48 protein-coding genes, 4 tRNA genes and 2 pseudogenes are annotated in these 47,118 nt (G+C 49.3%); 9 read left to right on the top strand and 45 right to left on the bottom strand.

The features are described from left to right. A partial coding sequence (locus A4E54_RS09635) for an SOS response-associated peptidase family protein (protein WP_286725894.1) occupies positions 1–280 on the top strand: 280 nt, incomplete at its 5' end. A 323-nt stretch (positions 281–603) separates the two neighbouring features. Here A4E54_RS09635 and A4E54_RS09630 read toward each other — a convergent pair. From A4E54_RS09630 to A4E54_RS09590, 9 genes and pseudogenes are all read right to left on the bottom strand, one after another. Next, positions 604–679, bottom strand: a tRNA-Val gene (locus A4E54_RS09630). A gap of 98 nt (positions 680–777) precedes the next feature. Next, positions 778–853: transfer RNA gene (locus A4E54_RS09625), tRNA-Glu, on the bottom strand. A 94-nt stretch (positions 854–947) separates the two neighbouring features. Continuing rightward, positions 948–1,022: transfer RNA gene (locus A4E54_RS09620), tRNA-Ile, on the bottom strand. Positions 1,023–1,027: 5 nt separating this feature from the next. Next, positions 1,028–1,102, bottom strand: a tRNA-Asn gene (locus A4E54_RS09615). A 60-nt stretch (positions 1,103–1,162) separates the two neighbouring features. Next, a complete protein-coding gene (rpoD, locus tag A4E54_RS09610) occupies positions 1,163–2,251 on the bottom strand; it encodes an RNA polymerase sigma factor RpoD (RefSeq protein WP_286725901.1) in 1,089 nt (362 codons plus the stop codon). Continuing rightward, entirely contained in the window at positions 2,248–4,143 is a 1,896-nt protein-coding gene (gene dnaG / locus A4E54_RS09605) for a DNA primase (protein ID WP_286725892.1), read from the bottom strand. Before dnaG ends, rpoD begins: the two co-directional genes overlap by 4 nt. Positions 4,144–4,339: 196 nt before the next feature. Continuing rightward, positions 4,340–5,341 carry a deoxyguanosinetriphosphate triphosphohydrolase gene (locus tag A4E54_RS09600; protein ID WP_286725898.1) on the bottom strand — a complete coding sequence of 334 codons (1,002 nt, stop codon included), beginning with the start codon at positions 5,339–5,341 and terminating at the stop codon, positions 4,340–4,342. A gap of 58 nt (positions 5,342–5,399) precedes the next feature. Next, positions 5,400–5,984: an RNA 2',3'-cyclic phosphodiesterase gene (thpR, locus tag A4E54_RS09595; RefSeq protein ID WP_286725897.1), complete on the bottom strand. Its 585-nt coding sequence runs from the start codon at positions 5,982–5,984 to the stop codon at positions 5,400–5,402. Positions 5,985–6,212: 228 nt separating this feature from the next. Continuing rightward, positions 6,213–6,416, bottom strand: a pseudogene (locus tag A4E54_RS09590) (putative PEP-binding protein); the annotation flags it as partial. A 223-nt stretch (positions 6,417–6,639) separates the two neighbouring features. Between A4E54_RS09590 and A4E54_RS09585 the strand changes: the two are divergent. Then, positions 6,640–7,377 carry a stalk domain-containing protein gene (locus A4E54_RS09585; protein ID WP_286725890.1) on the top strand — a complete coding sequence of 246 codons (738 nt, stop codon included), beginning with the start codon at positions 6,640–6,642 and terminating at the stop codon, positions 7,375–7,377. 85 nt (positions 7,378–7,462) lie between these two features. On the opposite strand, the gene A4E54_RS09580 is transcribed toward A4E54_RS09585, so the two are convergent. The 31 genes from A4E54_RS09580 to A4E54_RS09425 all read right to left on the bottom strand — a co-directional run bounded on the left by A4E54_RS09580 (position 7,463) and on the right by A4E54_RS09425 (position 39,983). Further along, positions 7,463–9,214 carry a phosphoenolpyruvate carboxykinase (GTP) gene (locus A4E54_RS09580; RefSeq protein ID WP_286725889.1) on the bottom strand — a complete coding sequence of 584 codons (1,752 nt, stop codon included), beginning with the start codon at positions 9,212–9,214 and terminating at the stop codon, positions 7,463–7,465. A 554-nt stretch (positions 9,215–9,768) separates the two neighbouring features. Further along, on the bottom strand, positions 9,769–10,584 hold the full coding sequence (locus tag A4E54_RS09575) for a pyruvate, water dikinase regulatory protein (protein ID WP_502687935.1): 816 nt from the start codon (positions 10,582–10,584) through the stop codon (positions 9,769–9,771). 30 nt (positions 10,585–10,614) lie between these two features. Further along, the gene (ccpN, locus tag A4E54_RS09570; RefSeq protein ID WP_286725885.1) at positions 10,615–11,253 is read right to left on the bottom strand and encodes a transcriptional regulator CcpN; all 639 of its coding nucleotides are present in this window, start codon (positions 11,251–11,253) and stop codon (positions 10,615–10,617) included. A 278-nt stretch (positions 11,254–11,531) separates the two neighbouring features. Continuing rightward, on the bottom strand, positions 11,532–13,628 hold the full coding sequence (glyS, locus tag A4E54_RS09565; protein WP_286725882.1) for a glycine--tRNA ligase subunit beta: 2,097 nt from the start codon (positions 13,626–13,628) through the stop codon (positions 11,532–11,534). Then, complete coding sequence (gene glyQ / locus A4E54_RS09560; protein WP_286725879.1) at positions 13,629–14,507, bottom strand: glycine--tRNA ligase subunit alpha; 879 nt, start codon at positions 14,505–14,507, stop codon at positions 13,629–13,631. A 283-nt stretch (positions 14,508–14,790) separates the two neighbouring features. Further along, positions 14,791–15,609 (bottom strand): nitroreductase family protein, encoded by an 819-nt coding sequence (locus A4E54_RS09555; protein ID WP_286725877.1) that lies wholly within the window; start codon positions 15,607–15,609, stop codon positions 14,791–14,793. Positions 15,610–15,759: 150 nt separating this feature from the next. Then, on the bottom strand, positions 15,760–16,236 hold the full coding sequence (locus A4E54_RS09550; protein ID WP_286725874.1) for a DUF4342 domain-containing protein: 477 nt from the start codon (positions 16,234–16,236) through the stop codon (positions 15,760–15,762). Between the two features lie 68 nt (positions 16,237–16,304). Further along, positions 16,305–17,069, bottom strand: coding sequence for a DNA repair protein RecO (gene recO, locus A4E54_RS09545; RefSeq protein WP_286725872.1), 765 nt, complete (start codon positions 17,067–17,069; stop codon positions 16,305–16,307). Positions 17,070–17,122: 53 nt separating this feature from the next. Beyond that, positions 17,123–18,028 carry a GTPase Era gene (era, locus tag A4E54_RS09540; RefSeq protein WP_286725870.1) on the bottom strand — a complete coding sequence of 302 codons (906 nt, stop codon included), beginning with the start codon at positions 18,026–18,028 and terminating at the stop codon, positions 17,123–17,125. A gap of 405 nt (positions 18,029–18,433) precedes the next feature. Continuing rightward, a complete protein-coding gene (gene cdd, locus A4E54_RS09530; protein ID WP_286725866.1) occupies positions 18,434–18,907 on the bottom strand; it encodes a cytidine deaminase in 474 nt (157 codons plus the stop codon). Between the two features lie 106 nt (positions 18,908–19,013). Further along, the gene (locus A4E54_RS09525) at positions 19,014–19,370 is read right to left on the bottom strand and encodes a diacylglycerol kinase (protein WP_286725864.1); all 357 of its coding nucleotides are present in this window, start codon (positions 19,368–19,370) and stop codon (positions 19,014–19,016) included. 29 nt (positions 19,371–19,399) lie between these two features. Beyond that, a complete protein-coding gene (gene ybeY / locus A4E54_RS09520) occupies positions 19,400–19,852 on the bottom strand; it encodes an rRNA maturation RNase YbeY (RefSeq protein WP_286725862.1) in 453 nt (150 codons plus the stop codon). Beyond that, positions 19,794–22,013, bottom strand: coding sequence for an HD family phosphohydrolase (locus A4E54_RS09515; RefSeq protein ID WP_286725860.1), 2,220 nt, complete (start codon positions 22,011–22,013; stop codon positions 19,794–19,796). Before A4E54_RS09515 ends, ybeY begins: the two co-directional genes overlap by 59 nt. Beyond that, positions 22,013–22,969, bottom strand: coding sequence for a PhoH family protein (locus A4E54_RS09510; protein ID WP_286725859.1), 957 nt, complete (start codon positions 22,967–22,969; stop codon positions 22,013–22,015). Before A4E54_RS09510 ends, A4E54_RS09515 begins: the two co-directional genes overlap by 1 nt. A 12-nt stretch (positions 22,970–22,981) precedes the next feature. Then, positions 22,982–24,220, bottom strand: a complete 1,239-nt coding sequence (gene yqfD / locus A4E54_RS09505) for a sporulation protein YqfD (RefSeq protein ID WP_286725856.1) — start codon at positions 24,218–24,220, stop codon at positions 22,982–22,984. A 14-nt stretch (positions 24,221–24,234) separates the two neighbouring features. Next, positions 24,235–24,516: a sporulation protein YqfC gene (gene yqfC, locus A4E54_RS09500; protein ID WP_286725854.1), complete on the bottom strand. Its 282-nt coding sequence runs from the start codon at positions 24,514–24,516 to the stop codon at positions 24,235–24,237. A gap of 140 nt (positions 24,517–24,656) precedes the next feature. Further along, positions 24,657–24,833 carry a 30S ribosomal protein S21 gene (gene rpsU, locus A4E54_RS09495; RefSeq protein ID WP_286725852.1) on the bottom strand — a complete coding sequence of 59 codons (177 nt, stop codon included), beginning with the start codon at positions 24,831–24,833 and terminating at the stop codon, positions 24,657–24,659. 149 nt (positions 24,834–24,982) lie between these two features. Then, complete coding sequence (locus A4E54_RS09490) at positions 24,983–25,327, bottom strand: histidine triad nucleotide-binding protein (protein ID WP_286725851.1); 345 nt, start codon at positions 25,325–25,327, stop codon at positions 24,983–24,985. A gap of 90 nt (positions 25,328–25,417) precedes the next feature. Further along, positions 25,418–26,740 (bottom strand): tRNA (N(6)-L-threonylcarbamoyladenosine(37)-C(2))-methylthiotransferase MtaB, encoded by a 1,323-nt coding sequence (gene mtaB / locus A4E54_RS09485; protein WP_286725849.1) that lies wholly within the window; start codon positions 26,738–26,740, stop codon positions 25,418–25,420. Between the two features lie 4 nt (positions 26,741–26,744). Next, a complete protein-coding gene (locus A4E54_RS09480; RefSeq protein ID WP_286725847.1) occupies positions 26,745–27,515 on the bottom strand; it encodes a 16S rRNA (uracil(1498)-N(3))-methyltransferase in 771 nt (256 codons plus the stop codon). Then, the gene (gene prmA / locus A4E54_RS09475; protein ID WP_286725844.1) at positions 27,505–28,440 is read right to left on the bottom strand and encodes a 50S ribosomal protein L11 methyltransferase; all 936 of its coding nucleotides are present in this window, start codon (positions 28,438–28,440) and stop codon (positions 27,505–27,507) included. The genes A4E54_RS09480 and prmA overlap by 11 nt, the downstream gene beginning before the upstream one ends. A gap of 21 nt (positions 28,441–28,461) precedes the next feature. Further along, positions 28,462–29,574, bottom strand: a complete 1,113-nt coding sequence (gene dnaJ / locus A4E54_RS09470; RefSeq protein ID WP_286725842.1) for a molecular chaperone DnaJ — start codon at positions 29,572–29,574, stop codon at positions 28,462–28,464. A gap of 89 nt (positions 29,575–29,663) precedes the next feature. After that, the gene (dnaK, locus tag A4E54_RS09465) at positions 29,664–31,508 is read right to left on the bottom strand and encodes a molecular chaperone DnaK (RefSeq protein ID WP_286725840.1); all 1,845 of its coding nucleotides are present in this window, start codon (positions 31,506–31,508) and stop codon (positions 29,664–29,666) included. 40 nt (positions 31,509–31,548) lie between these two features. Continuing rightward, positions 31,549–32,097, bottom strand: a complete 549-nt coding sequence (gene grpE / locus A4E54_RS09460; protein ID WP_286725837.1) for a nucleotide exchange factor GrpE — start codon at positions 32,095–32,097, stop codon at positions 31,549–31,551. 61 nt (positions 32,098–32,158) lie between these two features. Beyond that, entirely contained in the window at positions 32,159–33,724 is a 1,566-nt protein-coding gene (locus tag A4E54_RS09455; RefSeq protein WP_286725834.1) for a TCP-1/cpn60 chaperonin family protein, read from the bottom strand. A gap of 13 nt (positions 33,725–33,737) precedes the next feature. Then, the gene (hrcA, locus tag A4E54_RS09450; RefSeq protein ID WP_286725831.1) at positions 33,738–34,778 is read right to left on the bottom strand and encodes a heat-inducible transcriptional repressor HrcA; all 1,041 of its coding nucleotides are present in this window, start codon (positions 34,776–34,778) and stop codon (positions 33,738–33,740) included. Between the two features lie 161 nt (positions 34,779–34,939). Continuing rightward, positions 34,940–36,103, bottom strand: a complete 1,164-nt coding sequence (gene hemW / locus A4E54_RS09445) for a radical SAM family heme chaperone HemW (RefSeq protein ID WP_286725829.1) — start codon at positions 36,101–36,103, stop codon at positions 34,940–34,942. 81 nt (positions 36,104–36,184) lie between these two features. Then, positions 36,185–37,993, bottom strand: coding sequence for a translation elongation factor 4 (gene lepA / locus A4E54_RS09440; RefSeq protein ID WP_286725827.1), 1,809 nt, complete (start codon positions 37,991–37,993; stop codon positions 36,185–36,187). A 111-nt stretch (positions 37,994–38,104) separates the two neighbouring features. Next, positions 38,105–38,446, bottom strand: a complete 342-nt coding sequence (locus A4E54_RS09435; protein WP_286725825.1) for a hypothetical protein — start codon at positions 38,444–38,446, stop codon at positions 38,105–38,107. Positions 38,447–38,508: 62 nt separating this feature from the next. Continuing rightward, complete coding sequence (gene spoIIP, locus A4E54_RS09430) at positions 38,509–39,573, bottom strand: stage II sporulation protein P (protein WP_286725823.1); 1,065 nt, start codon at positions 39,571–39,573, stop codon at positions 38,509–38,511. A 71-nt stretch (positions 39,574–39,644) separates the two neighbouring features. Then, on the bottom strand, positions 39,645–39,983 hold the full coding sequence (locus A4E54_RS09425; RefSeq protein ID WP_286725820.1) for a phage holin family protein: 339 nt from the start codon (positions 39,981–39,983) through the stop codon (positions 39,645–39,647). Between the two features lie 127 nt (positions 39,984–40,110). Between A4E54_RS09425 and rpsT the strand changes: the two genes are divergently transcribed. Beyond that, complete coding sequence (rpsT, locus tag A4E54_RS09420) at positions 40,111–40,377, top strand: 30S ribosomal protein S20 (protein ID WP_286725817.1); 267 nt, start codon at positions 40,111–40,113, stop codon at positions 40,375–40,377. 118 nt (positions 40,378–40,495) lie between these two features. Here rpsT and holA read toward each other — a convergent pair whose 3' ends face one another. The 4 genes from holA to A4E54_RS09400 form a co-directional block, all read right to left on the bottom strand. Next, complete coding sequence (gene holA, locus A4E54_RS09415; protein WP_286725814.1) at positions 40,496–41,545, bottom strand: DNA polymerase III subunit delta; 1,050 nt, start codon at positions 41,543–41,545, stop codon at positions 40,496–40,498. Positions 41,546–41,785: 240 nt separating this feature from the next. Further along, positions 41,786–41,983 carry a DUF3795 domain-containing protein gene (locus A4E54_RS09410; RefSeq protein WP_286725811.1) on the bottom strand — a complete coding sequence of 66 codons (198 nt, stop codon included), beginning with the start codon at positions 41,981–41,983 and terminating at the stop codon, positions 41,786–41,788. A gap of 169 nt (positions 41,984–42,152) precedes the next feature. Further along, entirely contained in the window at positions 42,153–42,464 is a 312-nt protein-coding gene (locus A4E54_RS09405; RefSeq protein ID WP_286725809.1) for an MTH1187 family thiamine-binding protein, read from the bottom strand. 68 nt (positions 42,465–42,532) lie between these two features. Further along, entirely contained in the window at positions 42,533–43,117 is a 585-nt protein-coding gene (locus A4E54_RS09400; protein ID WP_286725807.1) for a DUF6657 family protein, read from the bottom strand. Between the two features lie 251 nt (positions 43,118–43,368). Between A4E54_RS09400 and A4E54_RS09395 the strand changes: the two genes are divergently transcribed. The 5 genes and pseudogenes from A4E54_RS09395 (at position 43,369) to A4E54_RS09375 (ending at position 45,898) form a co-directional block, all read left to right on the top strand. After that, positions 43,369–43,983 carry a DUF421 domain-containing protein gene (locus A4E54_RS09395; protein WP_502687934.1) on the top strand — a complete coding sequence of 205 codons (615 nt, stop codon included), beginning with the start codon at positions 43,369–43,371 and terminating at the stop codon, positions 43,981–43,983. Positions 43,984–44,122: 139 nt separating this feature from the next. Further along, positions 44,123–44,782, top strand: a pseudogene (locus A4E54_RS09390) (HAD-IC family P-type ATPase); the annotation flags it as partial. Between the two features lie 57 nt (positions 44,783–44,839). Beyond that, the gene (locus A4E54_RS09385; protein ID WP_286725802.1) at positions 44,840–45,097 is read left to right on the top strand and encodes a hypothetical protein; all 258 of its coding nucleotides are present in this window, start codon (positions 44,840–44,842) and stop codon (positions 45,095–45,097) included. Positions 45,098–45,116: 19 nt separating this feature from the next. Further along, positions 45,117–45,602, top strand: coding sequence for a thermonuclease family protein (locus A4E54_RS09380; protein WP_286725800.1), 486 nt, complete (start codon positions 45,117–45,119; stop codon positions 45,600–45,602). Positions 45,603–45,739: 137 nt separating this feature from the next. Further along, positions 45,740–45,898 (top strand): hypothetical protein, encoded by a 159-nt coding sequence (locus A4E54_RS09375; RefSeq protein ID WP_286725798.1) that lies wholly within the window; start codon positions 45,740–45,742, stop codon positions 45,896–45,898. Between the two features lie 33 nt (positions 45,899–45,931). Here A4E54_RS09375 and A4E54_RS09370 read toward each other — a convergent pair whose 3' ends face one another. Then, positions 45,932–46,534, bottom strand: coding sequence for an Hsp20/alpha crystallin family protein (locus A4E54_RS09370; RefSeq protein WP_286725796.1), 603 nt, complete (start codon positions 46,532–46,534; stop codon positions 45,932–45,934). Positions 46,535–46,573: 39 nt separating this feature from the next. Between A4E54_RS09370 and A4E54_RS09365 the strand changes: the two genes are divergently transcribed. Further along, on the top strand, positions 46,574–46,960 hold the full coding sequence (locus A4E54_RS09365) for a hypothetical protein (RefSeq protein ID WP_353681830.1): 387 nt from the start codon (positions 46,574–46,576) through the stop codon (positions 46,958–46,960). The last annotated feature ends 158 nt before the right edge of the window (positions 46,961–47,118 follow it).

Raw genomic sequence — 47,118 nt, 5'->3', positions numbered from 1 at the left:
CGGGCATCTGGGCCAGTGGAGTTCCCCGGAAGGTAATGATGTCCATTCGTGCAGTATCATCACTACCCGGGCGAATGACTTTATACGGGAAATTCATGACCGAATGCCTGTTATACTATCCAAAGAAAGCGATTACAGAACTTGGCTGGAATCAGATGAACCCAGCAGTCTGAAAAAACTGCTGCATCCCTACCGCGGTCCAATAGTATCTTACAGGGTTTCCAACCTTGTAAATTCACCCAAGTTTGATAATCCGTCTGTTATTGATGAAATAAGGTAGTTTTCAGTTATAGGCCTTCACATTAACAACGCAGCCATATTTTGGTTATTCCGAACAAGTTTATTAGAATAAACACGGAATACCTTGAGGAAATATCAAAAATAAACCAGGCAGAAGATTTGAAGAAGTTAACTTTGTTTTATCTGGAATTAGGGCATTACGTGACACATGGAGCATATTCAATGAGAAAGAAAAACATATGTCTCTCCGGCAAGTTATCAGGAAAATAAATGTGTATCGGGAGCATGTTGAGGTTGATTTTTTCGGCATCAAAAACAATGTTGCACCGGAACATGATTCCGGTGCAACATTGTTCTTTTTAGTGGTGGGAGCAAACGGGTTCGAACCGCTGACCCCCTGCTTGTAAGGCAGGTGCTCTCCCAGCTGAGCTATGCTCCCATTATTTAATGCAATTAGTACATGTTTGGGGTGGCTCGTTCCGCCAACATCCTGCTTGTAAGGCAGGCGCTCTCCCAGCTGAGCTAATCGCCCGTATTTGGTGACCCCTACGGGATTCGAACCCATGTTACCGCCGTGAAAGGGCGGTGTCTTAGACCGCTTGACCAAGGGGCCGATTCGGTCATCAGTCTCGCGCATAAGTCATTGTGTAATTCATTGTGTTGCGCTATGTTGACCATTCTTTATGAGCTGACTTATTTGCGCCTCATGGTGGGCCCACCAGGATTCGAACCTGGAACCAGCCGGTTATGAGCCGGATGCTCTACCGTTGAGCTATGGGCCCAAAAATGGCTCCCCGAGTAGGATTCGAACCTACAACCTACCGGTTAACAGCCGGTTGCTCTACCGTTGAGCTATCGAGGAACATCGGTAGTTATTATTATAAAGTAATTTGTACTTTTCGTCAACTTTTTTATTATGAATTTATTCTAAGTAATCCTTTAGCTTTTTACTGCGGCTGGGATGTCGCAGTTTCCGGAGGGTTTTGGCTTCAATTTGCCTGATCCGCTCCCTGGTAACACCAAACTTCTGTCCAACTTCTTCCAGCGTCCGCGCCCGGCCGTCGTCCAGACCGAAGCGCAGCCTTAATACCCTCTGCTCGCGGTCAGTTAAAGTTTTCAATACCTCATCAAGCTGCTCGCGCAAAAGAGTGAAGGACGCCTCTTCGGCTGGAGCCCTGGCTTCATGATCCTCAATGAAATCACCCAGGTGGGAGTCTTCCTCCTCACCAATGGGAGTTTCCAGGGACACCGGCTCCTGGGCAATTTTAATTATTTCCCGGACTTTATCCTCGGAAATATTCATCTCTTTGGCGATTTCCTCGGGGCTTGGTTCCCGGCCCAGCTCTTGCAGAAGCTGTCTGGAAACCCGAATCAGCTTATTGATGGTTTCCACCATATGCACCGGGATCCGGATCGTCCTAGCTTGATCCGCTATCGCCCTGGTGATCGCCTGGCGGATCCACCAGGTGGCATAAGTGCTGAATTTATACCCTTTACGGTAGTCAAATTTTTCTACCGCTTTGATCAACCCGAGGTTGCCCTCCTGAATCAAGTCCAGAAACAGCATCCCCCTGCCCACATAACGTTTGGCGATGCTGACCACAAGCCGTAGATTGGCTTCTGCCAGCCTTCTTTTCGCCTCTTCATCGCCATTTTCCATGCGCTTGGCCAAATCTACTTCCTCTTCAGAGGTAAGGAGTGGAACGCGGCCGATTTCTTTAAGGTACATGCGTACGGGGTCATCAATACCAACGCCTTCAGGGATGGATAGATCTACTTCTGTCTCTTCGGCAGCTACTTCAATTGCTGCGCTTTCAAGCTGTTCTTCAGGTACCTCCGGGACTATCTCCACACCCATGCTGGCTAGTTTTTCGTAAAAATCATCAATTTGCTCAGGGGTAATATCCGTCCCCTGGAGGCTGTCCATAATCTCGTTGTAAGTCAGAACTCCGCTTTTCCGGCCTCTTTCAATAAGTTCCTTAACACACTCTATTTTGATTTCGTCCCTCAGCTGCCGTCACTCCCCTCTCTAGGGTGCTTCCATGTATCTTTCTTTAAATATTGTTGATATTCCTGCAACAAGCTTGCGGTACGCTCTCGATCACCCAGTCGTTCAGCCTCAGCAATTCCCCGCAAAAGAATATATTCATTCCATAAGTTATGATATAGCCAATGCTCGCCGGATTTTTCCGCTTCGTTTATTTTCTGCAAAAGCATTCTTCTGCGTTCCTGCCGGTTGCAGCGACTGATGAACTCCACGTAGCTGTTAATCATTTGGACCCGGTCTTCCCCGGGAATTTCGCGGGTTAACAAGTAGCTTAACAAAGTTTGCTCATCATCCCCAAGATAGTTAAAAAGTTCTGCTGGCTGGTAAACAGGTCTATTAAAAGCTTCTTGAACTTTTTGCAATAATTTATAATAGCTATTTATGCTGAAAGGCACGGGGCCTAGTTTTTCCATGACAATAGCAACTAAGGACGGTTCCTCCAGAATCAGGCGTAAAAGGCCTGCCTCTGCTTTTTCTCGTGCGCTCGCTTTCTTAGTATCATTTATTCTATTATGCTTAATTTTAACAATATCATCCGTATTTGACCATTTTTTTCCCTTAATTGCCTTAAATCTTTTAAATTCACCTCTAACTGCTTCCGGACTTGAATTTAGGAACCGGGTGATTGCTTTCAGGCTCTCTTCCACTTCCACTTCACTTTTCAGTCCGGCCACGCTGGGAAACACCTGATGCATAATTTCCAATTTATCAGACACAGTTTTAACCGGTCTATTATTAAATGCTTGCTGTAATTTATATTCAATTAATGAAGGCGCCTGGTCTATTAAATTTTCCCAGGGCTGATAACCATGCTTTCGTAAAAATTCGTCAGGGTCTTTTCCGTCGGGTATTTTTACAACCCGGACCAGGCAACCAAGTTCCTGCAGCAGGTCTAAGCTCCGCATGGTAGCGGCGACACCTGCCGCGTCAGCGTCATAAGCGAGTACAATATTTCTGTTGTAATTCATCATCAGCTTGCCCTGGTCTCTGGTCAGGCTGGTGCCGAGTGATGCCACCGCATTAGTGATGCCATAATGGTGGGCAGTGATTACATCCATATATCCTTCCATGATAATAACATAGCCCTTTTCCCTAATTGCGCTTCTGGCCTGATGAAGTCCGTAGAGCAGACGGCCTTTGTTAAATAGCGCGGTTTCAGGGGTATTAATATATTTTGGAAGGGATTGATCAAGAACTCGCCCGCCAAACCCGACCACCCGGCCGGCAGCGTCCCAAACAGGCAAAATTATGCGCTGGCGAAAGCGGTCATAATATTTTCCTTTTTCCGTTTTAATAGCCAGCCCGGCTTCAGCCACTTCTTGAGACTGGTAACCTTTCCCCTTTAGATGTGACAGCAAAGAATCCCAGCCCGGCAGGGCGTAGCCCACCTGAAAACGTTCTAAAATTTCCCTGGATAACCCGCGACCAGTTAAATATTTTCTGGCCCCGGCAGCTGCATCATGGCGCTGGCAGATATTAAAAAAATAATCCATGGCCAGGCTGTTGATTTGCCTTAACCGGCTCCACCGGTGCTCCTTTTCACGCTCATGAGGGCTTTCGTTAACCGGGATGGCAATTCCGGCCTGCTGCGCCAGTTGGCTCACAGCTTCAACAAAAGTAAGGTTTTCCTTAAGCATCAAAAATTTAAAGACATTCCCGCCGGTATTACAGCCAAAACAGTGAAAAATCTGCTTGTCCGGCGTTACAGTAAACGAAGGTGTGCTGTCCTGGTGAAAAGGACACGAGCCGGTGAAATATTTGCCCTTTTTCTTAAGCTGAACGTACCGGGAAACCACCTCAACAATATCTGATTGCAGGCGGACTGTTTCAATTAATTCATCAGAAATATAGCCCACCCTGACCACCTTCAATATAACCAATGTGAAACAAATTTATGAGCTTTTCCAACGGTTAGTAAAATTACGACTAATAATTACTTTTGTTAAAAAAATATTCGCTAAAACTTGCAATTCCCCTGCCAGACAGACGACAATATTTTAGATTATTACGCTTCAAATATTATTACCAGAATATGTAACACTTAACCACAGCTCATTCCACCCAGGACACCGGCAAAAAGTGTTTCTGGTAGGTCCTGATTGCAAACCGGTCTGTCATTCCCGCAATATAATCACAGGCGGCGCGCTGCGTACCATCTGTTTTGGCCCGCTCAAGGTATTCACCGGGCAAATTTTCCGGACATTCCTGGAATTTATAAAATAGATGCTCAATAATATGATGCGCTCTGGTTTCTTCGCGCCTGGCACGTGCGCCTAAATAAACATGTTGGAACAGAAATCCTCGCAGCTGGTCTGTGGCGGCCTGGACTGGGGGGCTCATCCGGATCATTTTTGACTCGTTATAATTTGTTTGGATCAAGTCCAGCACCATATTATTGATCCGCTCACGGTGTTTGCTTCCCAGGATTTCAACGCTTTCCCCGGGGAGGTGGGCCAGGGTGAGGACACCTCCCCGGATAGCATCGTCTATATCATGATTAATGTACGCGACGCGGTCGGCGATTTTTACGATCTGGCCTTCTAAAGTGGCCGGTCTTACTGGTCCGGTATGGTTTAAAATGCCGTCCCGGACCTCCCAGGTCAAATTAAGCCCCTGGCCTCCCTCCAGCAGGTCAACAACGCGCAGGCTTTGCTCATTATGTCTGAAACCAGGCTCAATTAACCTGTTCAGGGCTGCTTCACCGGCATGGCCAAAAGGAGTATGCCCTAGATCATGACCCAGTGCAATCGCTTCGGCAAGGTCCTCATTTAGCCTGAGCGCACGTGCTACTGTACGGGCAATTTGGGCCACCTCCAGGGTATGGGTAAGTCTGGTCCGGTAATGGTCACCTTCTGGACTAATAAAAACCTGGGTCTTATGCTTAAGCCGGCGAAAGCTTTTGGAATGAATGATCCGGTCCCGGTCACGTTGATAAGCCGTACGAACAACACATTCCTCTTCTTCAACAACCCTGCCCCGGGTAGAACTGCTCAAGGCGGCACAGGAAACAAGCATCCTTCGCTCAACTTCTTCGGCGCGCAGTCGGATATCCATCATCCACCTCTAACTTACTGTTTCAAGAGTTAAATTTATTCTCTATGTAATAACCGGCTCAATCATTTAACAGGGTTGAACCCACCGGTGGAATTCTGGACAGAACAGTATACTTGGGACCGCGTGAGCTTAATTCACTGAGCATCAATTCAATTGAAGCAACATTGATCAGGCCCAGTTCACCCTCTTTGGCCACCAGTTTCTTTGCCCTTTCAATAATAGCTGAAAAGCCAAGGCTTGACCGTACTCGACCTAAAGTAAGATGAGGGGAAAACCGGCGCCTCTCCGGTTCAAAACCAAGCTGCCCGAGCCCTTTTTGTACTTGAGCATGCAGCCTGGCCAGCGCGGCAGTATCCCCTGAAATGCCCATCCATAGCACCCGGGGCCTCTCCACAGATTGAAACACTCCAACCCCGCCCAAATTTAGTTTAAAGGGAGCTATACCGGCAACTGAGCAGTTTAAGTTATCAATAATTGCGGAAACCAGAGTCTCCGGGACATTTCCAAGAAACTGGACAGTAAGATGAACGTTCTGCTCATCCACCCACTTTATGTCGGACGGAAGCCGGCGTAGTTCTTTTACGATAAGTCCCAGCTTCGCCTTGACTTGATCTGGAAAATTAACCGCCACAAATAATCTCATCTTCCGCAACAGCAATCACCTCATTATATCTTCCGGAGGTAAGTTATTCGTCATCGCTACCTATAATATCCTGCTCTGAGTAACAAGAAATTTCGTCGCTATTAATTTTTTCGAATGATCAAGATCTTCAATAATAATTAGGGAGGCCATTTGGCAGCCCCCCTGTTTTAGATTGATTTGATTGTAGACCGCCACCTTCAAATACCCGAAACCATGTTTTTCATCCACTTTGTTTTTTAGCCTGGCCTGGGCTGCCGCCAGACGGGCTACGGGCACCCGGAAGGGTGAGCAGCTCACAAAGTTTAAGCCGACTAAATGGTAGAATTCAATAGATTCCGACTCACCACCATGTTCCCCGCAGACACCAATCAGCAAACCGGGTTTAACTGCACGACCCAACTCTACCGCTATTTTCATTATTTTTCCCACACCCTATTTCCGGATCGCCATAGCTTTCACCTCCTGATCACATTTTTCAAAAGATCATTTATTATTTAATCTGCCTTAACAACTTTATATTCATCCATTACTTCCGCTGGATTTGTTCCCATACTATGTCTGAATAAGAAACTAATCGATTAAGTTCTCAATATTTTTAATATATAATGAACCAATACAAACCAATTTACGTCAAAAAATAAAAAGGAGTGTTCGTATGAACAAACATTTGTTATCTTTTCTGCTAATATTTTGTTTAACCGCCACTGCCAGCGCTAATGCCAGCCAGATTAATGTTAGTGAAATTAATAACGGGGAAGCATGGTGCCTTCAAGAGGGACAATCATTGAATTTATCGCTTGACAGCAATCCGTCCACCGGCTATTCGTGGCAATACCAATCAAAGCCGGACGCCAGCCTGCTCGAAGAAACGGGGCACTTTTATCAGGAGATACAAGTTATTGAAGGGCCGCCTGTGGTTGGCGCCGGGGGAAAAGAAAACTGGACTTATTTGGCAAAAAACACCGGGGAAACATCAATCACCCTTTGGTACAGCAGGCCTTGGGAATCTGTAATGCCATTAAAAACCTACATTTTGGAAATAATTGTGGTTCCCAAAATACAAATTCTTCTTGAGCAAAACTTGCTGGACTTTGATACGCCGCCGGTAATTGCAGATGATCTTACACTTGTTCCCCTGAGGGCAATTTTTGAAGCACTGGGGGCAAAGGTAGACTGGGTGCCTGCAGAACAAAAGGTGGTGGCAACCAAAGATAACCAGGTTATGGAGCTTATAGTAGGAAACAATATATGTTACATTAATGGTGCAGCCGTTAAGCTCGAGATTTCACCTCCAATAATGGGCAATCGAGTGCTGATTCCATTAAAGGTGGTTAGCGATTTTTTTGGCTGCAAAGTTGTACAGGATGAAGATGTTATTAAAATATACTATTAATCAGCATAACGACTTAAAGGAAGACAGCGAACCCCGGCTCATCAAAAACCGGGGTTCGCTGCATAACAATTTAGCTATTAATTTTTTAACGATTCAGGCGATCTAAAGTAGCCTGATGCTCGTCCTTTATTTCTTTTGGTAATTTATCTCCGAATTTCTCAAAGAAGGGCAACTGCCCGGCCAACTCGTCTTTCCAGACTTCCCGATCAACATCAAGTAGAGACTCTATTGTACCAGCCGGTAAATCCAGCCCCTCCAGGTTAAGGGCATCCGCCTTTGGAATATAGCCGATCGGGCTCTCAGTAGCCTCACCATTGCCCTCACAGCGGGAGATGATCCAATTCAGTACCCGCAAGTTTTCACCAAAACCTGGCCACAGGAATTTGCCATTTTCGTCTGTGCGGAACCAGTTCACATGGAAAATCTTCGGTGGATTGGGGATCTTTTTGCCCATGTCCAGCCAGTGCTGCCAGTAGTCACCCATATGGTAACCGCAGAAGGGAAGCATGGCCATTGGGTCACGGCGCACTACACCCACCTCGCCCGTTGCGGCAGCAGTTGTTTCGGAAGCCATCGTAGCGCCTACAAACACCCCGTGCTGCCAGTTGAAGGACTGGTACACCAGTGGGGCCACTCTAGCCCGCCGCCCGCCGAAGATCAAGGCTGAGATAGGCACTCCCTTGGGATTACGCCACTCCGGTGAAATTGATGGGCACTGTTCCGCTGGAGCAGTAAAACGTGAATTCGGATGGGCGCCTGGTGTGCCGCTTTCAGGTGTCCAGGGGTCGCCTTTCCAGTCTATACCTTGTGCCGGCGGATCCTGATCCAGCCCTTCCCACCAGATAGTTCCGTCCGGCCCCTCGAGCACATTCGTGTAAATGGTATTTTTCGAAGCCGCGATTAGCGCGTTAGGGTTAGTTTTGCTATTGGTGCCGGGAACAACTCCGAAAAAGCCCGCCTCCGGGTTAATTGCCCACAGGCGGCCGTCTTCACCAATCCTCATCCACGCAATATCATCGCCAACCGTCCATGCTTTGTAACCTTTTAAGGCTAGGGGCGGGATCAACATTGCCAGGTTGGTTTTGCCGCAGGCGCTGGGGAAAGCAGCGGCAACATAGGATACTTTCCCCTGTGGATCTTCAATGCCCAGGATCAGCATATGCTCGGCCAGCCAGCCCTCTTCCCTGGCCATATGGCTGGCTATACGCAGTGAAAAACACTTTTTGCCCAACAAAACATTTCCACCGTAACCAGAACCCACACTCCAGATGGTATAGTCCTCAGGAAAGTGCATGATGTAACGTCTATCTACGTTCAAATCCGCTTTTGAGTGGAGACCTTTAACGAAGTAATCGGAGTCCCCCAGCTGTTCCATTGCTTCTTTGCCCATAGTGGTCATAATACGCATATTTAAAACAACATAGATGCTGTCCGTTAACTCAATGCCTACCTTGCTGAAGGGTGAACCTTTTACCCCCATAATGTAGGGAATAACATACATCGTCCGGCCCCGCATCGATCCGTCAAAAATCTTGCCTGCTCTTTCATATGCTTCCGCAGGCACCATCCAGTTATTGGTGGGACCTGCATCTTCTTCTTTTCTTGAACAAATAAAAGTGAGGTGCTCAACCCTGGCCACGTCATTTTTTGCTGTCCGGTGGTATAAACAGCCCGGATACTTTTCCTGATTAAGATACTTTATTTCTCCGGTACTGACCGCTTCTTCAGTCAACCTTATTCTTTCCTCATCAGAACCATCGAGCCAGACTATCTTATCCGGCTTAGTGAGCTTGGCCATTTCTTCAACCCATTGTGCAACGGCCTTGTTACTATACATAGGAATCCCCTTTCCGATTAAAATTGCATCATTCAACTTAAAACAATTCTTTGTTCTAGGTTACACCCTCTATAAAAAAAAATAACAAAGCATTTTTACTCATATGTTATATAAATTCGTCATTGCTACCTATATTATCCTTCCCATCAAACAGAAAATTTCACAACATTTTTTTAGGGATTTTTTGTTTTAAGTGAAAATACTTACGTGAGGTTTTGTAAGAGGTGGCTAACTGAAAAATTATTGAGGGGAATTAAAATATAATTTGGCGGATACACGTCCGACCCTGCAAATAAAATTGCGACCGCTTAGTTGGCGCCTGACAATGACATGTTTATCGCATGGCTACCGGAGGCCTGACTCAAGTACCGGAAAATAGGTCTATCTTTTGGGATGCACAAAAAGACATCATGCTGCGAAAATTTTCACCAGCGCTGCTGCCCTCTGGAAAGTTCTTCTTTCCTGCTTTCATTCTTTTGTATTTCAGAGCTTTCCGTCCTATTCGGTATTGCTATGTATAGGGTGACGCACACCATTTAAGAAACGCATCGTTTTTACAAGCCTGGCCTTGCCCCTTTGAAGTATATTTCCAGCACTTTGTTGGCGGTTTCTTCAACCGCTTTGTTAGTTATATCTATAACCGCGCAACCAGTCCTGTTCATAATGTCCTCGGCGTATGACAACTCCTCATTTATCCGCTCCATGCTGATATAGCCGGCATTAGCAGTGATGCCAAGGGTTTTTAAACGCTCCCGCCTGATCTCCATTAATTGTTGAGGATGAATTCTCAACCCGATCAACTTATGATGCGGCAGCCGGAAGATCTCTTCGGGCGGTGATACCTCGGGAACCAGGGGAAGGTTGGCCGCCTTAATCCTTTTGTGGGCCAGGTACATGCATAATGGCGTCTTGGAAGTCCGGGACACACCGATGATCACCAGATCTGCCATAGTAATGCCCCGTGCGTCTTTCCCATCATCACATTTTACGGCAAATTCAATAGCATCAACCTTGCGGAAGTACTCTTCATCAGTTTTTCGCACCAGCCCAGGCTCCCATTTCGGGCTTTGCTCGATTACCGAGGCTATTGCTTCGATCATAGGGGTCATCAGATCCAGGGCTGGAATACCGTGCTTTTTTGCTTCTATAACTAGTTTTTCCCGCAAACCCGGAATTACTAGAGTATAGGCGATCAGGCTGTTGAAGTTGCAGGCTTCCTCTACTATCTCCGGTATTTCTCCGGGATCGTTGACATAAGGCGCCAGACGAATTTCAACTGCCTCCTGGTTAAACTGGCTGGCAGCAGCACGGACTACCAACTCAGCAGTATCACCAACCGAGTCGGAAATAATATAAATAACCGGTTTCAGACCATTATCGGTGGAAATAACAACTCCTCCTTAGTTTCCTTCACCTAATTCCACAAATAGCCGGGTGATATTAGTCTTACTTAAGCGCCCAACCACCTCATAGTCATCACTGCCATCCGGCAGTGTGACCTTGCGTACAACCGGCAGGGCATCAACTTCATGGGTAATTAACTTCCAGGCTGCCGACCAAACTGACTCCTCCGGTTGAGTAAACAAAACATTGGGCATGCGGGTCATTACCACCCCCACCGGCAGTTTCTGAATATCCTGCCCGCCAAGTGTGGTCTTGAGCAAATCCTTACGGGAGATGACACCCTCTAAGAGCCCTCCTTCTTTGACGACGAACAGGGTACCAACATCCTCTATAAACATAGTGACCACCGCATCATAAACCGAACATTTTTCTGACACCACAATCGGAACTGATTTGATATCGGCCACCATTATACTGTGCACTTTTTTTGCTACAATTTGCTGGGGATACTTGCCGCTGTGGAAATACCCTACTCTCGGCCGGGCCTCAAGCAGCCCGGACATAGTTAAAATGGCCAGGTCAGGCCGTAAGGTCGCCCTGGTCAAAGATAATTTTTCTGCAATTTGCTCGCCGGTTATTGGCCCCATACTTTTAACGATTTCTAAAATGGCATTTTGTCGGCCGGTTAGCTCCAAAACCATCGCCCCTTAAGAGAGCACTAATAAATTTTATAAACTAATTAACTTATATTAAATATATACCATGGCAACGGGCAATACAACCTCCCCGCAACCGGTGATCAGTTCAAATCAATTATTTCGATTTCCTAATCGAGATCAGCGGTCATCATAAAAATATAGGCAGCGGTACGATCTCAGACCAATAAATTAACCGAATATCTTAGGGTATTGGGCCTTTTTGACGCCGGGCGGCCGGAAATGCCATTCAGGTCCACCCGGCGGGCCGTGAAATATTATTTTGCATCAACAACTATTTTACTCAAGTCAGCCACTTGCTTAACCAGTGCCGCCAGGTTAAGCAGGAGGGCCAGGCGGTTTTCACGCACCGGCTGATCATCCACCATCACCATAACCGAATTAAAGAACCGGTCCAGCGGTTCCTGCAAGGCAGCAATTGCTGCTAATTGGGAGCGGTAGTCCTGGTCAGCCTGATACTTTTCCACCTTTCCCCGTACACTGTCAAGGGATTCAAAAAGTATCTTCTCCGAAGGGTCCACCAGACGCTCCGGATCAATGTGTATATTTACTGTTTTCTTGGAGAGGTTGTTCGCGCGGATAAAAGCGGTCAACAGATTGTCAAAGGCTGGATCACTCCGGAAATCAGCCAGCGCCTGCACCCTTTTGAAGGCATCGCTGAAATCGTCGCAACCCGAGGCAAGGACCGCTTCCACAGTATCGTAGTGAAAACCACGATCTTCCAGAATGCCCTTAAGCCGGTGTTTAAAAAACTCGGCGACATCCTTCGTTACTTCTCCAAGACTAAGCTTAAGACTAACTTTACCTTCATAACACCGGTAGGCTTTTTCCACCGTTTTCTCTAGTGACAGCTTAATACCCCCGGCCAACAGGATATGGCTGATGCCCAGGGCCTGCCGTCTTAAGGCATATGGGTCTTGAGAGCCGCTCGGCTGAATGCCGATGGCAAAACACCCGACAATATTATCCATTTTATCCGCAATGCTCAACATTCTACCGGCGATAGTACCGGGTAGGTCGTCACTGGCAAAGCGGGGCAGGTAATGTTCATATATTGCTGTAGCCACACCAGGTCCTTCCCCGGACCGCTCAGCATACTCCCGGCCCATAACGCCCTGCAGCTCGGGAAACTCATACACCATGTTGGTAACCAAATCGGCTTTGGCCAGGTAGGCTGCCCGCAGGGCACATTTTTTCTCCTGCTCGTCTGCACCCAGCACCCCGGCCAGATATTCCGTCAATTCACTGACCCGGACAACCTTGTCATAAATACTGCCAAGGCTTTCCTGAAACACAATTTTTTTGAGAGCCGGCACCTTTTCCACCAAGGGTGCCTTTAGATCCTCCTTGAAGAAAAAGTCTGCATCAGCTAGACGCGCCCGCAGCACCTTTTCGTTGCCGGCCATGACAATCTCAATATACTCCGCCCCACCGTTTCTGACGGCAATAAATTTGGGCAACAGGCCACCCCCGGCGCTGGTCACCGGAAAATAGCGCTGGTGCTCCCGCATCTCGGTCACCAGCACCTCTTTGGGCAAATTTAAGTATTGCGGGCTGAAGTCACCCATTAGGGCAGTCGGGTATTCCAACAGGTTGTTTACTTCATTGAGCAGGTCTTCATCCTGCTCTATCTTTCCGCCTGCCGAAGCGGCCAGTTCCTGTACCTGGCGCCAAATGGTCTCCCGGCGTTCCCGCGGGTCAACCATGACAAAGGACTGGCGCATTTTTTCAAAGTATTCCGCTGGGGAGGAAACTTCAATCGGTCCTTTGCTTAAAAAGCGGTGTCCGGCAGTGGCCCGACCCGCTTGATGGCCGGCAAACTCAAAGGGCACTATATCGCTGCCAAACAGCGCTACAATCCAGCGAATCGGCCGGGCAAACCGGATTTCCAAATCACCCCAGCGCATGGGCTTTGGAAAATGGAGCCCGGCAATCAGGGCAGGCGCTAAAAGCGGCAGCACCTCCACAGCCTGTCTGCCTGCCTCCCGCTTGACCGCAAATACGTAATCAACCTTCCCGACTGTTTTCTGAACCAGGCTAGCCACAGGCACTCCTTGACCTCGGGCAAAGCCCTCAGCTGCCTTGGTGGGTGTCCCGTCCGGGTTATAGGCCACCTTAACGGCCGGCCCTTTTGCCTCTGTCTCCAAAGGCGCCTGGCTTTCAGCCAGCCCCTCCACAAACAGGGTTAGGCGCCGTGGTGTGCCATAAGTCTCAACTTTGATAAATTCCAGCCGCTGTTCTTTGAGAGCCGCCGCGGCCAAATCTTTCAACTCGGCCAGGGCCGGGTCTAAAAATCGCGCGGGCATCTCTTCTACTCCGATTTCCAATAAAAAATCACTGCTATTGCCAGCCATTTATTCCGCCCCCTTCTTCAGCAGCGGGTAGCCCATTGCTTCACGCTGTTCCACGTAAGCCTGGGCACACGCGCGGGCCAAGTTCCGCACCCGCGCGACAAACCCGGTCCGCTCAGTCACGCTGATGGCGCCCCGGGCGTCCAACAGGTTAAAAGTGTGGGAACATTTCAGCACTTGATCATAAGCAGGCAGCACAAAACCCTGCTCAACCACCCTTAAAGCCTCCTGCTCATAAAGATCAAACAGCTTAAACAGCATGTCCGTGTCGGCCAGCTCAAAATTATAGTGGGAATGCTCAACTTCCCCCCGGTGGTGCACGTCACGGTAGCTGATGCCGTCTACCCAGGTGATATCAAAAACACTGTCCACCCCCTGAATAAACGTTGCCAGCCGCTCCAGGCCGTAGGTTATTTCAGCGCAAACCGGCCGGCAGTCAATGCCGCCGCACTGTTGAAAATAGGTAAATTGAGTAATCTCCATGCCGTCGAGCCAGACTTCCCAGCCCAGCCCCCAGGCGCCAAGAGTGGGGGACTCCCAGTTGTCCTCCACAAAACGTATATCATGCTTGTCCGGGTCAATGCCGATGGCCTTCAGGCTGTCAAGATACAATTCCTGCACATCGTCCGGGGATGGCTTTAAAATAACCTGGTACTGGTAATAATGCTGCAGACGGTTTGGGTTTTCACCATAGCGCCCGTCGGTGGGCCTGCGGGAGGGCTCCACGTAGGCCACCCGCCATGGCTCCGGCCCCAGCGCTCTTAGAAAGGTAGCCGGGTTCATTGTGCCGGCGCCTTTTTCCACATCATAGGGCTGCAGAATAATACAATTTTGCCGGGACCAGAAGTGGTCCAGGGTAATGATGAGATCCTGGAAATTCATAGACTGCCTCCTCTATCCATTTAACAAAAGTAAAACCCCCGGCCCCGGTATTCTACCAGAGACGGGAGTTATTTCCCGCGTTCCAATTGTGTGGCCGCAATTGACTTTTTTATGCCTATTTTTGTTATAACTTATCAAATTTCCGGATTAAAGTCAATGCCGGGTAAAATAAGTTAATTGCTTTACTCCTTTTTACTATTTAGACATTTCCTCCTGGAACGAGCAGATACCGGTAGGCCAGGTGGTAATATCTCAGACCCGGACATATTTATATTTTCAAACCTTAACGCCAGGTGATTGCGGCTTTTTTTCTCAAGGGTATGCGATAATACTGGTACTGTGGGTAACCCACCAGCATTGCCCCAAAGCACTGATGGCCTTCAGGCAAGACCAGAGCATTTTTCATTGGCGGGTAGAAATTTGCGGCCGCATTGAAATATCCTGCCCAGCATGCCCCGAGGCCGTTTGCAAAGGCAGCCAACTCCAAATAGGTCAGGGCAATGGTGCAGGACTGTTGGGCACTAATAATCGCTTCGGCAGCATGGGCCACAATAACATGCGGCGCCCCGCGGCAAATGCGGTCTACTCCGCTATCCCAGTCGTCAACCAGCCGTTGCATACCCAAACTTCTCGCCTTTTCAGGCTCTTCCTTAATTACAAACCGCATCCAGTCAATCACCAGACCTGCTAAGCGTTTGACCTCACTGTTATCTTCAATAACCAGCCAGTTGACCGGTTGCAAGTTCACGCCAGTCGGGGCATAGCGGGCAGTGTCAATTATGTCGGCCAAAACAGCCCGCTCTACAGACCGGTTTTTGTATGCGCGAATCGACCTCCTTGAGGTTAAAAGGTGCTTGACCTGCTCTGCGGTGGGCAGCAACTTCCGGTTAACCTCGATACATTTCTCCGGTACCATTGTTTTAAGGGTAAGTGCTCCGTAAGGGCAAGCTGCCATGCAATGCCCGCAGTTGATGCATTGTTTTTCTGCCCGCTCGATCGGAGCGGGGAGTTGGTCATTGATCGCGATTAGCTTCTGAGGACATACTGCCGCACAAATGCCATCATGCTTGCATTTTTGATGATCGACTGCAAACAGGCTCATTTACATCCATTCCTTTCACAACACTCATAAAAATAAAACGGGCATAAACCGTTGCCTTTGAGCTTGTCTTCTTATACTGGGTGCTTCAATATGCTTGTGCAGGATGCTGCTGTGCTTTGTCCTGTCTAAATTTTTTATAAACAAAAAGGATTAAATATCTTGCTCTCCTTTACGGCTGTTTACCTTGTCCTCCTGAAAACCTTTGCCTTCACTGAAGTTAACGGAGTGATCTACCTCCAGGGTGTAGTTATTAGCCATGCCCGCAACTGAGGCCAGGGCGCTAAGGATAGCGATTTGACTGCTGGCTAGGACACCCACCAAGCCCAGTGCACCCACTGAGGCGGGAACTTCAAAAACCGTCCGCTCCCCATGCTTGACCTTAATCCGGTACCCCTGCCCTTTTTGCAGCAAACCTTTGATTTGATCCAGGAGGTCATTACCTTTGACCTGAAAACGTTCGACTGGCTCATGCGCTTTCTCTTCAAGGCTAATCAGCGCCTGGACCACATCCCCTCCGGACGCGTCCAGAGCTGCCTTTGCTTCTTTATAGCCGGTGCCCAGCCGGTTTCTAATAATATCGATTTTTTCGAGTTCACTCATCTTTTCCACCGTTCCTTTCTTGGCCAAAGTCCTCACCATCTAGTATCAAAACCATGGCCTTATTCATACTTTATTTACTCCAAGATCAGTTATTTTTATACACCGGCCTTTCCATCTCCAGCGGGGAAATACCTTAAAAAAGCTGCAGACTTTAAATCCCGCTCCAGGTGGTACCGGATAAACTCATACATCAGGAGTCTAATCCGGTCCCGGTCAGGGCGGTCAATTCTAAGCTGGCGCAGCCTGGCCGGGTGCCAACGCAAGAACAGCTTGAGGAGCTCCAGCACACCCCGGCTGCAGGTCCGCGCGTCCGGATAGGCCGCCCGGCAATCCTTACAAAGCACACCGCCGGCTGCCGGGCTGAAATACAGCTGTCCCGGCAAGGAACTGCGGCAGTGGGTGCAATGTTCCAGCGAAGGGCGGTAGCCGAGCATAGCAAACGCTTTGATTTCAAAGGACCGGGCCACCAACTCGGGATCTTCTGAAACCAGCAGGTGCAGGGCAGTGAGGATGAGTTCAAAAAAAGCTGGATTTGGCTCTCCCTCCGGGGTAAGGGCATCAACCAGTTCCACCAGATAGCTGGCATAACCTATTTTTTTCAGATCGTTCCTAAGCGGGGAAAACATCTCAATTATTTCGCCCTGGCTGATCGAGTCCAGCTCACGGCCACGGTTGAGCAAAAATCTGGACTGGGCAAAAAGCTGCACAGAGCCCCGTTTGCGGCTGGCAGGCTTGGCTGCACCGTGGGCCATTACTTTCAACTTGCCCTGCTCTCTGGAATAAATAACCAATAGCTTGTCCGCGTTGCCACAGTCCCTGGCCCGCAGCACTACTGCCTCAAGCTTATAAAGTTTGTTCATGATGTACTCCGTTCGAGCAATCTAAAGTACTTTTGCACCTTAGAAACAGTCAATTACACTTGATCACCGTACCCCAGGTTCTTGAGCTGCGCCTCCCTGTTTCGCCAGTCCGGCCTGACCTTCACCCAGAGCTCGAGAAAAATCTTTGAGCCCAGCAGTTTTTCCATGTCCTCCCGGGCAAGTTGGCCGATAGTTTTCAACATCCGGCCCCCTTTGCCGATCAGGATCCCTTTTTGCGACTCCTTTTCAGTGTAAATCACTGCCTGAACCGCCACCACATCGTTCGGCCGCTCCTGTACGCTTTCAATGGTTACGGCAACCGAGTGCGGCACTTCCTGGCCGGTCAATGTCAAAACCTTTTCCCGGATCAGCTCGGCCATAATGAACTCCTCCGGCCGGTCGGTGACCATATCCTCAGGATAGTACTTGGGGCCGGCCTGCAGGTGACTGGTCACCAACTCCAGCAAACGCTCGAGGTTTTCCCCGGACAGAGCCGACACCGGCACAATTTCAGCAAAAGGATAAAGCTTGGAATAGCTTTCGATCAGGGGCAAGAGTTCTTCCCGCCTGATCAGGTCAATCTTGTTGATCACCAGTACAACCGGCGAGGACATGCCGCTCAGCTGCCGGATCAGATAGTGATCACCAGGGCCAGGGGGCTGGTTTGCCTCCACCAGAAGCAAAACGATATCGACCTCATGCAAAGTGCCCAAGGCTATCTGCACCAGGCGCTCGCCAAGTTTATGCTTGGGTTTGTGCAGGCCCGGGGTATCAATGAAAATAATCTGCGAGTTTTCCCGGCTCAGCACGCAAAGGATTTTGTTTCTTGTGGTCTGGGCCTTATCCGACATGATCGCGACTTTTTTACCCACCAACTGGTTTAACAGAGTGGACTTACCCACATTGGTTCTGCCAGCCAGCGCCACAAACCCGGAGCGATAACTGCTGTTATTCTGCATTGAAGCACCTACCTTGACGTCTAAATCTCAATCCTGGGATCAATAAATTTTTCCACGGTAATGGATATAAATATAAAAACTATATAAACGGCCATTCACATTATCGTCTAAACCCCTCTCAACTGTTCATGGATACGCTTATTTCGATAGTATAAGGTAATATCCATTATTACCATTACCCCGTTCAGGGTATACAAGTAAATTACTGCATCATGACTAAAAATAAGCTTATGGATAATCCCCGAAACATATCCGGCAAAAACAATCCACAGAAAATAAATGCTCTTGCCGGCGGTTTCTCGTGTTCTATAAGATTTATAAATGGAAAACGGCCAGGCCGCCCCAAAGCAAACAAGCATGAGGACCTCAAATATACTCACCTATATCCCCCACCCGATAAACAGTTTATCGGTTCACCGGTTCAAATATTTTAGTGATCACACTGCTCTCCGCCTGGTCTTTCCCATGACCGGCACAGGCAGAGGGAGCTTCTTTCAAAACAAAGGCCGCGGGCAGCAATTCGTCAATAGTCATCAACCGGTACTCACCCCGATCGTTAGCCATATAAATCTTCATCGCCGGGTTAAACTCAGCGAGCACCTGGCGGCAGGCGCCGCAAGGCGCGCAGTAGTCTTCAGTTCCAGCTGTGACGGCCAGCGCCTCAAAGCTGTGCTCGCCATTGGAAACCGCTTTAAACAGTGCTACCCGCTCTGCGCAGCAGGACAGGCCATAGGACGCGTTTTCCACATTGCAGCCGGTGTAGTAACGGCCTGCCGTGGTCAAAATGGCAGCTCCCACTTGAAAGTGTGAATATGGCGCATACGCTTTCCCACGGGCCGCGGCGGCGGCATTAATTAATTTTTCAATTGGAAAATCCATACCGGCTATCTCCCGTTCACATTCAGATTTATCCTAAAGTAAGTTATGACTATTGCTGGCCACCCGGCCGGCATTACCGGTTTAACCTCGTGTTGCAGAGGTCTTGTTACCTGGCCAGATAAGGATAAAATACCACAATGGCCACTGCGATTGAGTTCAGTGCAGCTACCAGCACCGCTCCTGCCGCCACATCTTTGGCAATGCGGGCCAGAGGGTGCTCGGTTTGCACATAAAGATCAACCACTGCCTCAATGGCCGTATTAATCATCTCGGCCATGATCACCAGTGTGACAGCAAACAACACCGGCACCAGGTCACGCGCACTTATCTGGAAATACAGTGCCAGAGCGAGCGCCAATAGAGCCGCAGCGAAGTGCACCCGCATATTGCGCTGGGTCCGTAAGGAGTATGCCACCCCTGCCGCAGCATAACCAAAACTTTTTAGAAATTTGCGCAGTGCCATGGAACATCCCCTGCCTCTCCTGGTGACAGCTATCTGAACAGATTTAACCGCACCAGCAGTTCTTCTTCCTTTTGGCGCATAATCCGGCGTTCATCTTCCTGTTGGTGATCATAACCGAGCAAGTGCAAAACACCATGTATGGTCAGGTAGGCCACTTCACGTTGGAAGCTGTGCCCGTATTCCTCGGCTTGCCGCCTGGCTGTTGGCAAGGATATAACCAAGTCACCCAGCATGGCCTCCCCCCCCTGGAGAACCTCTCCCTCCTGCATGGCAAAAGAGAGCACATCGGTGGGACTATCTATACCGCGGTACTGTAAGTTCAAGTCTCTAATGTAGCTATCGTTGACTAATACCAGGCTGACCTCGGCATCGTCCCCGTACCCGCAGTCTTTGAGCGCCTCCTGAACTACCAGGACTAAATAATCAGCCAGATGATTGTCCAGCGCTACCTCTTCCTGCTGATTGCTTACGAAAACCGGCACGTCTCTTTCTCCTTTCAATTTCTTGAGACAGATCCGGGTATTCCACCCTCGAGTGAAATATTCCTGACAATACCCGGACAAATGCGTTTGCTATAATATCAAGTTCTTTAAAGGTTAAATCGCACTCTTCCAGCTGGCCGTCGTTGAGCTTGTCTTTAATAAACTTTCTCACCAGGCCTTCCGCCCGGGCCAGGGTGCGGTTCTGCAGAGAGCGTATCGCCGCCTCCACCGAGTCGGCAAGCATCACGATTGCCGCCTCCTTGGTTTGCGGCTTTGGTCCTTCATAGCGGAATTCTTCTTCAGTGACGCTCTCACTATGTTCGCTCTCCATCGCTTTATGGTAGAAATAACCGACCATGCTTGTACCATGATGCTGCTCTATGATATCGATTATACCCTGCGGCAGTTTGTGTTCCCTGGCTATTTCCACCCCGTCTTTTACGTGAGAGGTGATAATTAGGGTGCTCAGGGACGGACCGATTTTATCATGCGGGTTTTCACTTGACATCTGGTTTTCGATGAAGAAAAAGGGTCTCTTTAGCTTACCGATGTCGTGGTAATAAGCGCCCACCCGGACCAGCAGTGAGTCACCGCCCACAGCATCAGCGGCCGACTCGGCCAGGTTCCCCACAATAATGCTGTGGTGGTAAGTTCCAGGAGCCTCGGTTAACAACCTTTTCAGCAAAATATTGTTCGGGTGGGACAATTCAAGCAGCTTAACGGGTGAGGTAAGGCGGAAAGTGTTTTCCAGAAAGGGCAGGGCACCATTGGTAAGTATTGAGGAAAGGATACCACTGGCCAATCCTAAGGCCAGGCTGGAGAAGATTATCAGTGCAAACGGTTTTTCAGTAACCAATCCCACCGAGAATATGGCCAGTATATTGGCAAAGCTGGTGTAAAAACCAGCGCGTACCAGGTCTCCCCGCTGGCTCAACTTAGAAACACTATAAACCCCAGTGATACCACCGATCAGGCCAACTAAACCGAACTGGAGTTGACTTCCGGTCATGACTCCGAGCATCAGGCTCATCACCGCCACAATTAGCACAGCCAGCCGTGAGTCTAAAAGGATGGCGGTTAACATCCCGGCCGCACCCATTGGCACCATATAACCGAACTGAGCGCTAAATTCAGGCAAGCTGCTAACATTAATCGCAATAATTAACTTGCCTACCCCCAGGACGATTAGAACAATGATCCCCAGCAAATAAAGGTGCCCAGCGTGTTCATAGATTTCACGGTTTTGCTGATAAAGATACAAGAGGACAACCACCATGAGCAGGACCAAAAGCATCATTACGCCCAGGATGGAGGTTAAAACCGGTTTGGTACGGATCAGATCAAGTGCCTGCAATTTAACCAGGTTCTCCTCAGTCAGTATCTCACCCTCTCCGACGATCTTCTCTCCCTCTTTTACAGAGACCATGACCGGGGGAACAGCGTTATACGCCTCATCCTTCAGTTGCCTGGTTTTTTCCTTATTAATAATGGCATTCGGGCGAACATAGTAATTGGCGGCACCTTTGGCGAAATGTTCGTAGTGTTTAGAAAGACGCATCCCGGTTATCTCATCTTCGATCGCCTTTTTAAACTCCTTGAGCTTGTCCTCCGGTATCCCATCGCCTTCCCCCATGGCGTCTGAGATCAGCTTATTTAATTCAGTCTCAAGGACTGCTGAATCCTTGACAGTAGAATGCGCCAGGTCGTCCAGATCCGAGTCAAGCATAGCAAAAGGAATAATCGTGCGTAACTTGTCTATCTTTTCTGAAATATTCAGCCCTGCGTCTCCCTGAACCTCACGGAGTTTTTGAAACAAATCGGAAATATCCTTCTGAACAGAAATACTAACCTGCGGGTCTATCGCATATATGTTACCGACCTTATCCGCAGCAAGCTGCCGCTGGGCTTCAGTCTGAACTTCATTTTCAAAGACGGCACTATTTTCCGCTTTAAAAGTTTTTGGTGAGGCCTGTCCGACTGTTAAATTAACCTTGTTGTTTACAAAATCAAACGACATTAAAAAGGTTGTCAAAAACAAAAACAAAATTGCCGCACTGCCCCGGCGCACCCAGCGCTGTTTTGAGGACCTGGACAGGACGGCTTTGATTTTATCTTTAGCCATACTAAATATGGGCATGACTTCAACCCTCTTTGGCCGCATTATTGCTCCTTCTCATAAGCCCTGATGATTTTCTCCACCAGCGGGTGGCGCACAATGTCCGCTCCCGTCAGCATGTGAATACCAAGCCCTTCTATTTCTTTAAGCACTTTAATCGCATGAACCAGTCCCGATACCTGGCCCCTGGGCAAGTCGATCTGGGTAATATCCCCGGTAATTACCGCCTTGGAACCAAAACCCAGGCGGGTAAGAAACATCTTCATCTGCTCCGGGGTGGTGTTCTGCGCCTCATCCAAAATGATAAACGAGTCCTCTAAAGTCCTGCCCCGCATGTAGGCCAGTGGGGCAATTTCAATCACACGCCGCTCAAGGTACTTCTGCGTGTTCTCCACCCCGAGTATGTCATAGAGCCCATCGTAAAACGGCCGCAAGTAGGGGTCAACTTTATCCTGCAGGTCACCGGGCAAGAATCCCAGCTTCTCACCGGCTTCCACCGCCGGTCTGGTTAAAACAAGACGACCCAGTTCACGGTTGCGCAAAGCTTTAATAGCCATCACCACCGCCAGAAAAGTTTTACCCGTACCGGCTGGGCCAACTGCGAAAACAATATCGTTATTTTTGATGGCTTCAATGTATTTTTGCTGTCCTATTGTCTTTGGCTTAATCTGCTTGCCCCGGCCGGTTAGCAGGGCTACGTCCCTGGCTAGTCCAGCCAGAGCGTTTTTTTGGCCGCCTTGGGCAGACCGGATAGCATAACCAACCTCCTGGACAGTCAGGTGATTTCCCGCGTGGTAAAAGTTGCTTAATTCATTGAGCACGTTTTTGGCCTGCTCAACCATTACTTGTTCTCCAGTTATTGTCAAATGACGACCGCGTGCTATAATCCGAACCCCCAGTGCCTTTTCAATCTGAACCAGGTGTTCGTCATGCTTGCCAAATATCTCCGCTGCTTCACCGATATCATCAAGTTCAATCCTAGCTTCAAAGTTTTCCGCCAAAATCCGGCCTCCTTAGGAGCTAATTAGTTTTTCTATACCGATATCCTCAATCGTTTCGATAACTGCCTTTACCCGGATCAAGCCTTCGCTTTCAGAGTGACTTGAACCAACCTCTTCCACCCAACGACCTTGAATAACAGCCCCTTGAGGAATTCTATTCTCTGCCGTTTCCAAGGCTGTTGCTTCAGCAGCCCGGCGGGCATCATCCCGGCTGCGCTCATCGCGGTAGGCGGTTAGTTCCAAGTATTTCACAGTTACTAGTTCGACGGGTACATCAATATTCCTCCATTTGGGCAGTCTTTTAATATCAGACTCGGTCTGATAATGCTCAAAGGGAGCATTTTGGTTATTTGTTAAAATTATCTCCTTAGATTTATATTTGATACTGAATTGCTTTTTGGATCTTCCGGTCAGCCGCTCACCAGTCTCGATCATCCTGGCTTCACCGTAAGCCTCGTACCAGACCCTGGCCCGAACAATACCCCTGGCATGGACATAACGTGCGGGGCGGATAATTTTTGGCGGTCCATTGTCACCAGGCTTTGGAGTCTCCTCCAAGGGAGGTATTTCACCGGAAATCAATATTTGACCAGGGGTAACCGTAGTATTCTCTTTCACTGCCGGGTGGCCATCGATGACCAGCACCTCCCTAATCACGCCTGCTTTGGCAGCCACTAGATGTGCCGGTCTGGGGTCCTTTTCCCCGGGCACAACCCGCTCAACCACCTCTATGGTAACTTTAGTCCCCTTGAAATACACACCTGTCCAGGCTACTAGTGGAAGATCCTCCATTATTTTTGTCTCCACCCGGGCCGGCTCGATTCTCCATTTGGGCATGCCCCTGGAAAGGCCTGCTTCTGCTGCAATATCCATCACTTCCGCTGTTGTAAGCTGCTCGTTGCCCCTCACTTCAATAAACCAAACAAAAGACGAAAGAAAATAAAGGGTGATCAGAAAAAAAGCAGCGCCAAAAGCCAGTGCTTTTCTCTGCTTCAGCCGGCCGGCTACAAAAGGCAGGCCAATTTTGGACTTTACATGAAAACGACAGCCTGTCCGCCTGGCGATATGGCGCAGCGGCTTCACATCATGAAGCCGGACCTTTAGCAAAACAGCATCATCACTCACCCTAAGAATATCCCAAAGATATATACCCCTGCTGGCAGCCATGTTAATAAACTTTTCAGGCGCCCTGCCGGTGACTAAAATAGATATGTAGCCGATGAAATATGACATTATTTTAAATAATAACATGGTTTCTACCCCCACTAGACAAAGCTCAAAGTGTGAATTGATCCTTCAATGCATAACTCATCTGGCAGTAAATTGCGCAGCATTAAATTTTCACCCTTGACCGACAGCTCGCCCTCACCTGTGCTAATCCGGACTGTATCCGTAGTGTATTCCAGAATCCCGTGATGATTTTCTATTTGCAGTTGAATATTACCGATAAGCACTATTTTGGGCAGATCGAGGAGAACATCACTGGGTATTTCAAAGAAATCAGAAAACTGCCTCTTAAATTTTTTTCTTAAGTCCCTCCAGGCCATAAAAAATCCCCTCCTTGCAAAATTTTATGCACTGGTGAGAGGATAGATTACTATTATTTGGCAGAATATCAAAGCGGTCATTAGGGGAATAAAAAAAATGCCTGCTTTTAAGTCAGGCATTTTTTTGGGTGTCTTCAATTTTAGTGGAATTTACGCTTTCTAGCCGCTTCTGATTTCTTTTTCCTTTTAACGCTAGGTTTTTCGTAATGTTCGTGTTTTCTTGCCTCGGCCAGTACGCCAGCCTTCTGGCATGACCGCTTGAAACGCCGGAGGGCGCTGTCCAATGTCTCGTTCTTACCGACTTTTACTTCCGCCACTATACTTTCCCTCCCTCCGCTAGAACCATAAAACGCATTTATGCTCAAGTAAATCCGATTGTGCGTAAAAATACTTTACCATTATACAGCAGGCCCTGTTAGCAGTCAACAGGTGTTTTGGGCATATTTGAAGGTTCTTTATGCGCTGTCTAGCCTGGAGGCCAGTTAAGTGGTCTTCCTGCCAGAAGGTGATAGTGGACGTGCATTACCAGTTGTTCTGCATCGCGACCACAGTTGCTGACCATCCTAAATCCCCGGTCTGACAGGCCCAAATCCTTGATCACTTTACCTGCCGCCAGTTGGACCTGACCCATAATCAAGGCATCTTCCTCCTGCAAGTCGAAAAACGTGGGAATATGTTTTTTCGGGATTAAAATCAGGTGTACTGGAGCCTCCGGCCTTATATCTTTGAAAGCCACGGCATAATCATCCTCATAAACAATATCCGCAGGAATTTCCTTATCGACTATTTTACAAAAAATGCAGTCCTGCACTTTTACACCTCCCCCCTACAGGGAATAACCATGTGACTAGAATGAGTAATTCAACAGCAAGAAAATAAATCCTGCCGCATCGGTTGAAAATTAAGAAATCAAATGAATAACTCTGCCTTCCAGGGTGGAGCCCCTGGCTTGATCGGCTCTGATCACCACAATCTTACCGCATAGCCCCTCATTCCCAGGGAAGACCGTACGGACATAGTTGTCGGTAAAACCTTCATAAAGGTCTTTTCCCTCTTCACTCGGGCGCTCAACCAGCACCTCCAGGTCCTGGCCAATCATTGAGGCTGCAAATCTGGCTGCAAGTTTTTCACCGATTTCGATTAGCCGGTGGCTGCGCTCCTCCTTGACCGGCGGCTCAACCTGATCAGTAAATTTAGCCGCCGGAGTACCCTGACGTGGCGAATACTTAAACACGTGCAGCCGGCTAAAGGATATTTTATTCACAAAACGGTAGGTATTTTCAAACTGCTCGCTTGTTTCTCCCGGAAACCCTACGATCAGATCAGTTGATAAAGCAAGCCCTGGTATATTCTCCCTGAGCACATTAATTAGGCGGGCATATTCCCAGGTGGTATACCGCCGGCCCATTCTCCGCAGCACCTGATCATCACCACTTTGCAGCGGCACATGCAGGTGGCGGCAAAAAACAGGTGAACCGGACAGGATTTCAACCAGATCGGGGGTAATGTCGTGGGGCTCAATAGAACTCAGGCGTAATCTTTGCAAGCCGGGTATAGCTGACAGCCGGTCGAATAAGGCCGCCAAGGTAACGTCTCCCGACAGGTCCTGGCCGTAAGAGCCGGTATGAATACCGGTTAGGACGATTTCCTTGAATCCTGCGGCCACCAGCCCGAGCGCAGTTTCGATTACTTTTGCCGGCTGCCTGCTGCGCAGCGGCCCTCTGGCCTGCGGGACGATACAGTAGGTGCAAGAGTTGTTGCAGCCGTCCTGTATTTTTAAGAAAGCGCGCGCCCTACCCTGCATCGGAAAGGCAGGGACCTCTTCAAATTCCTCACCTGCCCCGTAGTCACGCACAGCATTTACCGGGCCCTGACCCTTTAACGCCTTTTCCACCAGGTCTACCAGTTTGCCCCGGTCCCCGGTGCCCACCACCATGTCCACACCCGGTATTTCCAATACCTTCCCCGGGGAAGTTTGGGCATAGCAGCCGGTTACAGCAATCAAGGCCTCCGGGTTGGTTCCGGCAGCCCGGCGGATCAATTGCCTGGACTTGCGGTCGCTCAAATGGGTTACCGTGCAGGTGTTGATGATGTAAACGTCAGCAATATCACTTGATTCCACGACCTGATAGCCCCGCTCCTGAAAGAGCCCGGCCAGCACAGCCGACTCGTACTGGTTCACCTTACAGCCCAGGGTTGTTACCGCCACCCGCTTTTTTTTCATCTGCTCATCCTCCCAGGTCGCCCCACTGGTACTGGACCATCGCCAATACCGCCAGTCCTGCCGTTTCGGTACGTAGAATCCGCGGTCCCAAAGTAACCGGAAGGACACCATGAAGCCTGGCGCGCTCTACCTCTTCACGAGTGAACCCGCCTTCCGGGCCGATAAATATGTAAATAGAATCCAGTTTTTGGTGCTCCCGGCTAAAGGCTTTAAGGGCATACTCAGCTTCTTCTTCCCAGGGAATCAGGGCTGGCGCCCCTGGCAGCAGGCCGGCTAATACTTCCTCCCAGCTTTGGGGCCGGCATATTTCAGGCACGTCATAGCGCCGGCATTGTTTCGACGCTTCCAGGGCGATCCTTTGCCAGCGCTCCAGCCGCCTGGCGGCCTTATCTCGATCCAGTTTAACCAACGTACGCTCACTAAAGAGCGGAATGACCACGCTCACCCCCAGCTCGGTTCCCTTTTGAATGATCAAATCCATTTTATCACCCTTGGGAATACCTTGTACTAAAGTAATTCTAAGGAAGGAAGCGGCAGGCATGGAAATTTCTCTTTGAAGGGCACACACTACCTGGTCCATGGCAATATCTTCTATACCCGCCAGGTAGGACTTCCCCAGGCCATCCATTAGAATCAGTTTTTCCCCAGGCCGCAAGCGCAGCACCTTCGAAATATGAATAAAATCAGGACCGTTTATATAAACCCGCCCGGTTTTAATTTGTCCCGCTGAAAAAAAGAAATGAGGGTAGCCGGTTAAGCCAAGATCATTCTTCATCCTTTGTTTTTTCTCCTACTAAAGCCACCCACTGGCCTGCATACAATAGCTCGCGAATAGCCAGCCCGGCTGCTTGCATTGCCGCGCCCACCTCCCGGGCACGGCTGCTGATAATCCCCGAGGCGATGAACAGGCCGCCGGGAGTAAGCGCGCTTGCCGCCGCCGGGGTAAAGCCGGTGATCACGCTGGCGATAATATTGGCAACCACCAGGTCTGCTTTACCTTCCACTAAATCCAGCAGGTTGCCCCGCACTACCTGTACCAGTCCCTCAACACGGTTTTTATTAACATTTGCTCTAGCCACCTGACAGGCCACTTCATCAACATCCACTGCCACTACCTGCCCGGCGCCCAATTTGGCGGCGGCGACAGCCAGGATACCCGAACCGGTACCAACATCATAAACTGTGGAACCGCTTTGCAGATACTTCTCCAGCAGGCCGAGACACAAGGCTGTAGTGGCATGGGTGCCGCAGCCAAAGGCCATGCCGGGATCCATCTCAATAACCAGGTCCCCGCTCTTACTCTGCCACTCTTCCCAGTAAGGCTTAATGACTAAGCGCCGGCCGACCCTTACCGGCTTGTAGTAAGCCCGCCAGTTATTTGCCCAATCTTCATCTGCCACCCGTCGTGTGAGCACCTGAGGGGCAGGGTAAAGGGCCAGCTGCTCTAATGCTTTGTTGAAACTGTCAAGCCGGTTTGCCAAATTGTCATCAATAGGGAGATAAGACTTTACTACAGCCGGATCTGTTGCAGATACTTTTTCAGAAATACCCCACTCCTCCGGGTGAGTCTCTGCTGCATATTTAATAATCACAGCCGGGTCTTCAATCACCACCCCGCCTGTTTTCATTTCGTCAAACAAGTCACTGACCATTTCCATGCCTTCAGCATGAGTATAAACAGCAATTTCCAGCCAGTCCACCCGGCACTCTCCTCTATTATTTTACCCCTTCAGGGCGTCTTTCATTTTTTTGAAGAAGCCTTTCTCATGCTGGCCTTGCGTCCGGCCGCCGTCAAGTTCGACAAACTCTTTCAACAGTTCTTTCTGTCTGTCGTTTAGATGGGTAGGGGTTACTACTTTTACCATTACATGTTGATCCCCCTGGCCGTAGCCATTCAAATGAGGAATGCCCTTGCCTTTCATCCTAAATATTGTTCCCGTCTGGGTACCTTCTGGAACTTTCAATTTTGCGCTGCCATCCAGGGTCGGTACCTCTAACTCACCGCCAAGCGCCGCCTGGGCAAAGGATATCGGCATTTCGCAAATTAAATCGTCTCCTTCTCGCTTGAAAAGACGGTGCGGCTTAACGTGGATATAAACATAAAGATCACCGGGCGGGCCGCCGCGCAAGCCGGCTTCCCCCTCACCCGCCAGCCTCAGGCGTGAACCGCTGTCCACCCCGGGCGGCACGTTGATCTTAATTTTGCGTGTTTTACGCACCTGGCCGGCCCCGCGGCAGGTAGGGCAGGGCTTATCGATTATCTTGCCGGCGCCATTGCAGCGGTCGCAGGTACGGGACTGGACCACACGCCCGAAAGGGGTGCTCTGGGTAAACTGCATCTGTCCGGTACCATTGCAGGACGGACAGGTCTGAGGCTTGCTGCCGACAGCCGCCCTACTGCCTCCACAGGTGCCGCAGGTTTCCACACGCGGCACCTTAATCTCACGTTCAAGCCCGAAGGCGGCCTCCTTTAAGCTGATCTCAATATCTGACCTGATATCGGATCCTTTCTCTGGGCCGGTATGCCGGCGGCCGCCGCCTCCTCCGAAAAATATATCAAAAATATCACCAAAACCACCAAAATCGCCAAAGCCGCCAAAGCCCTGTCCGCCAGGGGCGTCATGACCAAAGTGATCATAATTAGCCCTTTTTTCCCGATCGCACAAAACCATATAGGCCTCGTTGAGTTCTTTAAACTTTGCCTCCGCCTCAGTATCACCCGGATTAGCGTCCGGGTGATACTGGCGTGCCAATTTGCGGTAAGCCTTTTTTATTTCATCGCCGGTTGCGTTCCGGGCCACACCCAGCACTTCGTAGTAATCGCGCTTTGCCATCAGTCCACCACCTTACCAAACTAAAACAAAGGAAAGGGGAACCGAAATTCCCCTCTAAAGGTTTCTATAACATTATATATTCGTTATGGCTATTTGTCTTCTTTTACTTCAAAATCAGCGTCAACCACATTATCCCTGCCGCCCTGTCCGGCACTGCCTGCCTGGCCGGCACCGGGACCGCCCGCCGGGCCTTGCTCCTGGCCGGTTTTCTGGTACATCGCCGCCGTCAGCTCATAGAGCGGGCCGGTAATGGCCTCCAGCTTGGCCTTAATCGTATCTACGCTGCCGCCCTTCATAGCTTCTTTCAGCTCGTCGGTGGCCTTTTGCAGCTTATCGATGGCAGCGGCATCTGCTTTATCCTTGAAGTCTTTAATAGTCTTTTCAGCCTGGTAAACCATGCTGTCAGCCTGGTTGCTCACCTCTACCTCTTCCTTGCGCTTGCTGTCCTCGGCAGCGTGCCTTTCAGCCTCCTTCACCATCTGGTCAATATCCTTTTCGTTAAGGTTGGTGGAGGCAGTGATGGTCATGCTCTGCTCCTTGCCCGTGCCCATATCTTTGGCGGAAACATTAACGATGCCGTTGACGTCAATATCAAACTTGACCTCAATTTGCGGCACCCCCCTGGGGGCAGGCGGAATGCCGGTGAGGGTAAAGCGGCCCAGCGTCTTGTTATCGCCCGCCATCTGGCGCTCACCCTGGAGCACGTGGATCTCAACTGAAGTCTGGCCGTCCGCCGCAGTAGAGAAAATCTGGCTTTTGGCAGTTGGAATGGTGGTGTTGCGCTCAATCAGCTTGGTGGATACACCGCCTAAGGTTTCAATACCAAGGGAAAGCGGCGTTACATCCAGCAGCAGCACGTCTTTAACCTCTCCGCCCAGGACCCCGCCCTGAATGGCGGCGCCGATGGCAACACACTCGTCAGGGTTGATTCCTTTATGCGGCTCTTTGCCTAAAAACTTACGGATTGCTTCCTGCACCGCGGGCATCCTGGTAGCGCCCCCAACCAGCAGGATCTTGTCAATATCCTTTGGCTGCAGCCCGGCATCAGACATTGCCTGGCGGGTGGGGCTCATGGTCTTTTCAATCAGGTCAGCGGTCAACTCCTCAAACTTAGCCCTGGTCAGGGTGATATCAAGGTGCTTGGGACCGCTGGCGTCAGCCGTGATAAAAGGCAGATTAATGTTGCTGGTAGCCACTCCTGAAAGTTCAACTTTGGCCTTTTCTGCAGCCTCTAGCAAGCGCTGCATAGCCATCCTGTCGTTGCGCAGATCAATTCCCGAGTCTTTCTTAAACTGGTCTGCCAGGTAGTCCATAATCCGCTCGTCAAAGTCATCACCACCCAGGCGGTTATTGCCGCTGGTGGCCTTGACCTCAAAGACCCCGTCGCCCAGTTCCATAATCGATACGTCAAAAGTCCCGCCACCCAGGTCGAAGACCAGTACGGTTTGCTCTTCCCCTTTATCCAAACCGTAGGCAAGAGCCGCTGCAGTAGGCTCATTGATGATCCGCATGACCTCCAGGCCAGCGATTTTGCCGGCATCCTTGGTCGCTTGGCGCTGGGAGTCGCTAAAATAGGCCGGTACCGTGATCACTGCCTTATCCACTTTAATGCCCAGGTAGGCCTCGGCATCCGACTTTAACTTCTGCAGAATCATCGCTGAAATTTCCTGGGGTGTGTAGTCCCTGCCGTCAATATTAACCTTATGGTCAGTGCCCATGTAACGCTTGATTGAACTCACTGTCCGGTCCGGGTTGCTGACGGCCTGCCGTTTGGCTACCTGGCCGACCAGGCGCTCACCGTTTTTGGAGAGACCCACTACTGAAGGAGTTGTTCTTGCCCCTTCGGCGTTGGGAATAACAACTGCTTCTCCACCTTCCATAACTGCCACACAGGAGTTGGTGGTACCCAGGTCAATTCCGATTATTTTAGACATATTTAAATTACCTCCTGTTTATATTATTTCAACAATCAAATCAAGAAGATTTGGCTACCTTAACCATAGCCGGCCGGATAATTTTATCTTTAAGGCAGTAGCCGCGTAAAAATTCCTCAATTACTGTATTGTCCGGGTGTTCATCGGTTTCGGCCTGCTGCACTGCCTCGTGCCTGGCCGGGTCGAACTGTTCCCCAACGGCCGCAACCGGCTTCAAGCCGTTGGTTTCAAGAATATCCTGGAGCTGCCGGTAGATCATTTGCACCCCGGACTTAAAGCTTTCCACAGACTCACCTTCCGCTGCCAGCGCCCGGTCAAAATTATCAAGCACCGGTAATAAAGCCACCATCAGCTGCTCGGAAGCATATTTATAAAAATCTTCCTTCTCCTGGCGCGTCCGCCTCCTGAAGTTATCATAGTCAGCTTGAACTCTGGCCAGACGATTGTAATAGTCTTCGGCAAGGACCTTTTGCTCCTTCAACTGCAACTGCAAGGAAGAAAGTTCTGTTTCATTAACTTCCTGCACTGGTCCAGCGCCAGCCTCATTATTCCTTACCCCATTGTTTTTTTCCTGAGCGTCCTGGCTCACGTTAAAATCACCTCGCAAGTTATTTCTGTCTATTGCCTTTCACCACAAACCCTGCAAATTTTTACCTTGCTTCATCTGTAACCTGGAGTTCTCTTTCTTCCCTTTTTTTAATAATGGTGTCTATTCTTAAAATGGCTTCAGCCACTTCGCCTGCTGCTTTAAGGGCATAGGTTTTTACATTGGCCGGGTCGACAACGCCTAACACAAACATATCCGTAACCTGGCCGCTGTCACAATCAACTGCCAGTGAATTCTTACCGGTCTCCACCTGGGCGGCAATAACATCCCCCAGCTTCTCCAGAGGATTAAAGCCAGCGTTGGCAACAATTTGCGCCATCGGCCGCTTTAAAGCCTCCACAACACAATCCACCCCGTAGGCAGCCATGCCCCGGATGCCTTCTCTGACCTTTTCCACCTCGCGGGCTACCGCGAGCTCCATGGAACCACCACCGGGGACCACTCCGCCTTTGATGGCGACCTGCACAGACGAAGCAGCATCTTTAGCGATGCGCTCTCTTTCGCCGACAACTTCAGCAGTGGCGGCACCCACCAGGACGGTGGCCATAGGCTTCCCCTTACCGCCCATCACCCAGACTTGCTCCAATTTTTCATCACTGTATACTTTATCCGCGTAGCCAAAGTATTTTTCAAGCTCAGCTGCCGGCTTTTTCAGGCCGGTACGCTTAATCATTCTAGCTCCTGTTAGTTCTGAGACCTTGCGCAGTTCCTTGCTGGCTACCCGCTGGACAACCACAATGCCCTTATCCGTAAAAATTTCTTCGGCCACTTCACTTGCTCCGCGATCAACCAGAACCAACCCCACATCTAAACCGGCTATTTTTTCAATATTTTCTTTATACTCAGTCTGTAGCTGCAGGTAACGGCTGAAGCCAGCTTCTGTGCCTAACGCCTCATCATCAATCTCCTCGGGCTCTAGGGCATCGTCAATAACCAGCACTTTCACCTGCTTCAACTCTTTGGGCATCTGGCGGTTCATACGCTCTTTGTTGATAATTACACCCATAAAAACCTGGTTTTCCGCCCCTTCCTCAGCGATTACCGTATCGGAAAACTTAAAGAAAGGGTCTTTCAGTTTCTCTTCACCGATTAATGCTGCCGCCTTTACCACCAGGTCGGCAATATCCTCGTGCTCACGCCCGGCTACCAGCGCCACCTGCCGCACCACTTGGTCTGTCAGGTCATTAACCGGCCTGGCTTGCCTGGCCATCGTTTCCAGGGCTTTTTTTAAGCCGACCCGCAGGCCCTCGATTACCCGCGCCACCGGCACTCCCCTGGCAACCTGCTCCACCCCGGCGCCTACCAGAGCCCCGGCCATTACCGTGGCCGTAGTGGTGCCGTCCCCAATCTCCTCCTGCTGCGCCTTCGCGATGTTGATCAGCATCCTGGCAGCCGGGTGATTGGCCTCCATCATCGTCAAAATTGTAACCCCGTCGTTGGTGATTACTACCTCACCAAATTTATCAACCAGCATGGTATCCAGACCCTTGGGTCCCAGAGTGCCTTCCACCGCTGATGCAATAGCCCGGATCGCATTGGAGTTGGTGATCAAAGCGGCCAGCTTCTCATCTACCTCAGAACCGGAAATCGCTTCTTTCTTCAGGCTCAAAAACGGATCCCCCTCATTTCCTCCTGCCCCGGATCATCTGCTCCAAGGTCTTGGAAAGGTATTTTGTCATATAATCCACTACACTTATTACTTTGGCATACTCCATCCTGGTCGGGCCCAGAACGCCGATAAAACCCATTTTGCGGCCCTGGATCGAATAAGGAGCGGTGATCATGCTGCACTCTTTCATATCCCACTGATTGATCTCACCGCCGATGCGCACTGTTACACCATCATCCCCCGCCCCGACCTCTAAAAGGTCACAGAGCAGTTTTTCCTGTTCCATGATGCTGAGCATTGTTTTAATTTTTTCCACGTTGTGGAATTCTGGCTGGTTCAACATATTAAATATCCCGCCGAGGTATATTTTATCCTCGAACTCAAGGGTCAGGCTTTCTTGCACCAATTCCATCACTAAGTCCAAGAAATGTTTGTGCCGGGACAACTCGGAATAAATTTCTTTAATCAGGGTCATCTTGATGCTTTTCATCGCATGTCCCTGAAGCTTGGCATTGAGCACTTTGGATATGGTCTCCATGTCCAATGCGGTTATGCTCTCCGGAATTTCGATCAGCCGGTGCTGCACAGCGCCGTTGTCCATAACAGCGATGACCATCGCTTGAGATTGGTGCATGTAGACAATCTGGATATGCTTAAAGCTGCTGATCCCCACACGCGGGGGCAGCACCATCGCGGTATAGTTTGTCAATTGGGAGAGGAGCTGGCCGGTCTTTTGAATTACCTGGCCGACATCCCTGACCTTGGCCTGGTACTCCCGCTGAATTAAATTTTCTTCTTCTCTAGATAACTCCTTTTTTCTCATCAGGAAATCAACGTAATAGCGGTAGCCGCGCTCAGACGGAATTCGGCCGGCTGAGGTATGAGGCTGCTCGATAAAACCCTGCTCTTCCAAGTCCGCCATTTCATTGCGGATTGTCGCCGGGCTAACTCCCAGCCTGTATTTTTTTGCAATGGTCCGGGACCCAACTGGTTCAGCGGTGGCAATGTAATCGTGAACGATAGCCAACAATACTTTCTGCTTGCGGTCGTCCATTATTGTGCCGGACCCCCTTCTTGTTAGCACTCTATGTCATTGAGTGCTAAAACATCTAAATAAAAAATAGCACTAGTACAACGAATTGTCAAGGGAATTAAGGATTGGATCTAAAATATTTATTATAACCAGATTTCAGCAATAAATCCAATTTTCTTTAATTATACAAATTCAATAAAAACCTCATTGGCTAAAGGCAGCCCCGCCGCAGTAAGACGCAGGCGGCCACCGGCAAACTCAACCAGCCCCGCTTCCAGCAGGCGGGTGATTTCCTTCCGGTATACCTCCTCGGCACGCCGGCCGAAGCGCTGGTAAAAGGCTGCCAGATCAAACCCACCAATCAGGCGCAGCCCCAAAAAAATCGTCTCAGACATCTCTTTTGCCACTGTTTCGCCCTCCCTGGAGCAAACCGGCAGTTCCCCCCGCGCGACGCGGCCGGCGTAACCAGCCAGGGTGGCATCATTGGCATAGCGCCCGCCCGGCAGGTAAGAGTGGGCCGCCGGGCCCAGGCCCAGATATCGCCGGTTCAGCCAGTAACCCAGGTTATGTACTGACTCCCGGCCGGGGCGGGCAAAGTTGGAGATCTCATAGTGAACATAGCCCTGACTGGATAAGAATTCTATAGCAGCCAGGTAAAAAGAAAGCTCCAGCTCTTCAGAACACGGCTGTATTTCCCCCCTTGCCACCAGGCGCTCCAAAGGAGTCCTCTCTTCTAATTGGAGTCCATAAACCGCAATGTGCTCCGGCCTTAAATCGGCCGCCAGGCTTATGGTTTCCAACCACTCCTCTCTAGTTTGCCCCGGAATGCCAAAAATAAAGTCAAGATTAAGGTTGTCAAAACCTGCCTCTCTAGCCGCACGGATAGCTTCGACAGCTTCGGCTGCAGTATGAACACGGCCCAGTGCGCTCAAAAGTTGATCCTGAAAGGCCTGGATCCCCAGGCTGAGGCGGTTTACCCCGCTTGTTCTTAATACGTCCAGTACTTGCCGGTCGACTGTGCCAGGGTTTGCCTCTATGGTTATCTCACATCCGGGCACCAGAGAGAAACCCCGGCGCAGCCTGTCCAGAATAGCTGTCAAACTGCCGGAGGAAAGACAAGTGGGGGTCCCGCCACCAATAAAAATGCTCGCCAGTTGCTTTTCTTGATCCGGCAAGCCCAGGCTGTACATATCGATCTCCTTGAGCAGCGCGTCTAGGTAGGTGCCGGCAGCCGCCTCTGAGTATGGGTATGACACAAAATCGCAGTAGCAGCACTTTTTTAAGCAAAAAGGCACGTGGATGTACAACCCTATTGTGTTAGCCAAGGTCTTCTCATGCTCGGCCATACCATTCAACACCCCTGTCTCAGCGCCAGCTGCTGCTCAGTTGCTTGCGCCATACCTACAGTTCATATGCTCGTCCCGCCACTAGTTGCCCTTTATGCTCAAAACCGCCATAAAAGCTTCTTGCGGTATTTCCACACTGCCCACCTGCTTCATTCGCTTCTTGCCTTCCTTTTGTTTCTCCAGCAACTTGCGCTTACGGGTGATATCTCCCCCGTAGCACTTGGCCAGGACATTTTTACGCAATGCTTTTACAGATTCTCTGGCGATTATCCGGTTTCCGATGGAGGCCTGAATGGGAATTTCAAATAGTTGGCGCGGGATCAGGCTGCGCAGCTTTTCCACCAACTGGCGGCCCCGGTAGTAAGCCTTATCCTTATGAATAATTACTGAAAGCGCATCCAGCACCTCACCTGCAATCATGATATCCAGTTTGACCAAATCGGACTCTTTAAAGCCCGATAATTCATAATCAAGGGAGGCGTAGCCCCTGGTGCGTGACTTAAGCTGGTCAAAAAAATCATAAATAATTTCACTAAGGGGCAAGTCATAGGTCAGCATCACCCGGCTGGCGCTCATGTACTCCATATTGGTGAAATTGCCGCGCCGCTCTTGGCAAAGCTCCATAACCTGGCCGACATAATCTTTCGGGCACATGATGATGGCTTTGACAAAAGGCTCCTCAATCCGCTGGATCACTCCTGACGGGGGTAATTTGCTCGGGTTTTCAATTTCCAGCACCGCCCCGGTGGTGGTAGTGACCCGGTAAACCACGTTGGGGGCAGTGGTAATTAAACTCAGCCCGTACTCACGCTCAAGCCGCTCCTGTACAATCTCCATATGCAACAGGCCCAGGAAGCCGCAGCGAAAGCCAAAGCCGAGCGCCTCCGAGGTTTCAGGCTCATATATTAATGAAGCATCATTTAGATGGAGCTTTTCCATGGCGTCTCTTAAGTCTTCATACTGGATATTGTCAACGGGGTATAAGCCGCAGTAGACCATGGGGATAGCTTTCCGGTATCCCGGCAACGGCGCGGCAGTCGGGCGCCCGGCGTCAGTTACCGTATCTCCGACCCGGCAGTCTCTCACGTTCTTGATACTGGCGGCGATAAAACCAACTTCACCTGTGTGCAGTTCGCCGACGGTGGTCAGGGCCGGGCGGAAAATACCAACTTCATTGATCTCAAACTCCCCGCCGGCGGCCATCATTTTTATCCTCATCCCATTTACAATTGAGCCGTCAACGACACGAACATAGGCGATGACTCCTTTATACAGGTCATAGTGGGAATCAAAAACCAGCGCCTTTAATGGGGCGGAAGTCTGTCCACCGGGGGGCGGTACTTTGGCCACAATCTGTTCCAGGATATCCTCCACCCCGGTCCCACTTTTGGCCGAAGCCAGCACCGCTCCGGAGGTATCCAGTCCGATTACATCTTCAATTTCCTGCTTTACCCTTTCAGGGTCAGCGCTGGGCAGGTCGATCTTGTTGATCACCAGGATCATTTCCAGGTTATGTTCTAGGGCCAGGTAAACGTTGGCCAGAGTCTGGGCTTCAATCCCCTGGGCTGCGTCCACCACCAGCAGGGCCCCTTCACAGGCAGCCAGGCTGCGGGAAACCTCATAGGAGAAGTCTACGTGCCCCGGTGTGTCAATCAAGTTAAGCTGGTATTCCCGGCCGTCTCTGGCCCGGTAGTTCAAACGCACGGCCTGCATTTTGATTGTGATGCCCCGCTCACGCTCCAAGTCCATCTGGTCCAGCACCTGGTTGGTCATCTCCCGCTCGCTGAGTGCGCCGGTGTATTCCAGTAGCCTGTCCGCCAGAGTTGACTTGCCGTGATCGATATGGGCAATGATGCAGAAATTACGGATACTATCCTTATCCCACTCCATTAGCGGTTTCACTCCTTGTTGCTCGAAGGACAATCATATTATTATATCATTTGCTGAAGTGGGTATCAATCATCCGGACCCAGTCCACTGAGCTAAGGAGCGTTTTAAGTATTACCGGTTAGTTATTATCTCTTTTACAATATTGAGTTTTTCAGTTATTCCCGTACTATCTATCACCTGAATAACGCCGGGCCAAAGATTTTCAAGAAATTTATCACGAAACAAAGCAGCCTGCTCACAGATCAAGCCGGCAGGGTTACAGTTCAACGGCCATTTTACCACCAGACTTTCCCCCAGGACTTCCAAATGGTAGACACCGGACTCCACGATTTCCAAGCGAAAAGCGCTGACCGGCACTGCAGGCGCAACAATACTGTTAAAATTTAAAAGGATCGCGTAAACACTTAAACAAATTGTGGCAATGAACAACAGTGCAGTTAATTTATATTTCATCCCTATTCAAATTACCACCTTATCATGGAAGCTGTGAAACTTGCATTGTGATACAGAAAATATCACTCTTTGATCACTTGGGCCAGCACATCAGCGAAAAGGACCGCTGATCGTACAGCTTCCTCGGTTGAATTATTAGATGTGCCGATTTCCACCAGCACCGCATGGGGATGGAGAAACTGGTTATACTGGCCTTCTTGTACCCTAACCCCCAGCGAGAGCCCCGGGTAAAGTTCATTAGCTTTTATTGATAGTTTAGTGGCAAAGGTATAATTCTGGCGCCACCCGGCGGCAAGTGGCTTACGGGCGCCCGAGCCGATAATAAAAAGCAGCGGGGCTGCATCCTGGCCATCAACCCGCACAACGCTTTGTTTGCGCGTTTTAGACGCATCGCGGTGAATATCAAGAACAGCCTTGGCCTTGGGGCTGGCTGCCAGCATCTCCCTGACCGTTTTTTCTGATTTTTGGTAGGAAGTGTTGTATTCCAGATCATGAATCCGGTCTGAACGCGCTACCTTTATCCCTTGTTTGCTTTCTAGCGCCTCCTGCAGTGCGGCTGCTGCAGTGACCACCCCGCCTTGCCCGCCGTCAAGCCTCTCCACTCGGTCGGTCAAGCTGTAGGTCTCTCCAGAATGAGTGTTATAGATCAGCACCAGGGTTTCCCCGGGCAATGATGAAGCTAGAGCCAGCGGGGCTGTATCGACCGGCTGAGCTGCACCTGACCTGCTAACCGCAACCGCTTCCGGCCGAGATTTTAGAGCCAAAACCGGCACCTGCGACATGAGCACTGAGGACGGGTCGAATGGATTGACCGGGACAATGCCACTAATAAAATTCAGGTAAGTTTGGTCAGGCAAATCACCCGGGGCATCCTGCACGACATTGCTCCAGCAAAGCACCGGGATCGTACTATTCAAGATACTCAGGTGCTTATGCTGGTATAGCTTAGAAATAATCACTTCCGGAATTTTGCCGGCCGCCTTTTGGCAGGCGGCCAGTATTTCAAAACCGGTCATTGCTTGAACAAGGATTAAGAGCAGGCCCAAGAGGATACCGGCTTTGGAAAAAAACCGCCAAGTCAGTCCGCGGCTCACGCGGCGAACATGGCAGGTGGGAGCCATATACATAAAAAACCCTCCCTCCAGTTTTGCTCTAAAATTTTATGCCCTGGAGGAAGAGTTTATGAGGACTACCCTGATCAGCGGATCACAGTCGGTACGAAAGCATCAATTAGTCCGATCACAAAGGCGGAAATCAAAGCGCCCACTAGGCTTACACTGAGCAGGTTGGGAATAATAAACTGAGCCAGATAAATCACAACTGCAGCCGTAATAAATCCCACCAGCCCCCTGTTCTGAGGTGAAATGCGTTCACCCAGGAGAGCTTCAGCAATATAGCCCAATACCGCAATAACTACTGCAGCAATTAAAGCGCCCACGAACCCCCCGCTCACCACAAAACCGGGCGAGAGCCAGCTTACTACAATCAGAACAAGTGCTGAAACAACAAACCTGATCACAAGGCCAAGCCATTGCATATCTTATTCACCCCCTATCTTTTTAAATTAGGAATAGCTTTACCAGAAAAATAAAAGTATATACAGTGGCGCTTGCATTATTTCACAGCGCGTGATAAAATTGTTGCCGTTAGGGGGTGAGACTAATATGCCAAACATTAAATCAGCAGCAAAAAGGGTTGAAACCATCCGGACCAAGACACTAAGAAACGTTCGGATCAAGTCGGCCCTGCGGACAGCAATCAGAAAACTAGAAGGAGCCATGAGTGCGGCCAACCTGGAAGAAGCTGACCAAAAGCTTCGTACTGCCGTGCAAGCGTTAGACAAGGCCGTTACGAAAGGCATTTTACATAAAAATGCAGCAGCTCGTAAAAAATCACGCCTGACAAAAAAATTAAACAATCTCAAAGGTTAATTGGATTAACACCTTAAAGACCAGAAAAACCACCCTTTATATGGAAGGGTGGTTATTATGTTTAATGCCAAGGAACGGCAAGTGAAACCATGCCATTTTGGGCTTCACGCTTCTATAATTAAGTACAAAGCTTTAACAAGTAAGTCTCCAGCGCCGGGTAAAACTGCTGCCGCCCGGATTTTACAGCTACATCCAGTTCCTGCAAGTCCTCCAGCGCGCCAGCCAGCCGGCTGTGATCAAAATTCTTGCTCTGGGCAGCAATTTTGTTGAAGACATAGGGGGGCATTTTTAACCGTGCGGGAATTTCCCTGGCCGGGTAACCCCGCTCGATCATATCTTGCACCTGCAACAGCAGGCGAAACTGCCTGGAGATCATAGCCAGCAACCTCTGCGGAGGTTCCTTTGCCGCCAGTATTTCCTTGATCCCGCTTAGAGCTTCCCGGCAGCGCTTATTTCCCAGAGCATCTACAATCACAAATATATTATCCTCAGCCCTGGGTTGACACAACCTGGTTACATCTTCCCATGATATCAATTCGCACCCTGCCGTATAGTTGATTAATTTGTCCAGCTCAGTCACCAGTTTTTGCAGCGAGGGTCCGGCAGAATCCAAAAAGGCGGCCGCCGCCTCCGGCGTAAAACACCTGTTTGCCGCTACTGCCTTCTGCTCCAGCCAGCGGCCAAGATCCCTTCTGTTCAGGTAGGTAAAGTCTATGGCCCGCCCGTTTTTCCTGATCAACTGAAATATTTTTTTGCGTTTATCCACTGGCCCCCTGATGGTAAAAACAAGACAGGTTGAGGTGAGTGGGTTTTTAAGGTAATCCAGCAGCGGTCGTTCTTTGTCCGGTGCTTTCACTTCCTCTTTTACCTCTTCGCTTTCCCCTGTACCCGGCCTGGCTGTTTTAAAAAAAGCCGCTTCCCGCACTACCACCAGACGCCTATCGGCAAAAAAGGGAACTGTCTCCGCCCTCGCCGCAATTTCCGCCGGAGTCACCGCTTGACCGTCCATCAGGTCGTAGTTCAGGTCCGGTGCGCTATCTCCAATCAAAGAATTTTTAAAATGAAAAACAGCCTGCTCCTGCAGGTAGGTTTCTTCACCGTAGAAGATATAAATGGGTGCAACTACTCTCCGCTTCAAGCTGTTTAACAGCTCAATGAAATAATCCAACGTAGCACCACCCCTGTCTTGAGACTATCTGTCCAGTTAAAATATAATCACGTTTACTTTTTCGTCCTAAGTCAGCTTTTTAATACTTCTGGTTTCATTAGCACAGACGGGTGCGTTTTATCCCGGCCAGTCAATCACTTGTCTACAGTATCTAGATCATTTTCAACGACATTGCCCCGGATTAACGACACTTCCCCGGACAAACAAATACACACCGATCGCAAGATGATTCAACAATCATTACTCCTGCAACTTCTGGCAGGGAAATTCATCACATTCAAAGCAAGATCGGATATCTTTCTCGATAATACAATCCAAGGTGCGGCAAAGCAAGAATCGCAACCTTCCCTCCGGTTGCCCGCCGACGCCCTCAGACAGCGACTGATCCTCCCCGGAATTTTGTCCTTTTGTAACCGGTCCCTGTTTAATCACATTCATAACCTTTTAAACTCCTTATTCAAGAGTTTTTTCTTAAGTAATAAACCTCGTGATCAGTCTATTTTATTTTAATTGGATAACTATTTACATCAATATCGAGATACAATCATCGACGATTGACAACAGCGCCGCAATATTAATGAAATAAAAATTAATATTTCAACCTTGCTTAACTTTTGCCTCTAAGCTTAGCCTCAACAGCGGCAACTTTTCCGGACATGGTTAGAATTTTGTCCCGCCGGTCGTCGATGCGGATGGTGGTCACTACCCTATTGATTCCCCTTGTAAAGGGGTGTTCGTGCATCTGGCTGATTACCTCCAGGATACGGTCCAGATCTCCCTCGATGACAGTGCCCATAGGGTTGAGCTCGTAGGTGACCCCCTGGGCATCCTTTAAGATTTCCAGGCACCCGGCCACAAATTCACTCAGGCTTGCAGACGGGGTGCCAATGGGTATTATACTAACATCGACAACAGCCATTTTATTCACCCAACTTTATATTTTGTTATAGTTTTTCGTGTGTTCAAATAATGGCAGTGCTTATTGCATTAGTTTAACTTTCGCAGTATTTCCTTCTTTTCATTCAATAGTTGATCATACTGGGCGTTTAAGCGGTTGAGTACTTTCATCCATTCTTCACGAAAGCCAGGCTGTTTTTCTGGATCTATATTCATCCTCCCCGCTGCCGTTTTATCCATTGCTTGTACTCTGGCGTTAATCCTCGCGGCAAAATTTTCTTTAAACTGACTATATGCCTTGGTCGAGGCTTGTTCATAATATTTTAACAAATAATCCAACTCGCTCAAAGTTTGATTTATCGCCTGCTTATCCCTTTTAATCTGATAAATACCTTCAATCGCCTTATAATTTTTTTCCTGGATAGTTTTATCGGACGGCGGCAGGATATTTTTTAATAAGGTCTCTTGAATACCCAGCAATATGTATTTTTTTAAGTCTTCCGGATGTTTTTTAATTTCAGCAATGATGTCGTAATTTTTCTCCCGGAGAAAGCTGGCAGCTATCGCGCTGCCAACCGGCACATATTCCAACCTGTCGATTTCCGACTGGGGTACGGCCTTTCTTTGTTGGAAGCGCTCCAAAGCTTTTTCGTAAGCCGAATTTATTTTATCCATAAATAACCTCCCCCCTTGTAGTTATTATAGCTTTCACCACTTTTTAGGTCAAATATAGAAAAGCCCGTGCACAAATATGCCCACGAAACAGGCCGGCCAACTCAAAATAGAGTGCTTGTTTAGCGATTTGTAATAAAAATCTTCTGTTCCGGTAAAACATAACGGTACGGTTTAGATCTTAACGGCAGGTGATGCTTTTGCTATTTGAACAGGTTTACCGCACTGTTTTTGTTTACTTTCTAGTCCTGTTGATGATCAGGCTGATGGGCAAACGGGAACTCGGCCAGCTTTCCCCCTTTGATTTCGTAGTAGCAATAATTATCGCCGATCTGGCGGTGATACCGATGGAGGTGACCGGCACGCCACTTTGGCACAGCATCATCCCTCTGCTCACCCTGGGCTTGCTGGAAGTAATCATGTCCTATGCCACCTTGTTCAGCCGGCCCCTGCGCTGTATCGTCTGTGGCAGCCCACAGGTAATAATAAAAAACAACCGGCTGCTGCGCAAGGAGATGAGAAAGGCACGCTACAACATAGATGATATCTTAGGACAGCTAAGAGAGAAAGGAATCGTGGAAATTAGTGATGTGGAAAGTGCTGTGCTTGAGACTTCCGGCAAGCTCAGCGTCATATTAAAATCCCAGCACCGCCCGGTTACTCCAGCCGATTTAGGTATTTCCACTCCGTACGAAGGTCTCCCGACCGTGCTGGTCATGGACGGCAGCATTATGGGCGAAAATTTAAAAGAGATAGAGCTTGATGAAAAGTGGCTTCACGAGAAGCTTAAAGAGCGCGGGCAGGATCCCAAAAAAATCCTGCTGGCCACATTAGGGACCGACGGCAAATTATTTATCAATGAGAAATAAAAAATGAAAAAGCTGCTGTTGCTAGAACATATATGAAAATGGGCTGCTATTGCCGCCTACCGTGATCATCAACAAAGGATTGGCGATCAATATATTAAAGAACTTTTAGAAAGGATCATCCAGGATGGATATCACCATCCCGGCTTTTTTCTTGAATCCATATTTCCAATTTGCTGTAGCTACCCCGATCCAGTTTATCGCAGGGGCCAATTTCTATAAGGAAGCTTACGTGGTCCTGCGGGGGCGAAGCGCTAACATGTCGGTGCTGGTAGCCCTGGGTACTACTGCCGCTTACTTATATAGTGTCGTAGTTACCTTTTGGGGCGGGCGTATTGGGGTGACCGGGGTTTACTACGAAACCGCTGCCATTATCATTACCCTGATCCTATTGGGTAAAACCTTGGAGACCATTGCCAAGGGAAGGACCTCCGAGGCAATTAAAAAGCTGATCGGGCTCCAGGCTAAAAACGCTCACGTGGTTAGGGACAGCCGGGAAATAGAAATACCCGTGGAAGAGGTTGAAGTAAGTGACATTGTCGTGGTTCGCCCCGGTGAAAAAATACCGGTGGACGGTGTAGTGAAAGAAGGCTATCCCACGGTGGACGAGTCAATGCTTACCGGGGAAAGTGTGCCGGTGGATAAGAAGGCCGGTGATGAAGTGATCGGTGCAACAATAAACAAGCTGGGTACTTTTAAGTTTGAGGCAACCAAGGTCGGAAAGGACACCGCCCTGGCCCAGATCGTCAAAATAGTGGAAGAAGCCCAGGGCTCCAAAGCGCCAATTCAGCGTATGGCCGATAATTATTGAATACCCTTGATAAGCTGCAGGATACCCTGCAGGGAGGCCAGGGGCGATGTGCCCTATTCAGATATACTGACAGCAGAAACTGAACCAGCAGTTAACGATAAAGAGCGGTCTTCGGAGGTTCAAAGCACGCCTGTCGAAGTCGGCCCGGTTGCTGAAAAAGAAGTTACGCCGGCGCTGCAGCCTGAACCGCTACAGCCCGCAGCGGAAACTCTTGTTCAGGAACAGTTTGGTGGCAGATGTGTATCTGTTTATGACAGTGACACAATAACCGTCAGGCTTGATTCATCGCCACAGGAACTTACATAGGTCAGGCTTGTTGGAGTTGATGCCCCTGAAGCTTGTAAAAAGGGAATTCGGCGAAGATGCATGCAACTACACCAGGTCGCTACTGCAGGGACAGAAGGTGAGACTGCTCTGTGATCAGGAAAGGTATGATAAGTACGGTCGTACGCTTGCTTACGTCTACCTTGAAGATGGAACATTTGTAAACGCAAGACTCATGAAGGAAGGTTATGCCCGGGTAATGTCAATCAAGCCGAACACTACCCACGCCAATGAATTTGAGACGTTGCAGGTTGAAGCGCAAAAGGGGCAACGCGGCATTTGGGCAAACCCGCCGCCGAATTGCGCGTGGCGAGGTGAACGCATAATAAAACAATGGTATTTTAGCCCGGCATTAGCCGGGTTCTTTACGTCGTATAAGAGATGGTCACAAGGGACAAAGATATGGAAGCGCTCTTACTATGAGCCAGCTAATGGTCCGTTGGTTCACCCCTTAATAAAAATAATCGCGCACATGCTCGTAACATGATAAAGCAGTGTTAAAAAGAAAACGCTCGGCTATAACTCCCCGCCCATCATGGGTACAATTAAGTTTAGTCGAACCGACTCCGCCAGTGAAACATCCTTCAGTAACGCCACCTGGTTTGAAGGAGTAAAAGAGTTAGAATGTCGAGGCGTGTCAGCGCGCCGCTGCGCCTCCTGGTTGTAAACGCTCCAAACCTTTACGTCCAAAAAATGATTATAGACCCTTTAAAGGCAGAACTGCAGGAAGTAATGTTCCAGGACGACATACTGGTCGCTTACAGTAGGTATCCAATGATTTAACTCGGCCCTGGTTACAAGGCACGTATTTCAAGGTTACTCAAACTTAACCATAATTTTTATGGGGGAAGGGTAATTCTTTTTGGGAACACGAATATATAGGAAACCGTTCCGATAACTGGCAGTTGCTCCTGAGGGTTCTACCGGTGCCGGGAGGCGCACAATTCTATAAAAGTTATCATTTGTTTTTTTGCTTTCTAAAAACCTGACGGCAGTCCTGGCGCCGGACAGTTCCATCGCTTCCTGGGATAAGAGTATATTTAAATCGTCCTTGGAAACAATGCCGGGAAGAATAGCCTGAATGCTTACTTCCTTAACTGTTTCATATATGGAAATAGGTGGGGTAAAGCTATTCTTCGTTGCGCCTGAAGCGAAAGCGCCACTATGTGGCGAGACTGACTCCTGCTTCCAGAAACTCTCGCTTTCTGTTTCTTCCTCCTTTGACACGGCTTCTTTTTGAATTTGTTCACCTTTATCGGGTTGTACAGGGCTCATTCCGGTGAGGTTATTAAATTTATCGGCCATCTCCCTCAGTGAATTAAGATCATCTGTGCCCCAATTGTTAATAAGGCCCGTGTCTTTGGCTTTTTCATAAAGATCAAGGGCATTCTTAAGCCAATCTTTTTGATTAAAGCTCATCCCTTTAGCCTCCGTTTATTACTTTGCTTTATGAATTTTATGAAGGTTATAGTCCAATGGTTCCAGTACGAAAAAGGTTTTCTTCTTTACAAGTCAGGCCGCGCTGACCTGTTTTACGGTTTTACGGTGCACAGGCACTGCCAGCGGCGCTCTTACTTTGATAATAATGATTTCGCTAAAAAGCTTGGTGACATCGAATGCATGTTTTCACTCGGGTGTATGGGTCCCCGTACGGGCGCCGACTGCCCTTACAGGCAGTGGATAAATCATGTAAGCTGGCCGGTCAAGTCCAATACCCCCTGCATTGGCTGCACCAATGAGGATTTCCCGGACGGCTCTTCGCCGTTTTTCACTCCAATGCCTGAAAAAAGCAAAGGTCAAGATGGCGGTAAAAACACTTCGAGCCAGGGAGGAGATAAAGTATGAGCAAACAGCGAGTTATGTTTAGCCCCGTCACCCGCTTGAGCGGACTGTTATCCGTTGACGTAATGCTTGAAAACGGGCGGGTGACAGAAGCAAACGCAAGCGGCACCATGTTCAGGGGGTACGAGTGGATCATGCGTGACCGGCACGTTACTGACGCG

The organism is Pelotomaculum sp. PtaB.Bin117 (genome assembly GCF_002067195.1).
GTDB lineage: Bacteria > Bacillota > Desulfotomaculia > Desulfotomaculales > Pelotomaculaceae > Pelotomaculum_D > Pelotomaculum_D terephthalicicum.
The sequence above is the reverse complement of the archived record's forward strand: the minus strand, read 5'-3'. Positions and strand labels throughout refer to the sequence as shown.

Bases quoted from the DNA above. Each gene is read 5' to 3' on its own strand.
- A4E54_RS09600 (WP_286725898.1), bottom strand. From the start codon at position 5,341: ATGGATATCCGACTGCGCGCCGAAGAAGTTGAGCGAAGGATGCTTGTT.
- thpR (WP_286725897.1), bottom strand. From the start codon at position 5,984: ATGAGATTATTTGTGGCGGTTAATTTTCCAGATCAAGTCAAGGCGAAG.
- A4E54_RS09585 (WP_286725890.1), top strand. From the start codon at position 6,640: ATGAACAAACATTTGTTATCTTTTCTGCTAATATTTTGTTTAACCGCC.
- A4E54_RS09580 (WP_286725889.1), bottom strand. From the start codon at position 9,214: ATGTATAGTAACAAGGCCGTTGCACAATGGGTTGAAGAAATGGCCAAG.
- glyS (WP_286725882.1), bottom strand. From the start codon at position 13,628: ATGGCTGGCAATAGCAGTGATTTTTTATTGGAAATCGGAGTAGAAGAG.
- glyQ (WP_286725879.1), bottom strand. From the start codon at position 14,507: ATGAATTTCCAGGATCTCATCATTACCCTGGACCACTTCTGGTCCCGG.
- A4E54_RS09555 (WP_286725877.1), bottom strand. From the start codon at position 15,609: ATGAGCCTGTTTGCAGTCGATCATCAAAAATGCAAGCATGATGGCATT.
- recO (WP_286725872.1), bottom strand. From the start codon at position 17,069: ATGAACAAACTTTATAAGCTTGAGGCAGTAGTGCTGCGGGCCAGGGAC.
- era (WP_286725870.1), bottom strand. From the start codon at position 18,028: ATGCAGAATAACAGCAGTTATCGCTCCGGGTTTGTGGCGCTGGCTGGC.
- cdd (WP_286725866.1), bottom strand. From the start codon at position 18,907: ATGGATTTTCCAATTGAAAAATTAATTAATGCCGCCGCCGCGGCCCGT.
- A4E54_RS09525 (WP_286725864.1), bottom strand. From the start codon at position 19,370: ATGGCACTGCGCAAATTTCTAAAAAGTTTTGGTTATGCTGCGGCAGGG.
- A4E54_RS09515 (WP_286725860.1), bottom strand. From the start codon at position 22,013: ATGCGGCCAAAGAGGGTTGAAGTCATGCCCATATTTAGTATGGCTAAA.
- yqfD (WP_286725856.1), bottom strand. From the start codon at position 24,220: ATGTTATTATTTAAAATAATGTCATATTTCATCGGCTACATATCTATT.
- yqfC (WP_286725854.1), bottom strand. From the start codon at position 24,516: ATGGCCTGGAGGGACTTAAGAAAAAAATTTAAGAGGCAGTTTTCTGAT.
- mtaB (WP_286725849.1), bottom strand. From the start codon at position 26,740: ATGAAAAAAAAGCGGGTGGCGGTAACAACCCTGGGCTGTAAGGTGAAC.
- A4E54_RS09480 (WP_286725847.1), bottom strand. From the start codon at position 27,515: ATGAAGAATGATCTTGGCTTAACCGGCTACCCTCATTTCTTTTTTTCA.
- dnaJ (WP_286725842.1), bottom strand. From the start codon at position 29,574: ATGGCAAAGCGCGATTACTACGAAGTGCTGGGTGTGGCCCGGAACGCA.
- dnaK (WP_286725840.1), bottom strand. From the start codon at position 31,508: ATGTCTAAAATAATCGGAATTGACCTGGGTACCACCAACTCCTGTGTG.
- hrcA (WP_286725831.1), bottom strand. From the start codon at position 34,778: ATGGACGACCGCAAGCAGAAAGTATTGTTGGCTATCGTTCACGATTAC.
- hemW (WP_286725829.1), bottom strand. From the start codon at position 36,103: ATGGCCGAGCATGAGAAGACCTTGGCTAACACAATAGGGTTGTACATC.
- lepA (WP_286725827.1), bottom strand. From the start codon at position 37,993: ATGGAGTGGGATAAGGATAGTATCCGTAATTTCTGCATCATTGCCCAT.
- A4E54_RS09435 (WP_286725825.1), bottom strand. From the start codon at position 38,446: ATGAAATATAAATTAACTGCACTGTTGTTCATTGCCACAATTTGTTTA.
- spoIIP (WP_286725823.1), bottom strand. From the start codon at position 39,573: ATGTATATGGCTCCCACCTGCCATGTTCGCCGCGTGAGCCGCGGACTG.
- A4E54_RS09425 (WP_286725820.1), bottom strand. From the start codon at position 39,983: ATGCAATGGCTTGGCCTTGTGATCAGGTTTGTTGTTTCAGCACTTGTT.
- rpsT (WP_286725817.1), top strand. From the start codon at position 40,111: ATGCCAAACATTAAATCAGCAGCAAAAAGGGTTGAAACCATCCGGACC.
- A4E54_RS09410 (WP_286725811.1), bottom strand. From the start codon at position 41,983: ATGAATGTGATTAAACAGGGACCGGTTACAAAAGGACAAAATTCCGGG.
- A4E54_RS09405 (WP_286725809.1), bottom strand. From the start codon at position 42,464: ATGGCTGTTGTCGATGTTAGTATAATACCCATTGGCACCCCGTCTGCA.
- A4E54_RS09400 (WP_286725807.1), bottom strand. From the start codon at position 43,117: ATGGATAAAATAAATTCGGCTTACGAAAAAGCTTTGGAGCGCTTCCAA.
- A4E54_RS09395 (WP_502687934.1), top strand. From the start codon at position 43,369: ATGATCAGGCTGATGGGCAAACGGGAACTCGGCCAGCTTTCCCCCTTT.
- A4E54_RS09380 (WP_286725800.1), top strand. From the start codon at position 45,117: ATGCCCCTGAAGCTTGTAAAAAGGGAATTCGGCGAAGATGCATGCAAC.
- A4E54_RS09375 (WP_286725798.1), top strand. From the start codon at position 45,740: ATGTCGAGGCGTGTCAGCGCGCCGCTGCGCCTCCTGGTTGTAAACGCT.
- A4E54_RS09370 (WP_286725796.1), bottom strand. From the start codon at position 46,534: ATGAGCTTTAATCAAAAAGATTGGCTTAAGAATGCCCTTGATCTTTAT.
- A4E54_RS09365 (WP_353681830.1), top strand. From the start codon at position 46,574: ATGAAGGTTATAGTCCAATGGTTCCAGTACGAAAAAGGTTTTCTTCTT.